Origin of the sequence: Streptococcus sp. 4094 (assembly GCF_013277125.1) — a bacterium.
Classification (GTDB): domain Bacteria; phylum Bacillota; class Bacilli; order Lactobacillales; family Streptococcaceae; genus Streptococcus.
The window spans coordinates 1-57,671 of the sequence record NZ_VMMI01000042.1; the positions used below are offsets into that span (position 1 = coordinate 1).

The window sequence follows — 57,671 nt, forward strand, 5'->3', positions numbered from 1 at the left end:
TTTATACTCTTCGAAAATCTCTTCAAACCACGTCAGCTTCCATCTGCAACCTCAAAACAGTGTTTTGAGCTGACTTCGTCAGTTCTATCTAAAACCTCAAGGCAGGGCTTTGAGCAACCTGCGGCTAGCTTCCTAGTTTGCTTTTTGATTTTTATTGAGTATAAAAAACTTTTTCGTCCAAAATTGCCTAAAATATACCTTATTAAAGTGAAAACTAAAAATTTTTCAATTGTATATAATCCAAAATTTATTTTTTAAAATAAAATATTTTTTAGGAAGTAACTAAGACAATTTACATAAAAAATAAAGTACATTGATTGTAAAATGTACTTTATGCTTCTAATTCAGTTTTATCAATGGTTTAAGTTTAGTTAATTCAATTGTACATAAACTTTTAGTTTTACGGATCTAAATCTTTGCAGTTTCTATTGTGAATCATTAGCTAGTGCTTTTTCTAGTTTCCAAATACTAAACCAGAATGAAATAGTCAACAGAATAAGGAAAATAATAAAAATCTCACCCACTAAACTTCTGTTCATACTACATAACTGAAGAGCTATATAAGGAGCTATGAGATACAAAATGCATTGTATAATTGCTATCGTTTTCTTTTTCATGATTTTAATCTTACTGTACAGATTTGATACAGTAAACTCCTTTCTAGCTTTATGCTTTATCATTTCTAACTTAATTATAGTCTTATTTTCAACAAAGTTCGATTACTTGATGTTAAACATCTTGTTAGTAAAGAATAACCGATCTCATTACTGAGAATCGGTTTTCTATTATATTAAATTAAGAAGTTTATTTTTTACATAACATAAATTATGTAAAAATCACTACAACAACAAATCTTTGACTTTTCCAATTTCACTTTTTGGAATAACCAGGTGAATCATATCTCCGAGAAACATTCTAGTTGAGCCGTTAACTGTTTGGCTCTTACCATTATGCACTTGGGTAGTGATGAGGACGTTGTGTGGTAAGTTGAGTTCATGAACTTGTTTCCCAGCAATTTTATCAGAAACTGGTATTTCGATAAGTGTAACTTCTCCTTCGCTGGATACTTCTTCTGGAAGCATTTTTTCCAGCATGGCTTCATAGACTGGTGCACCTTTGAGTAGGTCCATAATGATGTAGGAGACCAAGGTTACTAAACCAAGTGGCATGAGGTTGCGAATATCTCCTACCATCTCAGTTACCAGAATCATAGCAGTTAAGGGAGCTTTTGATATAGCTCCAAAATAGCCACTCATTCCTAGAATGATAAATATAGGGAATTGCTCTTGACTGACAAGTCCAAGATTGACACAGATAACACCAACTAAGGCACCAAGTAAGGAACCAAGCGCCAAAATTGGTAGGAAAATTCCTCCTGGAAGACCACTTCCATAACTAATCATGCTCCAGATAAAGCGAATTAAAAAGTAAGCTAATAGAACTTGAAAACTAAAATCTTGCTCAGTTAGGGAAAGTACCAGCTGATTTCCACCACCAAGGATGTGGGGTAAAAAAATTCCGACTGGTATGATGAGAATAAAAGCAAGAATTGGATAATAAGCTCTATCCAAATGGATTTTTTGACCAAGCCAGTCATAAACTCGACCGACATTTAATACAGCTTTCTCATAGAGAAAACCGGAAAGTCCTAGAAAAATCCCCATAACCAAGTAAATCCAATACTGATCTAAGGTCATGAGAGGGATATTATCTGGCATATCCAGTACGGGCGTTAGGCCAAATATGAGTAAAGAAACAAAGTTTGCTACAATGCTGGCTGCTAGAGTGGAAACCCAGAAAAAGCGTGAAAAGTGATGATAGACTTCTTCTACCACAAAGAGAAGTCCAGCAATCGGAGCATTAAAGGCAGCGGCTAAACCTGCTGCAGCTCCACTGGCAATCAAGGAACGTTCCTCTACTGGACTGGATTTGAGCCACTTGGCAATTCCTTTGCCACCAACTGCTCCCAGTTGGATACTTGGCCCTTCACGCCCCAGCATGAGTCCGCTGGCAATAGCTAGAATTCCTAGAATATATTTTTTCCAGAGAACACCCCACCAGTTGAGGGTCATGAGACCTTTCAGTTCGGCTTCGACTTGCGGAATTCCTGAGCCTTTGATATCTTTTTCTGACCGTGTCAGTTTGGCACTGAGCCAGCAAATGACTAGATAAAACAGGGCGATAATAAATAAATGAACAAATAAGTGCCCTTGATCTTGATAAAGTCCTTGTATCAGGTGGAAGCCCTTTTCAATTAAGAAACGAAAGGATCCGACGATAATTCCAACGACGAGGCCGACAATGATTCCTCGACCAACTTGGGATAGGATAGTGCTGGATGCAAAGGCGAATTCTTTCTTAGAACGGACTATTTCCGACTGTTCCTCCATGGTATCTCCTTTCAATTAACTTTCTTTTTTACCTAAAACCAGTGATTTAACGGGTTCAAAGCTGGTTCGGTGAATTGGGGTAACTCCTAGTTTTTCGAGTCCTTCTAGGTGTTTAGCAGTTCCATAACCTGCATTAGTAGCAAAATCATAGCCAGGAAACTGCTGATCATATTCCTTCATCAATTCATCACGTGTCACCTTGGCTACTATAGAAGCTGCTGCGATCGAGAGGGAATTGGCATCTCCTTTGATGATGGAGGTTTGTGAAATTGGTAAATCCAGTTTCATGGCATCTATCAAAAGGTGCTCAGGTTGAGGACTGAGCTGAGAGATTGCTTCCTGCATGGCCAGTTTGGTTGCTTCATAGATATTGACTTGGTCGATGACCTGATTATCCATGATACCAATGCCAATTGACAAGGCTTGGTCTTGAACTGCTTGGAAAATCTCCAGATGTTTCTTTTTAGGAATTTTCTTGCTGTCGTTGAGACCTCTAATCTTACAATTTTTAGGTAAAATAACGGCAGCAGCGACTACAGGACCAGCCAGAGGACCACGGCCGACCTCATCAACACCAGCAATTAAGGTCAGTCCTTTCTTGTAAAGTTCTTTTTCATAAGAAAGCATGGATTCCAAACGAAGATCCTCATCTAATTCAGCCTGAATGGCTTTTTTACGCTTGCTGATTTCCTTTTGAACTCCAGAACGATTATCATTTTCGAGTTCTAAAAAAATAGGGTTATCTAAGTCCTTGACCGTAGCAAGGAGTTCTTTGATTTCTTTAATCGTCGCCATCGAGGTCTTCCAATGTATCTAAGGTATAGTTACCGAGTTTGCCATCACGGACTTCCTTCACGAAGAGACTGTAAAAGCGGTCATAGTCATCACGGAAACCTAGGGCACGGGTCATGTCCATAATAATAACAGGCGCTTCTTCTTCAATTTTCATTTGCTTGAAGCGTTCGGCCAGCATTTCTGGATAATGTTCTTTGAAATAATTGAGGCCAAAAATAGTTACCTCATCCATAGGAAGCAACTGGTCTTTGATAGCTCCAGTCAAGGCCAACTTAAGAGCTACAGTTTCATCCTCAAACTTAGGCCAAAGAATCCCCGGTGTATCCAGGATTTCCAAGTCTTTATTGGTTTTGAGCCATTGTTGCCCCTTGGTCACACCTGGTTTGTTTCCGACAACAGCAATTTTCTTACCAGCCAAACGGTTCATAAGCGTTGATTTACCAGCATTTGGAATCCCAATAATCATGGTACGCAAGGTTTCAATTTTAATCCCACGTTCTCTCTGGCGAGCAATCTTATCAGCCATGAGTTTTTTAGCAGCATCAGTTACAACTTTTACGGTTACTTGCTCTTTAGAGTTGATAGCTAGCGTCTGGATTCCTTGTGATTCAAAATATTGACGCCATTCCTTGGTCATTGCTGGATCGGCCAAGTCGGCCTTGTTTAAAATCAAAAGTTTTGGTTTGTCACCAACAATCTTGGTCAACATAGGATTTTGACTAGATAGTGGTAAACGTGCATCCACCAAAATCGTCACAAAATCAACAAATTTTAAATTTTCCTGCACCTGTCGACGCGCCTTAGACATGTGACCAGGAAACCATTGAATAGTAGCCATTGAGTTTTTTTCCTTTCGTAGCAAGGGTTTAGAGACCCTATTTTATTTTACTATAGTTTGAACATAAAGAGTTCTCAAATGAATGATGTTCAAACAGTTTTTTATTTTATGACATAGAAATCTACCTTATATTATATCATGCCTTCTTTATTTTGTCCGATGATAGCCTTTCAAGTACCCTATATAGAAAAAAGCCATCAAATGATGACTTTTCAGAGGGAGCAAAAAACTGCCCTCTTTATATTTTAAACATTTAAATGTCTTCTTTAAACAGTTGGTTAAAGAAACCGTCTGTGTTTTTAAGAAGGGCTTTGAAGACCTTAGATTTAAGAGCAACAGTGTGAGAGAAGTCATCTGGTTTCTTCAAATCTTCTTCAACTGCTTTAACAAAGATATCCTTCAATTGTGTATAGTTGGTAATTTGTTTACCGTCAATTTCAATAGCAGTAAATCCTTGTTCTGCTTTAGCTTTAACATCGTGATACCAATGTCTCTTCCACTCTTCAAGTGTCTTGAACTTGTCTCCAGAAACTTTCTTAATAATGAAATCATCACCTAATCTACCCTGGTTTTGTTTATCAGCTTCACCTTGATATTTGCTAGATACATAACTAGTGAAACCTTTGTCATATCCATAATAACCCCACATACGGAAGGCATTATGTTTGAATGATAATGAACCTGGGGCACCTTTACTTGTATTACCACCATAAATACCAGCCATCATTTGAACATTAACATATGCTGAATTAGGCCTAAAGTCCTCTGGTCGGAATATACCATTACCTGGATTATTATGTTTGGTCATAAAGTTATTATCAACCAAATCATCGATACTTGCTAATGATTTAGCTTTCTCTCCATCATTTAGGTCACGAACTTTATCCCATTGGTGTGGAGCGGTTAATTTATTTAAACCATCAACATGTCTATCGACTCTGTCAATTTTCTTAAACCACTTGCTATTGTTACCATTTAATCGTGGAAGTACGGCGTCTGCTTCTACATGATCTAGCATCATCAGTGCTTCATTATAGTTTTTCATATATCGATCGATGTCTTCACGAGTTTGTAACTTGTCAGGATTATAATTGTACCATTGGTCACCATCATTTTCACGATGATAAGCCATGTTCAAACCTAAAGCACCATATTCACCATTAGTTGTTGATTTATCAGGTGTTTGCAACATACCTTGCGCATAGGCTTCGACGTCTGTACCTTGACGATGCTTATGACCACCGAAGTAAAGCATTCTATCGTTTACGTGTGTTGTTTCGTGAGTAAATGCTGAAATGCCAAACTGACTAATCATATCAGTTACCATGAAATAAACTTGGTCATTAGGGTTAGGATTAGGGAATATTGACGCCATAGCTCCCATATACCAGTTGGTATCATGGAATTTCCAAGTTGGTCCATATAATTCACGAATAGGTGCAATTGGTTTATTATTCTTATCATAACCCATACGATTTATGCCTTTTATACCGCTATAGTTTTGGTTATCCCATACAGGTGTTGGAACCATATTTTGACTCTTAAGTAATCTATCACGAACATTAGATAATGATAAACGTGACCAGAAGTCAAGGTAAGTTTGTTGTGCATGTGCAACCTTATCAATTTCTTTTTTGAATTCATTTCTAGTTTCTTCTGTATGTTTACCATATTTCTCAAATGAACTATAAGCCATCGTATTGTATGTTGAAATTAAGAACATATGAGCATTCTTAAGCGTTAATAAAGGCAAAATCATACGTCCATGAACACCGTTATCTAAACCATCGAACACACGATGACGTTTATCTTTCAACTCTGTATTTGTTGTCTTAGGTTCTGAAACATAAACATTTTTAGCAGAATGGATAAACCAATCGTTAATATCTTTATCCTCAGTGAACAAACGCATGTTGTATTCTAAGAAGTTACGCAAATTACCTTTACCAGTATTACCTGCGATGATTTCACGGTAAGCATCCTGAGTCCGATCCCCTTTCAAGTTCTTTTCACTTGAACCGATGTTGATGAGTCTGTCAATAACACTTGGTGTTTTACCATAAAAATCAGGTTTGAACATCAAGATGTTTTTTATACTCATGTCACCGTATTTGATATCATAGTAACGATTGAGATAAGTCAGAGCCATCATGATTTTAGCTTTATTGGTTTCCACTTTCTTGAGAAGTGATTTTATCGCAGCTTCATCACCATTTAATTGATGGTCTTCATTTTCGACCAAGGCTTTGACTAACTTATCTAGATTTTGCTTCACTTCGGAAAAGCTTTCTTCTAAGTATAGATCTTTAATATAACCATTCTTACGTTCATCCGTATTCTCTGCAGGTTTATCACGTCTACTCATTAAATCTCTTACTTCTTGTGAAATCAATTCCACACTTGATAATTGAGATTTAACATCAGCAATCAATTTATCACGATTTTTATCAACCATGTTTGGTGTATAAACAACATCTCCAAGACCAGATACGCTATATTCACGCACTTGTTGGACTTTAGAATCCTTGAGTGTGACCCCCATTTCTTCTTTTGTACCATCTGCATAGTGAACCATAATCTTATCAATATCTGATAAGTCAGTTACAAACTGTCCGTCTTTCATACCCGTAACAGAAAGGACTTCTTTCTTAGCTAAGTTTGAATCTTCTGCAAGTTTGTTACCTTGGTTGACAATCCATTCTTTGTTGTAGAACGGTTGAAGTTTTTCAATGTTACGATATGCTAAATCACGTTCGGCTTTGTAATCTTGAGTTGATTTGTATTCCTCTGATTTTGGTGTTGTAAGGTTAAGCGTATCTTCAGGAAGAGTACTAATTTCAAATCCACTAGCTGTTATATTGTACCCTTTAATTTTCTTATTAGCTTCTTCTAAACTAATTTCTTTAACACGTTTAGAACGTTGATATGAAGAGGCTCCTGTACTCATATCACGAACAACGAAATCATTTTCAAGTCTATTACCTGAGAAGTAACCACCTTCGTCATCTATATTTCTTGAACCATAGAAGATCTCACCTTTAGAAACTTTCACCATTGATACGTTATCTTCAATTTGCCCTAATACCCAGTTAGAACTGATAAACCCACCAACATCAACTGGATTATCAATGTCAATTGTACCTTTAGCAACTGAATGACGAACAGAGCCCTCTTTTCCTACAGTGAAATTATCCATACCATTATCAGATTTCGCAACAAGTCCAGCAGCTCTAGCTCGTTTACCTGTGATTGTTACATCAGCATATGCTCTATCTAAGTTACCTTTCCAAATTTCACCAGCAATACCAGCTAAATTCCAATCACGATCACCAACAGCCTGCAATTTACCGATAAATGCTACATTTCTTAACAGGCCACCACGATCAATCTTATTAACAATACCAGCAATACTATTGTTTCCAAGAATGCTACCAGTAACCTTGATATTCTCAACTGTCGCATTTTTAACAGTCTTAGCAAGTGCTGAAATATCATTAATCCAAGGCATATTGATATTAACGTTTGCTAAGTTAATATTTTTAACTGAACCACCTTCGATACCACCGAATAATTGACGTTTCATGTTATGAATTGAATACTGGTTACCTTCTACACTGGTCAATGTACCTCTAAATGTCCCAGGTACATATTCTTTATTAGGCGTTGGTACATTTTCTGCATTCAAATCTGCACCGATTTTAAATGTACCGTTTTTATCAGCATTCATAGCATCTACCAATTCTTTAAAGTTATAATAAACGTTATCAACTTTTGGAACTGGTTTTTCAATGTAATGAATGTATTCATTTCTAGTCTTAGATGGATCAACATGTTGAATTAAATCTTGAGCGGTTGCTGTAATTTTATAAAGTTCTTTTTCTTTTTCAGTTACTAACTCAATCTTATCAACTGCTAAACGTGTTACTTTATTATCACGACTAGTAATTTTTAAGTACATTTTCTTCACATCTTCATCTGAAGGTTTTTCAGTCATGAAATCACTAGGTGTTTCAGTACCATCGTCATTTACCTTCACTAAATTAGTAGATGCGATATTTTTAATTTCAACTTTTTTCAAATCCAAGCGAAGTGGTTTCTCTTCTAATGTTGCAGTTTCTTCTCCCTTGCCACGGTCATAGGTCATAGTGGTCTCTATCTTATAGTCCTTGTAGAATTTTAAATCTTCTACCTGCTTATTTAACTGCTCTGAAGTCAAATCTACTGTTTTGACAATTTCATTTCCATCTTTAATTGTCGCAGTAATTTTATTGATTGTGACTCCATCTGTATTAACTAAATGATAAGAAAGAGTTGCGGATCGGTTTAATACATTTGTATTTGTTCTATCTAAGGTCAAAACAGGAGCCGTTTTTTCTTTAGGTTTTTCTTTGGTACCTTTTACAAGAATTTTAGGCTTCATTTCTTTCAAAATAGTTACTGTTTCAACTGGGTCACTGATTTTTTTGCCATGTAACTCTTCATAGCTAGTAACAATTTGACGTTCGCCATCCTCACCAACTTGTCTAACAGAATCATCGCCTATAAATTTGCTAGGATCAGGTTCTTCTATAGTGGTTTTAGGAATAGTCTCTGTCCGAATATCGGTATGTAAAGAAGGCAACTCTTCTCTTTCTGATGCAACTTCTGAAACTGTAGATATTGGTTCAGTATACTCTGGAATGTCGTTAACAGGTGGTGCAATCAAGTTGCTGTTTTCGTCCACTCCTGTTGTACCTACTGGTTCAGTGTATGCTGGAATGTCGTTAACAGGTGGTGCAATCAAGTTGCCGTTTTCATCCACTCCTGTTGTACCTACTGGTTCAGTGTATGCTGGAATGTCGTTAACAGGTGGTGCAATCAAGTTGCCGTTTTCGTCTACTCCTGTTGTACCTACCGGATTGGTATACTCTGGTTTTTCGCTAACAGGTGGCTCAATCAAGTTGCCGTTTTCATCTACTCCTGTTGTACCTACAGGTTCAGTATATTCTGGTTTCTCAGTTTTAGGCGCTTTATCTGGAACTGTACCTACAGGTTCAGTGTATGCTGGTTTTTCATGAACTGCTGGTTCAACTAAATTACCGCCAATTGGAGCTGTATATTCTGGTTTCTCATGAACTTCAGATTCTACCAGATTACCACTAACTGGTGCTGTATGTTCTGGCTTCTCAGCTTTAGGCGCCTCGTCAGGGACTGTGCCTACCGGTGCAGTGTACTCTGGCTTCTCTGATTTAGTTGTCTCGTTTGGAACGGTGCTTACAGACTCTGGATTTTTAGGTTTTTCTGCTTTAGGCGCTTCATTAGGGATACTTTCCTGAGTTTCAGATACTGGAACATTTTTTGTCCCCTCAGCTTTATGTTGAATTTCTGAAATTGCATCATCATTAAGGGGTAAGTATCCAATATAACGATACCCAGCAATTTGAACTACTCCTTCATTACTTGGAGCTTTCAAAGGATTGCTTAGATCGAGAGCTTGCATACTAGAAAGACTAATCAGTCCAATCGTAGTAACTAAGAACAGACTAGCAACTTTTTTATTTTTATGAACCAAAAGGACTAAACTACCAACAGCTAATAGACCTAAAGCTGTAAGCACAGAAGTCGATGAACCTGTCGCAGGAAGAGTTTCCTGCTGATAAATAAGAGCATAAGTTACCTCATTATCAGTAGGAATTCCTGCTTGAATCTTGCTTTGTTCTTCCTTTGTAAGATCGCTTTTTTCAACATAATGATAGGTAGAAGCATGAATGATTGACGGCGCAACCAAGATACTTCCGAGTAATACCGAACCAACAATCCCACAGATTTTTCGGATCGAAAATCGTTCTTTTTTAAATAATGACAAGCGTAATCACCTTCTTTAATTTTATTTCCTAACAGTAAAAACTATTTTTTATTCTCAAAAATTGAACTTCTAAAATCATCGGTTTGGTCAAGATAAGCTTTAAAGATTGCTTTTTTCAACTTATGAACCGCACTATCTGTTTCTGGATTATAGTTATCCCAATGAGGTGTATCTAAATCTTCCAATACAGCTTTTCTCATTAAATTTTCTAACTCGTTTATCGATTTAATAGTCTTTATTTTTCGATTATACCAAGGGGTTGATGGATCTTTAAATGACACTGTATTTAATTGTCCAAACTTATCTTGGCGCTCTTTATACATGGCCTTTTTAAAATCACTCCAAGTGTGGTATTGACCATTAAATAATTTCTGAAGTACTAATGTATCTGTTACTAATCCTTTGGTCTTACCATATGAGGTAATCGTTTTATTATTTGCCCTAGCATCGGGTTCAAATTGATTTGAGATATATGGTACCATACCATCTTTAAATCCTTTTGCAGCTAATAGTTCATAGGCTATACGACGGCCCATCAGGTCACCTGGCGTTCCTTTATCATTACTTAATGCTGCATAAATCGGCGCAAATAGTTTGATCGTATAGTAACCATTTCTTTCGTATTTACCTGAAGCATATTCCCTAGACGAAATAATATTATTCTCAATCAAATCATTAAATGAATGTAATTTTTCAGCTTCTGCATATGCCAAATCTTTAACTACATTTGTTGCATAGACACTATTTCCATCTGGATCTGGATGATACTCATTTGTAACTTTTCTAAGAAGTTGTTGTTTTTGATTCGTATCCAATTTAAGAATTGAATTTCCTTCAAGATATTCCAACATATAAACAACATCAAACATGTTGTGTACATATTTTTGAAGATCTGTCGCGTCTTTAAATCTCGTAGTTGGATCGAGTATTTGTAATCGTTCTCCTTCTTTACTATCCGATTTTAAATGTTTCAAGATCGAATTAATGGTGATTGTCGCATCTTCTGGATGGTCTGGTGCTTGCAATAAGCCTTTAGCAAAAAACTCTGGTCCCAAGCCACTTCTTCGACCATAGCCACCAAGATAGATGTCCTGATCTGAATCATGCGTCATTTCATGTGTATAAGTGATAGCTCCATCCTTATCCAACATACGATAACCCATATAATAAACGGCATCCCCTGTAGCATAAGCACCGTGTCCATTATGTCCAACCTTATTTCCAACAGGTCCAAAGAAATGTTTCATTGCAGGATTTGGATTATCAAAATCTGCTACTTCTGTAGCCTTTCCTTCAGTATTATCAGTTCCAAATTTATAGGCATCATAAAGCAAGATATTTCGGTAAAGTTTCTCACGCCCTTCCTTATCTAGAATACGATACCAATAATCATAGTGATCTCGTTGACGCTCTGCTGTTTCGTGAGCACTCTTTTCAACAAAGTTATTTAGATCACCATTTGCTTGATGTTCTTTATTACGATAGCGATCATAAGAACCAAAACCTAGACTAGATATGGTTGAAATGACAAATACGGATCTTTCTGGCAAGGTAAGTAGAGGCAGTACCATGTTACGGTATTTCCAGCTGTCGCTAGTGATTCGATCATAGACACCGATAGAGTACTTGCTGCCAACTTTTTCCTGATTAGCCCTCACTTCTGGAATATTAGATTTTTCTTCAACGATTAAGGCTTTTGTCTGTGATTTAAACCATTCATTGTTAGTTTGATGTGGTGCAAATGCTTTACGGTAACCTTCTAAAGCACTAAACAAATCTTTTGTACTGTAGTTATTAGTCAACAAGGCATTGTAAGTAACCACATTATTTTTAGCCAAGAGATTGTTGTAGCCAGATTTGCCTAGTTCAATAATCGTATCAAGAGGAGAGGTATTTCCCTTACCAAAGAAATCCATATGGAACATAAGCAAATCTTTTGCGCTAGCCTTATCAAATTGGAAATCATACCAGCGTTCTAGATAGGTTAATCCTAGCATCAAGGCTTCTTTGTTGCGCTTGATTTTATCAACAATGTAATTGTCAATAGCACTATTATTTCCAGAAACAGCTGCATCAACTGAAAGTAATTTTTTAAGAGTTTCAGTTAAGTGATCTTTTGTCTTAGTGAATTGCTCATCTAGATAGAGTTCTGTTAATTTAACATTATCCGAAATTCCTAACAAATTCTTAAGAGTAGTTGGATCATACTGCACTGTATTTAAGTCATTTTTAACTCTGTTTATTATAGACGTATAATCTTTTAGGAAAGCATTTGGTGTGTATACTAGACCTGTAGTTCCAATAGTATACTCAGCCAGATTTGCAAAATCACTATGGTAGGTTAAGCTCACTTTCTCAGATGTTCCATCTTTGTAATGTAGTAATAAGTGATTGATAGAGTGCTTATCTGAAGTAATATCTGAAGCCACTTCCTCATTTTTCATAGCGACAACAGATAACAGTTCTTTCTTAAATAGATTATTATCAGCTGACAATTGATTTCCATACTTCACAATGGTGTCTCTATTATAGAAAGGCAATAATTTTTCTATATTTTTATATGCAACTTTTCTTGTCTCCTGATAATGAGCTGCCTTGGTATAATCTACATCCTGTTTAGCAGAATTTGTGAAATCTTCCACGGTTATAGTTTTCTTTGTAGTAATCTGGTCTTTCTTGGCTTGAACTGCTGTTTTTTCAATCTCAGTACCACGTTCTACAGTGGAATCAACTGACATTACCTCATCTCCAACTGCTTGAACATTAACTACCTTATTGTCTTTATTACTGTATACCTTTTTCTGCTTCATACCATTGAAGTGGTAACCAGAAATCGCATTCCCATTTGTAATATTCATATCGCTGAGAACGTTATTCAAGTGGCCGGTATTATCATCTGCTCCGCCTTCTTGCGTCCATAGGGAACCTGCAACTCCACCGACTCTAGCGAATGGTTTAGCATTATTTATTTCACCTTCAGCATAACTATTTGCTACAGTTGCATTATTTTCTACGATACCTGCAATTCCACCAATGGTTTGGTTAGAATATTCTGCATTGCTTGAAATAGTTACTGATGCTATAGAATGATCTACACTAGCATTCGTACCAGTTAATTGACCGACTAGACCACCAATTGCATACTGAGAGGTTGTAACAAAAGTATTTGTTATTCTTCCGGTGAAGCTACTATTACTTACGGTAGAATTTTCAACTTTTTGGACAAGTCCTCCGATACCTAGCTCACCAGCAATGATTCCATTTGCGTGAACGTTATCTAAAGTTGAAGAATTTGTGGCTTCCTTAGCAACTGATGCGACATGATTCTTACCAGAAATATTGACATCTTTTAAGGTGAGATCCTTAACAGTAGCGTGTTCTAATCTATTGAATAACGGCTTTTTCAAATTATAGATAGCATAATGTTTACCCTGATGACTACCAATCAATTTCCCTGTAAAGTTATTTGTAATATAACTTTCTTGATTTTCATTTAACTCAAACTCGCGAGCATTCATGGTCGCACCCAGTGTAAAAGTTCCATCTGGTCTACTATTCATATCAGTTACTAATTTTTTAAATGATGTGTAGATAGGGCTATCGTTTTGAACAACTTTTGGAAGATAATAAGTAAAATTATCTTGGTATTGATTGTCTACAGATTGCTTCAAGTGTTCCAATCTAGCTGTAATTTTATAGACTGCGTTACCGTCTTTTGTAGTGTCCTCAATATTTGAAACTGGGAGCAGTACATCTTTAAATTTAGTTGACTTCACCTTAATGAAATAAGCAGATTTATTATCTGGTACTTTATCCAATCTTGTATGCTGTCTTGACCGATCTCCTTCATAACTATAGAGCTCCACATCAGAAACACTTCTTAGTTCTATTGTTTTTTCTGGATCTGTTTCTTTCGGCTTCTCAACGGGAGTTTCAGGTTTTAGTTGCTCAATATTCCCCTTGTATTCAGGAAGTGGATCTACCTTTTCTGGTTCTACTAATGCACCAGCTTGTACGCCTGTATATTCTGGTAGGGGGGCTACCTGCTCCGGTTCAACAATAGCTCCAGCTTGTACACCTGTATATTCTTTCGGTGCTTCTACTTTCTCTGGCTCGACTATCGCTCCGGCTTGTACTCCTGTGTACTCTCTTGGTGCTTCGACTTTTTCTGGTTCTACTATTGCTCCAGCTTGTATACCCGTATATTCTCTCGGAGCTTCTACTTTCTCTGGCTCGACTATCGCTCCGGCTTGCACCCCTGTGTACTCTTTCGGTGCTTCGGCTTTTTCTGGTTCTACTATAGCTCCGGTCTGAACTCCTGTATATTCAGGTAGCGGTGCTATCTGCTCTGGCTCGACTATCGCTCCAGCCTGTGGACCTGTGTATTCTGGTAGTGGTGCCACTTGCTCAGGTGCGACTACAGCGCCAGCCTGTACCCCTGTGTATTCTGGTAGTGGTGCCACTTGCTCAGGTGCGACTACAGCGCCAGCCTGTACCCCTGTGTATTCTGGTAGGAGTGCAATCTGCTCAGGTTCACCTTTATCACTTACCACAGTATCTGGCGACTCTGGTTGAACCTCAGTCTCACCTTTGTCAGTCACAACTGCTTCCGGCAACGCTGGTTGAACTTCAGGTTCACCTTTATCACTTACTACTGCTTCCGGTAATTCAGGCTGGACTGCGGGTTCAACAATAGCTCCAGACTGTACGTCCTTATATTCTGTACCAGTCTCAGGTTGTTCCGTTATAACTTGAGTTTTTTTAGTACCTTTTTCGACTATTCTTGAAACAGGCGCAGTCGTTGAAGTTGAAACAATTTCTCGCGAAACTTCTTCCTTGTTTACAGAGAATATTCTGATGACTTCAACTTTTTTACCTAATGTACCTTCTTGTTTTACTCTTACAGTTCCTTCAGCTAAATCAGGATTCTCCTGAACTTCTTCTTGAAAATCTATTTTTGTCTCTATAGTTTCGTCACGATATAAGAGTTCAGGTTTATTCAACTGACCTGATAGAACTTCATCCTGTGGATTTAATGTATTTACCCCAGTCTTTTCTTTTGGAGAAATCTTTTCCTCTTTCTTCGTCTCTAGATTTTTGTGTTCGGCTAATTGTGCTTGAGAATTTGAAGATTGTTTCTCTTCTTTTGTTGGATCGGTTAATTCTGTAGAGAGAGGTTTTTCAACTACTTGAACTTCTGTCGGCTTAGTTGAAGAAACAGGTGTTTGTTCCTGAATAGCTTGTACTGTTGATGGATGGTCTACAAAATTCGGTGTAACACTATAATCTACCTTTTGTTGTTTTGTAGGAGTGGCTGCTGATTTTTCTTGATTATTTACTTTAGGCTCAGAAGTTATGTTTCCCTCTTTGATATATCCAACATATCTGTAACCTGAAATATCTTTAGGAAGAGGTAATTTTTCTCCAGAAGTCAATTCATAGTCCGTATTGTAATTCAGCAAAAGATGATTTTCTAAAGAATGGGCTGAAACTAAGACACCATTTCCTATTCCTGCAACCAATACTAAATGTAATACCGTTTTATTCTTAACTTTTTTCTTAGAAACAGCAAAAATTAAAATCCCCAGAGCCGCTAAGCTAGCACCAGCAACTAAGGCTTGCATCTCATTCTTGCTTCCAGTATTTGGCAATTCTCCCAATTGATTTTGGGAATTTAATTTATAAACAAGATAATAAGTCTCATCATCATTCTCCACGTATGTCGGAATATCATAGACAAGCTGCTTCTTTTCTTCTGATGATAGCTCTGACTCTGTCACATATTTATAGTGAACTCCTGAAGTTTCTTGAGCATCCACAGATGAACTAGCTAATACAGACATAAAAAATAAACTTGAAATCGTTGCAGATACAAGTCCTACTGATAATTTTCTAAATGAAAAACGCTCTTGTTTTTCACCAAAATATTTTTCCATGATTCCTCCTTGAAATACAATTTATAGATGTTACAAAGACTTTTATTATATTAGTGTATTATCTATAAAAAAGGCAGTATACCTTAATTATACTATTTATTTACCGAAAAGTCTTAAAATTGCGTAGCGTTTTCATACTTTGTTTTATATTATTTTGGGGATACAATAACACCTACCATGGAATTTACACGGTAGGTGTTACTCATATCACTAATCGTTCTAAAAATGGTTTGATGCAGTTGAGGAGAATTCCTTCTATCCAGCTTTCTTGTGCTGAGGATAGATGTTCTGTCTGAAGGCTTTCTTTTAGAAAATCGCGGACTTGTTCTGGTGAGATTTCAAACTCAAAGGCTTTCATTTTATAGAAAAAGTCGAGCAGATGGTCTGATAAGTATTCAGTTGAAAAAGGCACTTCTCCACTTTTTCGATATTCTAATAAGAGCCGAGCAAATCGGGCTTTTTCTTCAGGAAGCTCACGAAAATAGGAATTGAGGAGCCAGGTCTGCTTCTGCTTTCTTTCAATTGGATCCTGACTGGCAATTCGTTGGTCTTTTTCCAGCTCTTTTTGGTATTGTTTGGCCTTGATAGCCCGTTCTGTCCGATTTTTACCAAAAAGAATTTTCTCCCACTTGCGTTCTTCTTGAGTCAAGGTTTCTGTAAATCCAAAGTAATCCTGATAAGCACGCTCTGCGGGTCCCATGGCTAGGACCAGATTGTCTGCATATTGCTTGGCGATTTTATCTCTCTTTTTGCGCTCTTTCTCTGCCTGGATACGGAGTTCTTGTTCGTAGTCAATTTTCTCCTTACCTAGTTTGACAAGGTAGAGTTGGTCATCTGGTTTTCCAAGTAAAAAGGGTTTGATACACTTTTCAAGGACTTCTTCCATCCGAGCCTTTTTCTTTGGCTCCGCCTTGGTCCAACTTCCTCCTTGAAAGACTTCTAGGAAGAGCTGGTAGTCTCTCTCAGGTGTAAATTGATTGCCGCGATTAGGCTTGAAAACACCTTTTTCCCAGAGCCATTTTAGAAGTCGCTCGTCAAAGTCACTTTTATTGACCTTGATTTTTTCCTTTTTCTGAACTTTTCTGGTTAGATTTTCAACCTTTCTGAGCAGTTTTTCTTCTTCTTCCAATTGCTGGTCAAGGGACAATCGATGAAAATGACGAACACAGTCGCTACCAATTGGAAAGAGACGTTGGCCTGTGACACCATTAAAGAGTTCGTAGGCGTACTTGATGGCATTCCCACAGATACAATTGCTACGGCCGATACCGTTAAAAATCAAGGAAACTTCATTCCATTCCTTGGTAGCTTGTTCCCAAGTATCAGCTTTTGAAGCCTGTAAAACCGCATCGTGTAGGGATTTTCTAACTGGAAGTGTCATGAGGTCTCCTTTCTAGATTATACTTTTACAACTTGAACCTCGTCTTTACCGAGTAAAATCAAGTATTTTTCAATATTTTCAATCGAATAGGCTCGAGATAAAGCCTCTCCGTATAGGGCTAACTGACCACGATAGCGGTCTACGAGTTGACTTGGTTCATCATAGCGGTCTGTCTTATAGTCGAACAGAACAATTTTGTCTTCGTAAAGTAGATAGCCATCAAGGATACCACGGACAACAAAGTCTTCCTGACTCTTTTGGTCACGTTTGAGCATGGAGAAAGGTTGCTCGCGATAGAGATGGTTGGTATTGGCGAGAATTTCCTGACCGAGTGCTGTGTCAAAGAATGCAAGAATTTTAGCAAGATTGATCTTGTCCCTAACAGCTGGGCTGGTTTGAACTTGTTTGAGAGTTTCTGTCAGGCTAGCAAGTGTTGGTCGCTGACTGAGGTCAATTCTCTGCATGAGTTCGTGGGTAGCACTACCAATCTCAGCTCCTGTTACCTTTTCTTTGGTTGAAAAATCTGGTAAATCAAAACTAATTTTCTTGTCTACTAACTGGCCTTGACTAGCAATCTCGACACCTTCCATATCTATAACAGGTTCGTAGAATTTCTTGATTTGACTTGGTGTTTGAACACTAGGCAGTTCAATGGCTGCCCGATGAAGAGTATTATAAACTTCCACCTCTTTCAGCATTTCAAGGGCTTCTTTGATGGTTTCTGACTGACGATTGTCTGCTTGAGAGCTAGCTTGGAGAGGACTTTTGTTTTCCAACTGACCTATAGCTTCTCTAGTCAGCTGATCTTCACCAACAAAACGATAGCTAAAGTTGAGATGATCCTTGGCAAACACTTTGCTGATAGCCCAAAGCCAATCTTGGAAATTCTTGGCTTGGAGTCTAGTGTTGCTATTTAGTTTTCCATTTTTAGCTGCTGGGTATTCCTTGGCTTCCAGCTTTTCACGAGAACCCTTGCCGACAAGATAGAGCTTTTTCTCAGCCCGCGTCATGGCAACATACAGCAGACGCATTTGCTCAGAATAGCTTGCCAGCTGTAATTCCTCTTCATTCTGCCTATAGGTCAGGCTAGGAATAGAGAGCTTGATGGTTTTAGGATAGTGATCTTCCACTGCTCCTGTCTCCATTTTAGCAATATATTTGACACCAAGCCCATTTTTACGGCTGAGAATGACCTCTGACATAGAGTCTTGCTTGTTGAAATCTTGATCCATATTGAGAATAAAGACGTAAGGAAACTCCAGCCCTTTACTCTTGTGGATGGTCATGAGCTCTACTGCATCTTTTGGCGGTGCGACAGCCACGCTTGCCAAATCGTGCTGGGCTTCTAAAACCTGATCAATCATACGAATAAAACGAGACAAGCCTTTGAAATTGCTCTTTTCAAATTGATCAGCACGCAGTGCTAGGGCATAGAGATTGGCCTGTCTAGCAGGACCATTTGGCAAGGCTCCAACATAGTCATAATAAAAACGGTCGTTATAAATCTTCCAAATCAAGTCATAGAGGGAGTGGGTCTTGGCATACAAGCGCCAAGAAGCCAAGATATCCAGGAATTGCTTTAGTTTCTCAGCTAGAGCCGTGTGAATCAAGTTTTTCTGGATTGTTAGCATTTTTTGTGCATTGATCAGTTTCTCATAGAGATTTTCTTGGACTTTATCCTCTGCTTTCTGAAGGGACAAACGTGCTAACTCGTCTTCATCAAAGCCAAACATTGGAGACTTCATAAGGGCAACCAAGGCATAGTCTTGCAGGGGATTGTGAATGACACGAAGAGTATCTAACATGACTTGCACTTCTAGGGATTGGAGATAATTGTTTTGCTCTCCGTCAGTTTTGACAGGAATCCCGTACTCAGACAGGGCGAGAAGAATCTGGTCATTACGACTGCGGCTGGAGGTCAAAAGGGCAATTTCTTTAAAGGCAACACCTTTCTCCTGATGAAGTTTCAGAATCTCCTTGATGACTAAGCGCATCTCACCTGTTAAGTTAATGTCTGCTCGGCTCTCTTCTTCCTCACCTGTGTCGTCCTTGTCATAGAGGAGAAATTCTGCCTTGTTATCAGGATTAGAAGTCAGTTTGGTATTGGCAAAAACAAGCTGGTGCATGTTATCATAGTTGATTTCGCCGACCTCTTGGTCCATGAGACGTTCAAAAACATCATTGGTTGCTGATAGCACTTCTGAACTACTACGGAAATTTTCCTTTAGGAGAATCAGCTTGCCTTCTTGGGGATTTTGCGCATAGCGTTGGAATTTTTCATTGAAAATCTGCGGGTCTGCCTGACGGAAACGGTAGATAGATTGCTTGATATCCCCCACCATAAAGCGATTATGGCCATTAGACAGCAATTCCAGCATCCGTTCTTGAATGTGATTGGTATCCTGATACTCATCGACCATGACTTCGTGGAAACGCTCCTGATAAGCCTCACAGACTTGCGGGAAATTCTCTAAAATCTCGATAGTGTAATGGCTTATATCAGCGAATTCAAAGGCATTTTCCTGTCGTTTTCTCTGACGATAAGCCTCCACAAAATCACTCATGAAGGTTTGGAAGGTTTTAGCTAGTTTCCAAGTGTCTCCATGATAACGTTCTTGATAGTCGAGAATGGTTATCTGGTCTGACAGTTGTCCTAGTTTAGCAAACTGGGTCTTTCTTTCTTCGTTGTAGGCATCGGCCAGTGGCTTCAAATCAGCCTTACGACTGGCATTAGTCAGAGCTCGACCGTTTTTCTCTTTCGAAATTGCGACAACACGCACAAGCACTACTTGATAAGCCTGACTATCGGACTCCTGATTTAAGGAGCTAATTTCATCCAGAATCAACTGAACATTTTCTAAATAAGCAGCCTTTGCAAACTCCTTGGCATCATTGTCCAGATGATAACGGAAAAAGCTTTCCAAATCCCAAAGGGCTTGTTTGATTTGCTCAGTTAGTTTTTCTTTTTCACTGGTAAAATCAGCTTTTTCAAAGCCTTTTAAGAAAGATTCACTCAGCCATTTCTGAGGATTACTGGTGGATTGGAGGAAGTCATAGATTTTATAGACTTGCTGGCGCAACCCCCGTTCATCTTTTCCACGTCCAGCAAAATTTTTTAGTAAATGGCTAAAGGTCTCTTTCTGTTTACCTTGGTAATGGGCTTCAAAGACCTCATGAAAGACTTCATTTTTTAGAAGGAGTTGCTCGCTCTGGTTTTGTAAAATACGGAAATTAGGCGCAATATCAAGCAGATAGCCATGTTTACCAAGGAATTTTTGTGTAAAAGAGTCCATGGTACCGATGGCAGCATTGGGTAGGTCTGCCAACTGACGACCCAAGTGTTGTTTGAGATCAATGTCATCGCTTTCTTGGATTTGTTGGCTGATTTTTTTCTCCAAACGTTCTTTAAGTTCAGTCGCAGCCTTAACGGTAAAGGTTGAGATAAAGAGTTGAGAAATTTCGACACCACGCGCTAATTGGTCCAGAATACGCTCGGCCATGACAAATGTTTTCCCAGAACCAGCCGATGCTGAAACGAGGATATTTTGACCAGAAGTGTAGATGGCTTCGATTTGCTCAGCAGTTTTCTTTTGTTCCTTGCTCGACTGCGCTTCTGCATCTTGCAGTTTTTGAATCTCCTCTTCACTTAAAAAGGGAATGGGCTTCATCGATTCAACTCCTCTCTTATTTTTTCAAACCAAGCTTGCTTGAGTTTTTCTCCGACCAGACGCTTGCCATCAGCCAGGTCCAACTTTTCTAGGAAACGGGCTTGACCCAAGTGGTAATTGGCTTCAAATCCTGTGATGGCTTGGTGTTGCTGAACATACGGTGCAATACTTCTGCCATTTTCAGTATAAGGGTTAATGGCGAACTGGCCTGCTAAAATCTTCTCAGCAGCTTTCTTGTAAAGACAGGCATTGTAGTCCAGTAGGAGCTGAAATTCCTCATCTGTCAGCTGATTAGCCTTGTTTTTGTTGTAAAAATCGCCCAAATGACTGCTTTCTTTTTCTAAAAAGAGTCCTTGGTATTTCATAGATTTGCTGGCTTCTACGACTGCACCTGCCAAATTCTTAACGGCCATCAAAGATTGGACAGGTTCAGCCATTTCCAAGTACATAGCACCAAAAAAGTTCTGCTCCCCTTCTCTTTTTAGAGCAGCAAGATAGGTTGGTAACTGGGAATTGAGCCCATTAAAGAAATGAGGAAACTGGAACTGAGTCAGACTGGATTTGTAGTCTACCACTCCTATCGCCCCATCAGCTTTCAAACGGTCAATCCGGTCAACCTTACCTCGTACATGGACACTGCGTCCATTGTCCAATTGAATAAAGGCTTGCTCTTTCCCACCGAAATTCGCTTCCTCTTTGATGGTTTCGATGGCTAGATTGTGTCGGAGAATATGGCCAGTCGTCCGTGCCACATCAAGCAGAATTTCCTTGGTAAACTGGGCTTCCAAACTTTCTTGATAAATAGCTTCAAATTCGCGTTCTTGACTGGTTTCTTGAATAGCTTGTTCTAAACGTTGGTCAAAAGAATCTTCGTCAGGCAACTGCAAGGCTCGTTCAAAAATACGGTGCAAGAAATTTCCGTGACTACGGGCATCAGGACGCAAACGTAATTCCTCCTGCAAGCCTAAAACATAACGTAGGAAATAACTGTATTGGTTCCGGTAAAACTCCGTCAAACCTGATGTAGAAAGGTAAAACTTCTGTTCAGCAGGATAGAGAGCTTGTAAGGTATCCTTGGTCAACTGCTTACTGCTTGGACTGATTGGGAGGGCTGGATTTTCCAGACCTTGCAGTTCTAGTTTTTTACCCATGACACGCGCAAGAACCTTGACAAAGGTCAAATCTTGCTCCGTCTCACTCATCTCGCCCTGCTGGTGATAGGCAACCAGACTGGACAAAAGACTGTGATAGGAACCCATATCCTCCTTAGATAGCCCTTTGTGATTCATCCTCCTCTCTCTCCGACTAAATCCAAAATGGACCAGTTCTTGAAGATAGGCTGACTCCTTACTTTCACTTTCGTTAAAAAGGCTTGGAGCTGACAAGATTAACTCTTTACGAGCAGAATTGACCAAAGAAAGCATAGTATAGCGATTTTTCTTGAGGTTTTCACTGCTGGCAATCAGCAATTGACTCCCCTCTTCTGTCGCTTGGTTTAGGTTTTGCCTTTCTTCATCTGTCAAAAGACTAGTGTTTTGCGCAATTTTTGGTAAATTGTCCTGAGTCAGCCCAATGGCATAGACAAAGTCAGCAGTCAGTGGTGCAATCAAATCGTAACTCTGCACCAGAACGGTGTCCACTGTCGCTGGAATAGTACGGTATTGGGACAAACTCATTCCAGAATGGAGCAAGGCAAGGAAGTCCTCCAGACTAACTTGTGAACCAGCAAAAACGGTCGCAAATTGTTCTAAAACATGACAGAATGTCTTCCAGACCTCGGCTTGTCTTTCCTGTTCTACAGTTTCCATAGTGGCTGTCAAATCTTGTAACTGCTTGGTCACTGAACTTTCTTTTAGAAAGCTATTCCACTTTTGCAAGAGATTTTCAGCCTTCTGCTTTCGGCTGGCAAAGAGAGTTTCAAGAGGTTCTAAAATTCTCAGGCGAAGGGCATTCAAACGCTCAAGATTAAATTTTCCATGGTGGGATTTGGTGAAGGTTTGCTGAAAGGCTGGCAAGCCATTGATACCAAGATAGCGGATATATTGCTCAAAAGCGTCAATATCAGCCTGACTGAGGTCGGTATACAAACCTGTTCTGAGAAGGTTTATCAAATCCTCCTGACGGAAACGATAGCGTTTCAAAGCCAAAATAGACTCGACAAACTGTGTCAAGGGATGATGAGCCATGGATTCGCTTCTACCAAGATAGAAAGGAATCTGGTACTGGTCAAAAATAGTTTTGAGAGATAACTGGTAAGAAGCCACATCACCCAAGAGAATACGAAAATGCTTGTAACTCAGGTCTGAGTTCTCATGCAATTTCTGACGAATGCTACGGGCTAGCAACTCCAACTCTTCTTTTTGCGTCAAGCAAGACCAGATTTGTAAGTTTTCACGGTCCTTCTCATCGACATCCAATGTGAGTTCTGAAAAATCATAAGAAGACTCTAGCAAACGAGAGGCCTTGTCAAAGCTATCCATCTTCTCATGAGTTTGAGAATAGTCTTGAGCAGGCGTTTGGTATTTAGAGGCTAGATGATGGAGAAACTCCACACTGGCTTGGTAAAGATTGCCCTCACTAAAAGGACTAGTATAAGCTTTCTTACTCGCATAAGCCCCAATAACAATCTCAACACCCTTCCCATGAAGTAAGTCCACAATTCGCTCTTCTTCGGCAGAAAAACGGGTAAATCCATCAATAACCAAGGCAATTTGAGTAAAATCACTACTAACTTTGTCATTCTCAATAGCTTCAATCAAATGGGACAACTGACTTCCCTGAGCTAACTGCTCTTGATTGAGGTAGGCCGTTACTTTCTCAAAAATCAAGAGTAAGTCTGCTCGCTTGTCCTCATCCGTCAAACTCTCCAAGTCCAAAAAACTCATCTGAGCTTTGGTCATCTCGTGGTAAAGCTCAATCAACTGCTGGATAAACTGAGGATCCTGCTTGATGGCGCCGTATACTCGTAAATCCTTGGGGTCAAGTTCTGCAAGGCATCTGTAAAATACCATCCCAAGACCGATATCATCAAGAGTAGTTTTAGCTGGTAAATCATTCAAGACCAGATAACGAGCCATTTGAGCAAAGCGCGTGACGGTAATCGCAAAAGAAGCCTGCTGGGGCAAGCATTCCAGCACGGCACGTTCCTTTTCAAAAGAAAGAGAGTTAGGAGCGATATAGAAGACTCGCTTGCCAGCAGCAACTAACTCCTCCGCCTCTCTGGTTAGAATTTCTGTCAAAGAAGTCCGAATATCAGTATAAAGTAATTTCATCTCAGCCTCGTTGGAATTTTTCATTACCTTTTATTATACCATTATTAGCCTCGTAAATCTGTTAAAATATTTAGACCATCCTTTCTTTTCTTCATCATCTACTAAATCTTAAATACTTAGCTTTACTTGTATTAGATAGAATAAATCTGGCTACTGAAAATCACATAATAAAAAAGCCTCGGTAACAAGGCTTTGAGTTTTATGATTGTTCCCTAGGTCCAGAGTAGACTTCAATGTGTTGTCCTAGTACCTTGATATCGACTGGTAGATTATCTGATTTATCGCCATCAACATCGGACTCTAATTCGATATCAGAAGAAATTTTAATAGTACGTGCCTTTATATATTCAATATTTTCATTCTCTACAAGATCTCCTTTTAACAAATCCGGAATCAAAGATAATTTAGAGAATATAGAAGCATCTTTCAAAATTAGAATATTTGCATATCCATCCTTGTTTTCTTCAAAGATTTTTTTATCGGCAAAATAATTTGTTAGAAGTACTAAAACATGACTTGCTTCCCCAAGGTAATTTCCATTTTCGGTTTCGACTTTAATGTTAAAGACTTGATCTGTCATGACTGACTTCATGGTATTAACTGCATAGGCCAAGATACCAAATTTCGTTTTATCTTCAATTTCAACATTATGAATGGCTTCAGGGAGAGACCCGATACTAAAGATATATCCAAAATAGTGACCATTTGCTTTTCCAATATCAATCTTATCAGTTAAATTGAAATCCAGTTCTTCAATAGCTCCGTCAATATCTTGATTGATTTCTAAAAGTTTTGTAATCAGGTTACCAGTACCACCTGGTATAATTCCCAGTTTAGGAATATAGTCCCTTTCAGCAATCCCTGAAATAACTTCATTGACTGTACCATCTCCACCAAAAACTAGAATTGATTCATATCTTTCTCTAGCAGCTTCTTCTGCGAAATTTGTAGCATCTTTGGCTTTTTGAGTAATTTTAGTTTCCACATCATCAAAATACTCTCTTGCTTTATTCTCCAGCTTCTCTTTGTAATCTAAAGCTTTTTCTCCTCCAGAAGTTGGATTGATAATTAGCATTATTTTTTTCACTCTGTATTTTCTCCTTAAAATTGAAATAGAAAGGTTATTCTCGATGAAAATCAAAGCGTAAACTAGGAAACTAGACGCAGGCTACTCACGACATTGTTTTGAGTCTGTATATTAGCCTGACGTGGTTTAAAAAGATTTTCTAAGAGTATTAACCTGATGACACATGATATTTGCGTATATTGCTATTATACAATGAAATGTTAAAAAATAGAAATAAATTGCTTTTAATATCGGTTTTTATCTCATATTAAAAAATGATCTATTTTTTACTAGTAGGTTGTTCTTAATCATCCAAACTAGTCTCTCTCCTCCCCACGATGGAATATAGTTTGTAGATATTATTGCTATTTTCTAGTTCCGGATAAAGATAAAGCTCACTTGAAAGAAGATTTTCCCCATACATAAGTCAGTCTTTCTCTGACTAGCTACTAGCAGATAGACGAGTTAATGTTCATTGTCTACTAATCTGAAAATGAAAATACTTCAGAGGCAGGCACAGCTAAGGATGAAAAAACTCAATTTTTAAGAGAATATGAAATGATACTCAATCAAAATCAAATAGCAAACTAAAAATCTAGCCACAGCTTACTTAAAGCAGAACTTTGAGGTTACAGATCAAACTAACGCGGTCAGCTCAAGACACTGTTTTGAATTTGTAGATTAGACTGACATGGTTTGAAGAAATTTTTAAGAGAATATAAATTATCTAGTATTACAATAAAAGGCATCTTATCAAGTGTTTTTGACACCTGATAAGATGCGCTTTCCTGTTTGTAAATATTTTTCTCCAACTTTATTATCATTTAAGATAAGACGCTTCCATCATGTTTTGCATCATCATCAACAAACTGTTCTTTCACCAAATCCTTGATATCACTTTTGATACTTTTAGTATCTATAATAGAATCTTCACCAAGTTGGTGAAATGTCGCCTTATCTCTAATAGTATATTCTTGTTCATCGTCATATTTTTTGGTTATCAATCGAATCATCTTTCGTCTTAAAGATTTTTCCCCTTTGATGTTTCCTCTTTCTTTTATCCATGCCACTGCTAAAATGACCAGCATTAGACAACCGACATAACCTAAAAGAGGATACATAATGGAGACTAATTCTTTAAATCCCATAAAAGATAAACCATATCCTATAGCGACCGTAGCAATTAGAATAGGGTAAAAGCGCTTCGGTTTGTTTGAAGAGAAACGTTTTGCCAAGGCATAAAATAAACTGAAAGCTGTATTAAAAATAAGTCCAAAAATAATTAGAGCATACAGCAAAGAAAATAGAGGATGAATTTGCTCCGCAATTGTTAACATAGGAATATCAACAGTTGAAACAAGTTTTATATTGGCGTATAAAATACCAGTTGCTACGGTAATAATCAAACTAACTACAAGTCCACCTAAGAGACCACTTTTTTCCGCAACACCAATTCTCATGACAGAACCTCCTAAGACAAATGCCATGGATACACCAGTCATAACAGTTAGTGCGAAATAATTTAGTAAAGAAACCCATACATTGGGCATCGGAGAAGAAAGTGTAGCTGTGATTGCTTCTAACTCTTCAAAATCAAAACTTTTCCCTACGAACGTATGGACTGCCATAATGATAATCATGACAAAGACCAAAGGAGTAAATATCCCAAGAACGCTGGTAATCTTTTCAAAATTAAGAAAACTGACAATAATGACCAAGATAGCACAAATCAATCCTCCCAACCAAAATGGCAAACCAAATTGTTGGTTAAGGTTTGAACCAGCCCCAGCAATCATAACAAAACCAATTACAAAGCAGGAAACAATTAAAGCAAAATCAAGAATCTTATTAGTAATAGGCCCGGCAATTTGGGAAAGAACTTCAAAATGATCATTTGAACGGAAATAGCTTCCTAAGGTAATGATAATTTTACCAAAAATAATACTTATGATTCCAAGAACAATCGTTCCAATGATACCCCATTTACCAAAACTAACAAAGTATTGCATTAAATCTTGGCCTGAAGATAGTCCAGCACCAATAACAACACCGACATAAGCTAATGCTATATTTAAAATACGTTTTAACACTATTTTCTCCTAACCGTTATCACTACAATAAATGACTGTCTATTTAGTATACTATTTTCTTATATTATTGTCAAAAATATAGGTATTAGAACCTTGTACATAGAAATATTTCTGCACGATATAGCAAGATAACACAAGGACTAGTCAGTTACTAATCAAACTTTTATAGTTCTCAATTGTTTGGAGATATTGGCTAGTCTTATGTTAGATAAATATCACAAAGATAGCAATACATTAGACATCCATACAACATTCAACCGATACATTCCAGATGATGACGGTACTAAGACTTTTGCAAGCTTTCGAACTACCCACTTAACTAAAAGAGAAATTGAGATACTAGACAAAATGATTGAACTGAACCAGCTCAGTGAAAATACTGACCCAAATTGGTACAAAAGCACTCGTATATTCGTCACAAACACTGGTAAGCCAATCCATAGTTCAATTCTAAGCAAGTCTCTCCAGCGAGCAAACGAACGCCTTAAAAAACCAATTCCTAAACATCTGTCCCCTCACATCTTCAGACATACAACTATTAGCATTTTAGCTGAAAATAAAATTCCGCTAAAAACAATCATGGATAGGGTTGGACATTCTGATTCTGATGTTACTAATTCCATCTATACCCACGTCACAAAGAACATGAAAGATGAAGCAATCAATGTACTGGATAAAGTTATGAAAAAGATTTTTTAAAAAGTTTTGCCCCTTTTTTGCCCCCTAAATACAAAAATAGCCCTTCGGATAAAATCCGAGGGGCTAGAAACGTTGTTAAATCAACGATTATTTCTTAAGGTTGTAGAATGATTTCAATCCACGGTATTCAGCTACTTCACCAAGTTGGTCTTCGATGCGAAGCAATTGGTTGTATTTAGCGATACGGTCTGTACGTGAAAGTGAACCAGTCTTGATTTGTCCTGCGTTAGTTGCAACTGCGATGTCAGCGATTGTTGAATCTTCAGTTTCACCTGAACGGTGTGATACAACGGCAGTGTAACCAGCTTCTTTCGCCATTTCGATAGCGTCGAATGTTTCAGTAAGAGTACCGATTTGGTTAACTTTGATAAGGATTGAGTTAGCAGCACCTTCTGCAATACCTTTTTCAAGGTAAGAAGTGTTTGTTACGAAGAAGTCGTCACCAACCAATTGAACTTTACCACCAAGACGTTCAGTAAGAGCTTTCCAACCGTCCCAGTCATTTTCATCCATACCATCTTCGATAGTGATGATTGGGTATTTGTTTACCAATTCTTCAAGGTAATCGATTTGTTCTGCAGCAGTACGTACAGCTGCTCCTTCACCTTCGAATTTAGTGTAGTCGTAAACTTTACGTTCTTTATCGTAGAATTCTGATGAAGCACAGTCAAATCCGATAAATACGTCTTTACCAGGAACATATCCAGCAGCTTCGATAGCAGCAAGGATAGTTTCAACTCCGTCTTCAGTTCCTTCAAAACGAGGAGCAAATCCACCTTCGTCACCTACGGCTGTTTCCAAACCACGAGATTTAAGGATTTTCTTAAGAGCATGGAAGATTTCAGCACCCCAACGAAGAGCTTCTTTGAATGATGGCGCACCAGCAGGTACGATCATGAATTCTTGGAAAGCGATTGGAGCGTCAGAGTGAGAACCACCGTTGATGATGTTCATCATTGGAGTTGGAAGAACTTTAGTATTGAATCCACCAAGGTAGCTGTAAAGTGGGATTTCAAGGTAGTCAGCGGCAGCACGAGCTACAGCGATAGACACACCAAGGATTGCATTTGCACCCAATTTACCTTTGTTAGGAGTACCGTCAAGAGCGATCATAGCACGGTCGATAGCTTGTTGATCACGTACATCGTAGCCAATGATAGCTTCAGCAATGATGTTGTTTACGTTGTCAACAGCTTTTTGTGTACCAAGACCACCGTAACGAGATTTGTCACCGTCGCGAAGTTCAACTGCTTCGTGTTCACCAGTAGAAGCTCCTGATGGAACCATACCACGTCCGAAAGCACCTGATTCAGTGTAAACTTCTACTTCAAGTGTTGGGTTACCGCGTGAGTCTAGGACTTCGCGAGCGTAAACATCAGTAATAATTGACATTTTTTACTCTCCTTATGAGTTAAATTTTTTACACCTCTATAATACCTTAAAACCCCTCCTTTTTCAAGAAAAAACGTTATCTTTGTGCAAATTTTCCTTAACTTTATAAAGTAATCGCTTTCTTTTGTCTGTTTTATTCTAACTTTTATGATATACTATTTTCATGACAGATTTATCAAAACAATTACTTGAAAAAGCTCATGGTGGGCCAAAACTAAATCCGGATGAGCAAAGACGCTATCTTGGTACTTTTGAGGAAAGAGTTCTTGGCTATGCAGATATTGACACGGCAAATAGCCTTCAGCTAGAAAAAGGCTTTTTATCTATTTTAGAGAACCTTCAGGAAAAGGCTGAGCCACTATTTGTGAAAATCTCACCAACTATCGAATTTGACAAGCAAGTTTTCTACTTAAAAGAAGCTAAAGAAGCTGATAGTCAAGCTACCATTGTGTCTGAAGAGCATACTTCTTCTCCCTTCGGTCTTGTTATCCATAGCAATGCACCCGTTCAAGTAGAAGAAAAGGATCTTCGACTTGCTTTTGCAAAACTTTGGGAAGGTAAAAAGGAAGAACCAGTCAAAACATCTTTATGGAAGAAATGGTTTGGCTAAATCTTGCGCATATTTAATAAATGCCCGATATTGGCAGCCTTGCGCTCCAGATAGAGACTGGCATTTTTCAAACTATCTTCTAAAGGTTCGCTTTTCTCTAAAATAGAAAAGGCAGCTTGGATATTTTCAAATGGTAGGGATGGTAAATCTTCAGCAAGACTACCACAAATAGCAATAACAGGAACTCCGACAGGGGTTCTTTTTGCTACGCCTATCGGCGCTTTCCCAGCAAAGCTTTGACTGTCCAGTCTACCTTCGCCAACGATAACTAAATCAGCATCTGCAACTTTCTTATCAAAATCAATCAAATCTAAACATGTATCAATTCCAGACACGATATTTGCCTGAGCAAAGGCACACAAACCACCAGCAAGGCCTCCACCAGCTCCTGCTCCTTTAATTTCCAATGTTGCAGGGGAGACTTTTTCATAAAAATCTTGGATCGCTTGATCTACGACCTCAAACATAGTAGGATCTAGGCCTTTTTGTTTGCCAAAAGTATAGGTCGCACCTTGATGACCACATAAGGGACTCACGACATCTGCTAAAATACGAATTTGAACATCTTCAGGAATTTCATAGCGATTTTCTGTTGAAACAGAAGCTAAGTTTAATAAGGACTGACCGCAAGCGGGCAAGACATCTCCATCCCTATCATAAAATTGATAGCCTAAACCAGCAGCGATCCCAATTCCTCCGTCATTACTGGCCGTACCACCAACGCCAATATAGATATCTTTAATCCCTTGAGCAATGAGATGGCGAATCAACTCTCCAATACCACAAGTTTGGATTTGAAGTGGATTTCGTTTCTCTAGCGGAATTTTTCCAAGGCCAACCAAATCAGCTACTTCAAATAGTGCCAGTTCCCCTTTTTGAAAATAGCGCATGGCTTCTTTTTGTCCAAAAGGGCCTGTCACTTGGATCCATTTTTCTTCAAGGTCAAGAGATTGTCGGATAGCATCTACAGTACCTTCCCCACCATCACCAACAGGACAGAGGAGACAGTCTACATCTGCTATCGATTGTTGGAAGCCTCTTTTAATAGATTCAGCTACCTCTTCAGCAGTCAAGCTTTCCTTAAACGAATCTGGTGCAATAACAATCTTCATATTTTCCCTCATTCTAAACAGTCAATCAAAGGAAGTACTTCTAAAAAATCCCTCTTGTCAACATGATGTTGTATTTCTTTTTTGAGCACTTCTTTGGCACAAAAGGCGATTCCAAGTCCCGCCGACTTCAACATTAATAGGTCATTGGCCCCATCACCGATTGCAACTGTTCTTTCTCTAGGAAGTTTGAGTTCCTCTCTCCATTTTTCCAGAATCTCTTTTTTGACCTGGGGACTGATAAGTTGTCCAATCAATTTTCCAGTTAAAAGACCATCTTTGACTTCAAGTTGATTGGCAGAGAAATAGGCAATCCCTAGAGATTTTGCTAATCTTTCAACTATTGGTGTAAATCCACCAGACACCAGACCAACTAGAATGCCATTCTGTTGGAGAATGGAAATGAATTCTTGGGCATTTGGCGTTAGATGAATAGAGTTGAAGATTTTATCAAATACCGAAATAGGAAGACCTTCCAAGAAGAACACTCTGTCTCGTAAACTGCTTTCAAAGTCCAACTCTCCTCGCATTGCCCGACTTGTAATCTGCGAAATTTCTTCCTCACGACCTATATCTCTTCCCAACAAATCAATCACTTCTTCTAGGATTAAGGTTCCATCCACATCCATAACACACAAACCTTTTACTTGAGACATCAGTTCTCCTCTCTAAACAGCCTAAAAATCGTATGAAGTCATCATACGATTTTATCTATTAATTAACTAAACTATGGTACAAGTCAAGATATGACCTGCAGGCTGTATCCCATGAGAAGTCACACTCCATAGCTTGTTTTTGTATGTTTTTCCAAATATCAGGATGATTTCTATACAAGTCCAATGCTGTTTGGAAAGTCCAATTTAACCAGTAAGGAGATAGATTGTCAAAGCTAAAGCCAGTACCGCTCCCTTCGATTGGATTGAAAGCGCGAACGGTATCTCGCAAGCCTCCAACTTCATGGACCAACGGCAAGGTTCCGTAACGCATCGCCATCATTTGAGACAAGCCACACGGTTCAAAACGACTTGGCATGAGGAAGAGGTCACAAGCAGCGTAGATTTCTTGAGCAAGTTTGACATCAAAAGTGATATTTGCTGATAGCTTGTCTGGGTAAATCTGAGCAAACCATGAGAAAGCTCCTTCAAAGGCTGGATCTCCAGTTCCCAAAAGAACAATCTGAACATCTTCTTGCAAGATATGGTGCAGACTTTCTACCACCACATCAAAACCTTTTTGACGTGTCAAACGAGAAACAATTCCCACCAGTGGAACGTCAGCTCTAACTGGCAAGCCAACTCTTTCTTGTAATTTTGCCTTGTTTTGGGCTTTCCCAGACAAATCTTCCTGATTAAAATGATAGTCTAAAAGAGCATCCGTCTGAGGATTATAAAGGTCAGCATCAATCCCATTCACGATACCAGAAACTTTACCAGACTCCATTCGAAGAATCTGATCCAAGTTACATCCGAACTGACTGGTCATAATTTCATGAGCATAACTAGGTGAAACTGTTGAAACACGGTCAGCATAAAGAATACCAGCCTTCATCCAGTTCAGACAGTTGTTCCAGCGAAGGGTACCATCAGCATAACGCTCAAAGCCAACTCCAAACAAATCCCATAACATTCCTTCTGAAAATTGTCCTTGAAATTCCAAATTATGAATGGTTAAAACAGTTTTAATACCTTGATAGGCTTGAATCCAACGGTATTTTTCCTTTAACAAGAACGGTATCATGGCTGTATGGTAGTCATGAACATGGAGAAGGTCAGGAATGAAGTCAATCCTTTCCATAGCCTCAATGGCGGCAAGTTGGAAGAAAGCGAAACGTTCCCCATCATCAAAATCACCGTAAACATGGCCACGGAAGAAATAATATTGGCTGTCAATAAAGTAGAAGGTTACACCGTTTAAGACGGTTTTCTTAATCCCACAGTACTGTCTGCGCCAACCAACACTCACCTCGAAATGAAGAACATCTTCAATCTGATTTCCAAATTTAGCCTCTACCATGTCATAGTAGGGTAAAATTACTGCAACTTCATGTCCCGCTTTTACTAGTGATTTAGGAAGAGCGCCAATGACGTCTCCCAGACCACCTGTTTTTGAAAAGGGTGCACCCTCTGCTGCTACAAATAAAATTTTCATGAATGAATATCCTCTGTTACTTTGCTACCTTTCTTAACGACAACTGGATGTTCTGCAGTTCCTCGAATCACAATACCAGGCTCAACTTCAACACCCTTGTCCAAGATAGCATATTCGACCTGAGCACCTTCTCCAATCACAACACGAGGGAAGAGCAGGCTATCTTTAACCAGGCTATCCTTATGGACATGAATATTACGTGATAGAACAGAATGAGCCACTTGACCTTCAATGATACTACCAGACGCAAACTGAGAAGTACTTACCTTAGATGTATTAGCATAGTAAGTTGGCTCTTCATTTTTGACCTTTGTATAAATCTTTTGGTTTGGTGAGAAGAGAGAGTAGAATTTTTGTGATTCAAGCATATCTTTATTAGCTTTGTAATAAGACTCTACAGAGTGAATATTTGCAAGGTAGCCTGTATACTCGTAGGCGAAAGCTCCCTCTTTTGCAGCCAAATCCCGTAAAACATAACGCAACTTCTCTGGATGTTCTTTTTTAGCTTCTTCTTCCAAGCGTTCAATCAACCACGGTGTATCAACGACAAAGATATCTGTAGACATATTGAACGTTTCAGCTGTTGACTTACTATCAAAGAGTTTATGAGAAAGAACATGGTCTGTTTCATCCACTTCTAAGATTGCATTTACTTCTGAAATATCTTTCTTAGCTAGTTTTTTATAAACTACAGTGACAGGCCCTTTTGTTGTACTATGTAGGTGGAAAACTTGGTTCAAATCAATGTTAATCAAGACATCGCAGTTGAGGGCAACCGTTTGGTTTGAGCCAGAACGTTTCAAATAAGTAAGAAGCTGTTGGTAGTATTCTTTTCCAACTGTGCTACTTTCTACACGGGTATTGTAAATTCCTAGATAATAGTGACTAAGAAGAGTTGACAAGCCCCACTCACGTCCTGAGCGGATATGGTCAAAGACTGAGCTGATATTATCCTGCTGGAAAATACCAAAGACACTACGAACACCTGCATTAGCAAGACTAGAAAGCGGGAAGTCAATCAAACGATATTTCCCACCAAATGGCAAACTTGCTACTGGACGGTGGTCCGTCAATGTCGACATATCATGAAAACCAACTGTATTTCCTAAAATGGCAGAATATTTATCAATCTTCATCTGTTGCTACCCCCACTACTTCATCATATCCTACAACTTGTACTTCATCTGTTCCATCAATTTCGACACCGTCAGAAATAATCGCACCTTCACCAATAATGGCACGTTTAATCTTAGCTCCTTGACCAATGATAGCTCCACTCATGATAACTGAATCAACAACTTCCGCTCCTTCGCGAACTTGCGCGCCTGTTGAAAGGATAGAATGTTTAACAGTTCCATCAACGAAACATCCGTCTACAACTAATGAGTCTTCCACATCAGCATTTGCCCCGAGGAAGTTTGGTGGTGAAATCAAGTTTCTTGAGTAAATCTTCCATTGACGGTTACGACTATCCAAGGCATTTTCTGGAGAAATGTACTCCATGTTCGCTTCCCAAAGTGACTCAATCGTACCAACATCTTTCCAGTAACCGCTAAATTCGTAAGCATAAACACTTTCACCTGACTCAAGGTAATTTGGAATGACATTTTTACCAAAGTCTGACATGTCAACCTTACTCTTTTCAGCAGCGACTAACATATTACGAAGGCGTTGCCAATCAAAAATGTAGATTCCCATAGAAGCTTTTGTAGATTTAGGTTGAGCTGGTTTTTCTTCAAATTCAACAATACGATTGTTAGCATCTGTGTTCATGATACCAAAACGGCTCGCTTCTTTAAGAGGGACGTCTAAAACTGCTACTGTCAAGCTGGCATTATTATCCTTGTGAGATTGGAGCATATCATCATAGTCCATTTTGTAGATATGGTCCCCAGACAAAATCAAGACATACTCAGGATTGACACTGTCGATATAGTCGATATTTTGGTAAATAGCGTGACTAGTCCCTTCAAACCAACGATTTCCTTCACTTGCAGAATAAGGTTGAAGAATAGAGACACCTGAATTAATACCGTCTAAGCCCCAACTTGAACCATTCCCAATATGGTTGTTGAGAGCAAGTGGTTGATACTGTGTAATGACCCCAACATTATGAATCCCTGAGTTGGCACAGTTTGATAGGGCAAAGTCAATGATGCGGTAGCGCCCACCAAATTGCACAGCTGGTTTTGCAATACTTTGAGTGAGTTTACCGAGACGAGTTCCTTGCCCACCAGCAAGAATCAAAGCTAACATTTCATTCTTCATTTTCTACTCCTTTTTGGTTTTTACTTGTGACGGTTTTAGTAGGTTTCAAGCGGCGTTTGATTTTCCAGACACTAGCTCCCATAGCTGGTAGGGTAAAGGTTAAGGTCTGCTCATAATCTTTCCATAGTCCTTCTTGCGTTTGAACAGTTTGATTATGTTCTTTCCAAACGCCTCCCCACTCTTCTAACTCAGTATTCCAGACTTCTTCGTAAATTCCTGCAACGGGTAATCCGATTGTAAAATCTTTCCGTTCAACAGGTGCCATGTTAAAGATACAGACTAACATTTCTCCCTTTTTACCCTTACGAATAAAGGAAAGAACACTCTGGTCTCGATTATCCGCATCAATGATTTCAATACCATCATAGCTGGTATCAATTTCCCACAGACAGCGGTTGTCTTTGTAAAACTGGTTTAGCTGAGAAGTGAAATACTTCATCTTAGCATTCATTGGGTCTTCTAGGTTAGACCACTCCAACTGTTCTTCAGATTTCCATTCTAGGAATTGACCGTATTCGCTACCCATGAAGAGCAATTTCTTACCAGGGTGACAAATTTGGTAAGTGTAGAGATTGCGCAAGCCTGCGAATTGATTGTAACGATCTCCCCACATCTTATGCATCATACTCTTCTTGCCATGAACCACTTCATCGTGCGAGAATGGCAAGAGATAGTTTTCATTGAAAACATACATAAAGCTGAAAGTCACTAGGTTAAAGTCATATTTACGATAAATCGGATCTTCTTCGTAGAAACGGAGGATATCATTCATCCAGCCCATGTTCCATTTGTAGTCAAATCCTAGACCACCAAGCTCTTTCATTCCCGTAATCTTGGTTGCAGACGAACTTTCTTCTGCAATCATCATCACATCTGGATATTCTAACTTAATAATGTCATTCAAGCGTTGAAGGAAATAATAACCTTCATAGTTGAGATTTCCCCCATCTTTATTAGGTGTCCATGGAGCATCATCATAGTCCAAATAGAGCATGTTGCTAACAGCATCCACACGAATACCATCCAAATGATAGACATCGATCCAATGCTTAATACAAGAAATCAAGAAGGACTGGACTTCATTTTTTCCAAGGTCAAAATTGAGAGCGCCCCAACCATAGTTATGAGCCTTATTATGGTCTTGGTATTCAAAAGTCGGTGTCCCATCATAATAGGCTAAGGCATCATCGTTGATGGTAAAGTGACCGGGTACCCAGTCTACGATAACCCCAATATTATGGATATGACACTCCTCGACAAAATCTTGAAACTCCTCTGGTCGGCCATAGGCATGCTCTAAAGCGAAGTAACCCATAAGCTGATACCCCCAACTCAAGCCCAAAGGATGGGACATCAAGGGCATAAACTCAATATGAGTATAGTTCATTTCAACGAGATAAGGAATGAGTTCATCCTTGAGCTGGGCAAAACTATAAGGACTACCATCAGGATTTCTTTTCCATGAGCCAGCGTGAACTTCATAGATATTGACAGGACGTTCAGCAAAGCCCCAACGTTTTCTTCGTGCCAGCCAAAGTCCATCCCTCCATTTCTTCTCAGGAAGCTCTGTTACGATTGCCCCTGTTCCTGGACGAGCCTCATATCTGACAGCAAAAGGGTCAATCTTCATCAGTTGATGACCATTTTGACGTGTGACATGATATTTGTAAATATGCCCTTCTTGAGCCATATTGGTAAAGACTTCCCAGACCCCAAAGTCATTTCTTACCATTGGAATCTGACCCTCAATCCAGTTGGTAAAATCACCAACCAAGTGAACAGCCTGAGCATTAGGTGCCCAAACACGGAAAGTATAGCCACACTCTCCATTCACTTGCTCTTTATGTGCTCCTAGATAATGCTGAAGGTGAAAATTTTCTCCTGTCATAAAGGTGCGCAAAGCTTCTCTTTTATCCATAATACCCCCTCTTTTATGTAAGCGTTTTCTATGTTTTTATTATACTACCTTTTTAGAGAAGATTCAAGTAAATTACTATACTTCTTTAAAATTATTTTGAAAATCTTCAACAAATTCACTGATGTGTCCACTTGTAAATCAATGTTTTTTCAAAAAAATGTGAAAACGCCTTTCTTTTCTCTACTATAATACCAAAAAGTTCGTATTTTTGCCACCAATATTATTTTTTTATAGCAAAAAATAAAACCAGGAAAATAATTTCCTGATTTTACACGTTTGATGAAAATATTTATCAAATTTTCTATACAAGTGAGTTGTTAGCTAAGCTCTTTCTATTCGTTCACTTCCAATGATGTGTTAGAATAGCGAGATAGATGGTCTTTATAAAACACTCAAGACGGCTAGACTAATATCATCTAAAACATTATCTTCTTTTGAGCGACTGTTGGTTACCAACATAGCTAAATTTCCTGCATTTTCAAATTGATAGGGTTCTGATTTAGCATTCACAACCACCAAGAGGTGTTCTTTGCCGTGAACTTCATAGATAAGGCAGCCGCTATGTTCAATCGCAGAATGCACAAAGACATGATGGTAAATTTCATCATAGCTAGAGTAAGAAAAGGCACCAGTTTTTGTCTTCAATCGGATGACTTGACGGATAAACTCAATACTGTCTTGACGCTCATTGATCAAATCCCAGTTCACTTGGTTCACACTGTCTGGAGCATTATAGCTATTCATCGCACGCTCTCTATCATCATGTGTCAACTCACCATTCTCACCAGTCGCAACCAGTTTGGTACGACCAAATTCTTGACCGATTTCCATAAAGGCCATCCCCTGCATGAGCAGATTCATGGCTGTGGCTGTCTCGACCTTGCGCATGATTTGTTCTGAACTTTGGTCTGGATGTAGGGTTGCCAATAAATCGTGAAGATTGTAATTGTCATGGGCTTCCACATAGTTAAGCACTTGATTTGGATGTGTATAGGTTCCTAATTCACGACTTCCTAGGATTGCTTTGGCTAGAATTGGCTCTGTCGCAGCACCGCTGACAAAACCTGATTTAATTGCACCGTAAACTTCTCCACCTTTGACAGCATCACGCTGATTGTCATTAAAGAAACCAATATTTGGCATTTCGTAGGCGTTGTCTTTCTTAGCCTTATCATAAGGGGCAAGGCCTGTTCCCATATCCCATCCTTCTCCATAGAGGATAATGTTAGGGTCGATTTCATCCAAGCTCTGACGAATCATCTGCATGGTCTTGACATCATGAATCCCCATCAAGTCAAAGCGGAAGCCGTCAATATTGTATTCTTGCACCCAGTATAGAAGAGAATCAATCATGTACTTACGGAACATTTCGTGTTCACTGGCTGTTTCATTTCCAACACCCGTTCCATTCTGGAAGGTACCGTCTGGATTCATACGATAATAGTAATCAGGGACTGTTGTTTGGAAAGGTGCATCAACTACTGAGAAGGTATGATTATAGACCACATCCATAATGACACCAATGCCCGCATCGTGATAAGCTTGAACCATGGTCTTCAAGTCGCGAATGACCTGAGCTGGATCCTCTGGATTAGTTGAAAAACTAGTTTCTGGTGCGTTATAGTTTTGTGGATCATAACCCCAGTTGTAGGTTACATTCCCGTCCTCATCGTATTCTTTGTGACGGTCTGCAATTGGTTGCAACTGAACATAATTGTAGCCCAACTTCTTGATGTGATCAAAAGCAGTTGACTGGCCATACTGATTAACCGTTCCAGTTTGAGCAGCACCTAAGAAAGTTCCTCGAAGATGTTCATCCACACCTGAGGTCGGTGATTGGGTCAAATCACGAATATGCATTTCACAAATAACTGCCTTACATGGATTTGTCAAACGCCAAGTAGCCTCCAAACCGTGCTTAACCTCAAAGTTTTCAACTTGCTTTTCTGCATGACTCAAAATAGCTGAACGTTTGCCATCAGGGCTGGTCGCGATTGTATAAGGATCACGTGTCAGTGTTTCGTGATGAGGGAATTGGACTTGATACTGATAAGCCTTACCAGTCAAATCTTCCTCAACATCCAAACTCCAGACACCAATAGTATTGTCCTTATGGTTATAAGAGTAGCGATTGCCTCTTTCCATATCAAAAGTTTTCCAAACAGGTGTATCATTAGCAGCTGATTCATAAACCACAACCTGCACTGCTGTCGCTGTTGGTGACCAAAGGGAAAAATGAGCCTGATTGTCCTCTACACGGCAACCCAGTTCCCCTTGGTAACCCCAATGATGGTCAAAACTAGCACTGTTAATGGCCTTATCAAAGGCAAAAGGATTTTGATTTTTATAGAAAGGACTGGCAATAGCAGGATTTTCAGAGTAATAAATCCTATCATCGCCTTCCAAAATCCAGACCTCTGTTAATAGGGGATAGTGATTAAAACGGATAGCATATTCTTTACTAGTTTGACCTGTATGAACCACAAAATTCAAGCTTTCTAAGGGATGAACGCTTGGGTGTTCAAAGCTAAATAAAGCACCAAAATAATCTTCTTGGTAAGTTAGTAAATCAATTCGTTGATCCTTACTCTTTACAAAAGAGCAAGTGTCATATTCGCCATTCTTGCGATGGTAATGAATGCGCATAGGGTAGGTATACATTTTTATTTTTCCTTTTTATTTTAATTTATTTCTGTTTCACTAATAAATTCTTGACCAATCTCGTCTCGATTAACAGACATAGTCAAATTATCTAAACTCTGGTTTTAAACGAACATTACAAACTTTCTAGCCATGCTTCATCTCGAACCTCAATACCAAGTTCTTGTGCTTTTTGCAGTTTACTTCCAGCGTCTGCACCTGCCACGACGAGGTCGGTCTTTTTAGAAACGCTGCCTGTTACCTTGGCACCTAGACTTTCGAGTTTATTTTTAGCTTCTGAGCGCTTGAGTCGTTCTAATTTTCCAGTCAATACAACGGTCAAACCTGACAAGGCTGCATCCGCTACAACACTCTGTCCTTTATAGTCCAGATTGACCCCAGCTTCTTTCAATTCTCTGAGGAGAATTTCAGAGCCTTCTGTCGCAAAATAAGTCTGAAGACTCTTGGCAATCACACCACCCAGACTTTCAATACTAGCCACTTCCTCTGGATCTGCCTGAGCCAGATTTTCAATCGAGTGAAAATGTTGAAGTAAGAGCTGACTGGCCTTACTGCCGACATGGCGAATTCCCAAACCAAACAAGAGCTTCTCGGCAGAATTTTCCTTAGATGCTTGGATAGCCTGATACAGTTTAGCAGCGGATTTTTCCTTAACCCCCTCTAAAAGGAGGAAATCCTCTTCTTGCAAACGATAAATATCCGCCACATCCTTGACTAAATTGGCAGCGAAAAGTTTCTCAACAATAGATGGACCAAGGCCTGTAATATTCATAGCATCACGAGAAGCAAAGTGAATCAAGCCTTCCATGATTTGAGCAGGGCAACGCGGATTAATACAACGGAGAGCCACTTCATCTTCAAAGTGCAACAAGTCAGAGTCACAACTTGGGCAGTTTGTAGGGATATCTAGTTTTTCTTCAGAAACCCGCTTGGACTCTACCACACGTAAAACGGCAGGGATGATGTCCCCGGCCTTATAGACGATAACCGTGTCGTCTTTGCGGATATCTTTTTCAGCAATATAATCCACATTGTGCAGAGTTGCACGGCTAACAGTTGTACCAGCTAGCTGAACAGGAGTCAGATTAGCAGTTGGAGTCACAACACCGGTACGACCAACTGTCCAGTCAACTGATAAGAGTTGAGCTTCTTTTTCTTCAGCTGGGAACTTGTAGGCTACTGCCCACTTTGGAGCCTTAACGGTAAAACCAAGTTCTTCTTGGCCTGCTAGGTCATTGACCTTGATTACCACTCCATCGATATCATAAGGCAGATTTTCCCGTTCCTCTCCTACTTCTTGGATAAAATTCCAGATTTCATCTATATTTTCAGCCAAGATTCGCTTAGGATTGACCACAAAACCAAGCTGTTCTAGGTGCTTCAAAACCTTTTCTTGACTATCACGAGTTGAAGGGCTGGCTTCTTGATAGAGGAAAGTCGCAAGATTACGCTTGGCAACTACTGCTGTATCCAGCTGACGCAAGGTTCCTGCCGCCGCATTACGAGGATTGGCAAATTCAGGCTCTCCATTTTCTTGGCGACCTTGGTTAACCTGGTCAAAAGAAGCGCGTGGCATGTAACATTCCCCACGAACTGTAATATCAAGTTCTTCTGGCAAGGTCAAAGGAATGTCCTTGACACGCTTGAGGTTTTCTGTAATATTTTCACCAACAGAACCATCTCCACGTGTTACACCAGCAACCAAAATCCCCTTTTCATACGTCAGCGAGATAGATAAGCCATCGATTTTCAGCTCACAAATATAGGTCGGATGAGCCACTTCCTTACGAACACGCGTATCAAATGCTTCAAGCTCCTCACGTGAAAAAGCATCCTGCAAACTATAAAGAGGATACTGATGACTGTATTTTTCAAAACCATCTAAGACTTTGCCACCAACACGATGGGTCGGACTGTCTGCTAATACTTGATCTGGATAGGCAGCCTCCAACTCAACCAACTCACGGTAAAGGCGGTCATACTCACTATCTGAAACCGACGGATTGTCGCTGGTATAGTACTCAGTCGCATAGCGATTGAGCAAGGCGACTAACTCATTCATTCTTTTATTCATAAGACCATTTTACCATAAAACAAGCCCTCCTCACAAACGAGAAGGGCGGAAAAAATACTTAGATTGGAATTATTTTTAAAACTCAAACAGACTTATGTCTCTTTTTCAAAATGAGTCCGAACATATCCGAGAGCTAAGAAAGATAAGGCTACAACTCCAAGTCTAATAATCAAGAAAGAAGAGAGATGTACACTTGGCAAGACTGTCATAAATCCTTTTGCAATAGGCATAAATAGAATAGCTAAGGTAAAAATTGTACTCAGTACTCTCCCAAGAAATTCGCTCTCAACCTTGGTTTGTACTTGAGTAAAAAAGTGAATATTGAAAATCGTCATAAACAATTCACAAACGAAATTACCTGAAAAAGTAAGATAGGATGGGAGGGAAAATCCCATTATCATCATCCCAAGTCCAGTCAGAGCCAATAAAAATAAAAGCATTTCCATACTGGCTTTAATCTTACTAGCTAGCAGAGCCCCAATGATGGAACCGATAGCACCCATAGTTAAAATAGTGGCATAGGCACCTTGAACTCCATAGAGCTGATTTGAAAAGGGAAGGAGGTAATTAAAAGCTGCAAAAAAGAAATTAACGCTAGAAGCTACCAGCAAAAGGAAGAAAATTTCTTGCTGATGCCAGATATAGTGTAACCCATCCTTGATATCTATAAAAATATCTCTCCCAGTAAAAGCCTTTTTCTCTTGAACTCCTGCTTCCTCTTTTGGAAGGAAAGCCACTAGAACAAAAGCAATGAAAAAAGTCAGCGAGTCTAGTAGTAGCGTCATATGGAGACTTGCAAACTGTAAAACAAGGAAGGAAAGAACAGGAGAGCTAACACCTACAACCTGCAAAACCAGCTCTAAGCGAGAATTATAGATCACAATCTCATCTTTCTCCACCACTTCAGTTATAATAGCTTTATTGGCTGTACGAGAAAAGGCAAAAGCAATCGCCTGCACAGTATTGGCAAAAATCAAAGCTCCAATCATCCAGCTGTCATTCCTTATGAAAGAAATGGCCAGACAAAGAATCCCACAAACAAGGTCTGTCACCATTAAAATCCTACGACGAGAAAAACGGTCTGAAATGACTCCGCCAAAAGGATTTACGAGAATAGATGTGACGAGTTCAGAAATCTGATACATTCCTAAAACAGTCTGCCCGATAGTCCCCATGGAAGCCAACCAGACACTATTTCCATAATCATAGAGCATATTCCCTATCTTGTTAACAGCTCCACGACTAATCAACTGTACTGCATAGCGATTCATATAAAAACTCCTCTCAAATTTTGAAACTATTGTATCAAAACTGAAAGGAGCATTTTATTTTTTCCCTTATTTGGGAAAATTAATCTTTGACAAATTTTTCATAGTGTTCCTGATAGTAGGCGACTTGCTCTGGAAGACCTAGTACGTCAAAAATATGCATGGCTTCTTGCATTTGGCTACAACCTTCTTTACACTTTCCTTTTTGATATAAGGCAAAACCTTTTAAATAATGGAAAACATTACGCTCATAAAGCTTAATACCTTTACCAATAATCTTCTCTGTATAAGTCTCAAAATAGCTTGCATTGTCAAAAGAAGAATGCTCTAAACAATGCTGGTAACAATTGAGGGCCAAAATCAACACTAATCTCTTATGGCGACCAATCTCTTGGTAAAATTCCTCCCTCTCCATAACTTCTCTACCAATCCGAGTGACATAGTCCACATCGTAGAAACTATAGAGATTCCCGAAAAGAATCAACTCATACATGGTCCATTCTTCTGTTTTGAAGAGATAATCTGCTACCTTATCCAAATCATCCTGCTTCATCTCATAAGTCGCATCTCTTTGACAAATCAGACCTTGCAACAAAATCCAGTTCAGCTCAAAATAAAGGGGATTCGTCGAACTCTTAGCCTTTTCAAGTTGTTCCCTTTGAAGCTTTTGAAAACCTGCAATATCATTTGAGTAGTAAAGAGGTATAATTTGTGCCATCATAGAAACATGTTCATGATTATGAAAATCCCTTGCCTTATCCATGAAATTTTCGATTGTGACATGAATGTTATCCAAAATCTCAAAGAAACGTGAAACTGCTAGGTCAGACTCCCCAAGCTCAAAGCGAGATAACTGAGAGGTAGAGCAAGACTCCCCTGCCGCCTCCTTTAAAGAATAATTTCCACTTGTCCGAAATTCACGAAATACTTTTCCAAGATGTTCCATCTTTACACCTGCTCTGATAATTCTTCCCACTCAAGCATAGCTTCTTCCTGACGATGGCTGATTTTGTCCAGCTCAGCCTGTAATTCCATCAGTTCGACGGCATCGTTTGTTTCCAACATTTTTTCAGAAATGTCTTGGCTTTGACTTTCTAACTCTTCGATTTCAGCCTCTAGACTTTCAATTTGTCTCATGAGTTTGCGAACTTCTTTTTGACTTTCTTTCTGAGCTTGATAGTCATTGACTGGACTTGAGTCTTTTACTTGATTGTTAGTTGAAGCTTCCTCAGCCTGAGTCATTTCTACTTCTGCTTTCTTCTCAACATAGTAGTCGTAATCTCCCAAGTAAAGAGTCGAGCCATTCTCTGACAATTCCAGTACATGAGTGGCCACACGATTGATAAAGTAACGGTCATGGCTGACGAATAGAAGAGTTCCATCAAAGTCAATCAAAGCATTTTCCAACACTTCCTTGCTATCAATATCCAAGTGGTTGGTCGGCTCATCCAGAATCAGGAAGTTGTTGTTTTCCATAGACAATTTAGCCAAAAGCAAACGAGCTTTCTCGCCACCTGACAGCATGCCGACGGATTTTTTGACATCATCTCCTGAGAAAAGGAAGGCACCTAGGCGGTTACGGATTTCAACTTCTGGTGTCAGTTTAAAATCATTCCAGAGTTCATCCAGCACCGTATTACTTGGTGTCAGCTTGCTTTGGGTCTGGTCATAGTAACCAACCTCAACATTAGCGCCAAAGCGCTTTTCACCCTTGATAAAAGGAATCTGGTCTACTATAGACTTGATAAAGGTTGATTTCCCAATACCATTTGGACCAACGATGGCAACAGCATTCATCTTACGAAGGTCTAGGTTGATAGGCTCTGACAGTACTTCCTCATCATAGCCAATGGCCGCATTTTCAACAGTCAATACAACATTACCAGAGTTTTTTTCCGACTGGAAGGTCATATTGGCTGCTTTCTTGCCAGATTCAGGTTTATCCAAACGTTCCATTTTTTCCAGTTGTTTTCGGCGAGACTGGGCACGTTTGGTCGTTGAAGCTCGGACTAGATTGCGATTGACAAAGTCTTCCAGAGCTGCAATTTCCTTCTGTTGCTTTTCATAGTTTTTTGCCTCAGTAGCTAGTTTTTGCTCCTTCAACTCGACAAAGCGAGAATAATTGCCCACATAGCGGTCCAAAGAATGCTTGGTCAAATCCAGCGTAATCGTTGCAACCTTGTCCAAGAAATAACGGTCATGGCTAACAATAATGAGGGCACCGCTATAGTTTACCAAGTAATTCTCTAGCCAGGCAATGGTTTCAATATCCAAGTGGTTGGTTGGCTCGTCCAAGACCAAGAGATTGGGCTTTTCAAGGAGCATTTTGGCTAGAGCCAAGCGAGTATTTTGACCACCTGAAAGTTCAGATATTTTCATCTGCCACATAGACTCGTCAAACTTGAATCCATTTAAAATCGCTCGAATATCAGCTTCATAAGTGAAACCACCTGCTTGGCGAAAATTCTCAGATAAGCGGTCGTAATCTGACATCAGCTTATTCAAGTCCTCACCAGACTTTTCACCCATCTCCAGCTCCATCTGACGAAGTTGTTTTTCCGTCCGACGCAAGTCATCAAAGACATGAAGCATTTCATCGTAGATGGTATTTTCAGACTCAAAACGGCTATCTTGGGCTAGGTAAGACAGAGAAATATCTTTTTTCTTATTGATTTCTCCACTAGTTGGCTCCTCTTCTCCAACCAAAATCTTCAAAAGAGTAGACTTTCCTGCACCATTTTTCCCAACAAGGGCAATCCGGTCTCGTTCATCAACCTGCAGGTTAATATTATCGAAAAGAACCTCTCCTGCAAAAGAACGTTCAATTTTATTAGCTTGTAAAATAATCATACAAGTAGTATAGCATGTTTCCCTAAGGCATTCAAGATAATGGTAAGTATTTTAGCGAAGGATTTGTAACATAAAATAAATTATGTATATTTTATATTACAAATCCTTCGCTATCTTGTTGGATTTTCTAATAAGCTAATCTTGCTTCAAATAGTTATCGCACAATTCTATTATTTAATTCTTTTCATTATATACGTACGTATAGCGGATTGAAATAAGATGAGAACAAATCGATTGAGGAAGTAAAATTAATTTCTATAAATGTTTTAGAAATTGTTTCGTACTATTTTAGATTCAACTACTATATATACAATATTTTCGGAGCATTCAACTTTTTAACTCTATTTATTACTAGATTATTCCCCCCTTCGCTCCACTTCCATTACAGAAGTTTCCTCACTACTATGGGCTCGGCTGACTTCTCATGATTCGTTGTTACTACGCTTTCAGCGCTCATGATACCTCGCGGATAAGTCGTACATCTTTCCTAGTTTATACAAGATATGAGGACGTTAGAAGGTTACAGTGAAAATAGGAAATCTGACGCAGAGTCTTTAGGCACTAGGAAGATTTATCTTTTTCACACAAACCTTAGTCCGAATTCAATTACTCTCGTGATTTACGCATATAGGTTACGACTACCTTTTTGGACTTTAGAGTTTTGAGCCCCCTTATCCGCTATATACGCCTTACTATCACGTTCCTGTTCGTAGAGCCACGATTTCGCCATCCCTTCCTCTGACGATTCTTATTTCCAACGTCAGACTTAAAACGGTCTATCCCCAGACCATTTTAATCCGCTACCTCACGATAGTCAGGCTTGGGAATCGCTATTGGGTTCACCGGTAGCAGGTGCCCACCGAGGACTTACACCTCAGATATACGACATGCCTATCGTACGTAAAAAGCCTACTGCCCAAGCTAGAAAGCTTGATACAATAGGCTTTTCAAAGGCTGATTATTTAACAGCGTCTTTAAGAGCTTTACCAGCTTTGAATGCTGGAACTTTAGAAGCTGCAATTGTCATTTCTTTACCAGTTTGTGGGTTGCGACCTTTACGTTCTGCACGCTCACGAACTTCAAAGTTACCAAAACCGATCAATTGAACTTTTTCACCAGCTGCAAGATAGTCAGCTACTGCTGCAAATACAGCTTCAACTGCTGCTGCTGAGTCTTTCTTAGTCAATTCTGTAGCTTCTGCTACTTTAGCGATCAAATCTTGTTTGTTTGCCATGTTAACGATTCCTCCAAATAATTTCTAATTAACAAATATAATCATATCCTAAAATCCCTTTTAGGTCAAGTTAAAAACGCTATTTCTTCCCATTTTATTTATTTTTTTAGGAGTGATAACGTACCAAAATAGCCCAAGCATTCTCACCTGTGTGCGTTTGAATAATGGAACCCGTTTCCAAAACAGAAATTGGCTGTTCAACATAAGCTTGTAAGCTTTCTTTCATCTCTTTTGCCCAATCAGCACTACCAGAATATGAAATTCCAATCTCTGCTACAGAACGTTCAGAGAGAGATGTTGTCAACTCATCTAACCATTTTTTAAAGGTTTTAGCTCCACGACCTTTAACCATTGGCTGCAATTCATGGTCTTTCATTTGCATGACAACACGGATATTAAGAAGAGAACTCAACAATCCAGTTACACGGCCAATTCGTCCACCTTTAACAAGATTTTCCAAAGTCGAAACACCAATATAGAGTTCTGTGTGGTTTTTAACCTCTTCTATGCGAGTTAAAATTTCCTCCAACTCTTTGCCTTCTTGCGCTAATTTTGCAGCCTCAACAACTTGGAATTTCAAGGCTTGGTCAGTGAAGGAACTGTCAATAACTGTCACGTCGGCAGTAGATAGGCTGGCACCTTGGCGTGCTGCTTCTACAGTACCAGAAAGGGCATGGGACATATGAATAGCAAGAATCTGACTACCATCCTTGCATAGGTCTTCAAAAACTTCAGCGAAGACACCTACAGGTGGTTGACTTGTCTTAGGAAGATTCTTACTTTCTTGCATCAAGTGAAGAAATTTACCTTCTTCTTTCAAATCAGCATCAGAATAAACAACATTATCAATCATTACAGATAATGGAACAATTGTAATATCTAATTGCTTTACTAGTTCTGGTTCAATAGTAACAGATGAATCGGTTACAATCTTAATTTTTGTCATAGTATCAATCTTTCTATTTTAGGATTCAGATTGGTTTTCTTACTTCTAATTATATCAAAAAAAGATTAAAAATCCTAATGGAGTCACTCAAATTTTCCTTAAAAATTTGATATAATCTACTTATAAGAAAAGAGGTGTCCTATGATTAAAAAAATTTACCCCATTTTAACCATTTTATTAGGAGCTGCTATTTATGCTTTTGGGCTGACTTATTTTGTAGTTCCTCATCATCTCTTTGAAGGAGGGGCGACAGGTATTACCCTCATCACCTTTTATCTTTTTAAAATCCCTGTTTCGCTCATGAACTTGCTGATTAACATTCCCCTTTTCATCCTAGCTTGGAAAATATTTGGAGCCAAATCCCTCTATTCTAGTTTGCTAGGAACCTTATCTTTGTCTGCCTGGTTGGCTTTTTTTGAGCGTATTCCTCTTCATATTGACCTTCAAGGTGATTTACTGATCACAGCCCTTATAGCAGGAATCCTATTGGGAATTGGCCTTGGAATTATTTTTAATGCTGGAGGTACAACTGGCGGAACTGATATTCTAGCTCGTATTCTCAACAAATACACTCATATATCAATGGGGAAACTACTTTTTATCTTAGATTTTTGTATTCTCATGCTCATTCTCCTAATCTTCAAGGACTTGAGATTGGTTTCCTACACGCTCTTATTTGATTTTATCGTTTCGCGTGTCATTGATTTGATTGGAGAAGGTGGCTATGCTGGTAAAGGTTTTATGATTATCACAAAACGTCCTGACCAACTTGCTAAGGCGATTAATGATGACCTAGGAAGAGGCGTTACTTTTATTTCTGGTCAAGGCTACTATAGTCAAAAAGATTTGAAAATTATCTACTGTATTGTCGGTAGAAATGAGATTGTGAAAATGAAGGAAATGATTCATCGAATCGATCCTCAAGCCTTTATAACTATTACAGAAGCCCACGAAATCCTTGGAGAAGGATTTACCTTTGAAAAAGAATAAAAAGAGGTAATGTCGTGACCTCAAAAGTTAGACTACATCATCTATCTTTTGGGTTACAGACAACCTCTTTTTTGTTTTCTAAAACGCTCAAGACCAATTTCGAGCTACTTCTTCATCAGCCTTTAACCGATCCACTAATTGGTCAACAGAATCAAATTTTGTCATATCTCGAATGCGATCAAGCCAATAAACCATGACGGTTTCCCCATAAATATCTTGATTAAAATCAAAAATATTGACTTCAAAACGTGCTTCTTCTCCATCAAAGGTCACGTTTTTCCCGACACTAGCCATAGCACGATACTTCTGTCTTTGAATCTCAACATCAACGACATAAACGCCATCTGCTGGCATATAAGTACGGTCTAAAAGCACTAAATTAGCTGTTGGATAACCAATCGTACGACCACGAGCATTACCATGAACCACCATACCTCTTGATGGAAGCGGTGCCCCCAAAAGTTCTCCTGCTTCTTTCACATTTCCATCTAAAATAGCTTGACGGATACGAGTTGAACTAATCTTTCCTTTCTCATCTTCTACAGGTGGAACGATAATGACTTCTCCATCAAAGTAATCCTTTAAGTCTTCTGCCGTTTTTTGGTCAGCACCAAATGTATAATCAAAACCTGCAACAATAATTTTGGCATTCATAGCCTTGATATAAGTTGCAAAAAATTCTTCTGCCGTGAGACTAGCGAATTGACTACTAAAATCAAGGAGATATAATTCTTCTACGCCTTCACGCTTTAGTTTCCTCTCACGTTCAGCAGGGTTCAAAATATGCAAAAACAGATCAGGATGATAAGGCTCTAAAGCAATCTTTGGTGATTCATTAAAGGTCATAACCACGATAGGCAATAAATCCTTTCTCGCAGCCTTATTGGCAACACGAAATAATTCTTGATGCCCCTTGTGTATACCATCAAAATAGCCGAGAACAACGACTGAATCAGATGGTGTGCCAATATCTTTTTGGTTTTTTATAGGAATAGTAATAATCATAAAATAATTATATCATAGCGATAGCTATTTCTGGAACAGAAAATCTGAAATGTCGTTTTTTTCACCTGAAGTGTAGCTGTTTTCAAAAAGCACTTCACTCGATTGTTGCTTAACTATGAACTTTGCAATATTCTTCTCAAAAACTTGTAGAACATCTTCAAAATTTTGAAAGGAGTGATTAGACTTGTTCAGTAACCATAAAGTGTCATACTATGCTTATGTATGAAAAAGCAATGCAACTAACTCCTGAGAACTTTAAATTACTAATTGGTGTCGAAAAGGTAGAATTTAGAATCGAGGTACACCTATGGCTGTAAAATTTACAAAATGAGACAACTTGGGCAAGATATTTGAAGAGTTTCCTAAACTCCCTGATTTGAAGCAAGTCACTTTCCCTGATGACAAAGAAAAAAGCCAAAGCAGAAAAGAAAAACTAGATGACTGCTTTTCAACAACTCCCATCCAGTGTGCTTCAGATTGGAGCTATTTTTCTCTCCGTCTGTTAGCTTGGATTCTCAGACAGTTTCAGTTAAAGAATATCATTTTCCCTTATCAGAAGGAACGAATCAAGCTATTCAGACAAGTGAAGGGACGACAAGCCAATATTTGAAACCAAATACCAGTTCTTATAGTCAATTGAAATAAAATCTGAAGAAATAGAGTAGGAAACTCAAATCAATTTTTAACAGTGTTCTATTCCAGATTCAATCCACTATACATATTAAAAAGTATGGATACCAAAACAAAAAACAGGCTCTCCGAAAACTCGGAAAGCCTTATTTAATGCTACTTCTAGCTTCCTCGCCTTTACATTTCAAGGCTCGGGATAAAAAGGTTCACTGGACCTTTTTATTTAGCGATTGGGTAAACAGAAACTTGTTTTTTATCGCGTCCTTTACGTTCAAAGCGTACTACGCCTTCAACTTTAGCGAACAAAGTATCGTCTCCACCACGTCCAACGTTTACACCTGGGTAGATGTGTGTACCACGTTGACGGTAAAGGATTGATCCACCTGTTACAGTTTGTCCGTCAGCTGCTTTAGCTCCAAGACGTTTCGCTTGTGAATCACGTCCGTTTGATGTAGAACCTCCACCTTTTTTGTGGGCGAAAAGTTGCAAGTTGTTAAGAGTCATTTTTAACATAATGTTTTCCTCCGTGTTAGTTTTCTGTGATAACTCTGGTTTGGACGAACTCAGAAGAGTTCTCCGATAAGTTTGCCATACCTAAGAAAAATGATTCAAAGAATAACTGGGTCATTTCTCTCTGGTGTGAAGGAAGATCTTTTGGTATTTCAACCATCAGATAACCACCTTCATCTTCGTTTAATTCTAGGATTGGTTCATAGCCTGCAAATTTCTCAATAGAATTGATAAAGTTAATGGCAAGCGTAGAAACCGATGCACACACGACATCTAAGCCGTATTCGCCACTCTCGGCGTGTCCAGTAATTTCCGCACTCCTCAGCTCGCCATCTTCGGCTCTCTCAAAGACTGCCTGTATCATGTGTTCTCCTTAAAATTAAGCGTTAATTGCGTTGATGACAACTTTAGTATATGGTTGACGGTGACCTTGTTTACGGTGGCTACCTTTTTTAGGTTTGTACTTGTAAGTAACAACTTTCTTTTGTTTTCCTTGTTTTTCAACAGTTCCAACTACAGTAGCTCCAGCAACAAGTGGAGTTCCGACAACAGTGTTTTCACCACCAACAAGAACAACTTCGTTAAAAGTAACTTCTTGACCAGCTTCAACGTTCAATTTTTCAACGTAAACTGCTTGACCAACTTCAACTTTAACTTGTTTTCCGCCAGTTTTGATAATTGCGTATGTGCTCATTATGCACCTCCTATGATTTTTATGGGTTTCCCCGATTTTTTTGTGAAGACTCGCCTAGCATCGTGGGACGAACCACTTAAACTTGAATAATCAAGCAACGATGTTCGTGCGGTTGCACAGGATCGTGCATAGTCAACTCTTCAAGTATAGCATATCTCCTATTTTCTTACAAGTAATAACACCTAAAATCAAGCTTTTTCTTTTACTTTTTTCTGCCAAGAGGCAAAAAGCATGCTAAGGTAAAAAATACTCATCATAATAGGAACACCAAGAATAGTCTTTTCATGATAGAAAATCGTCAAATAGGCTGAAAAGACAACACCAAGGACAAAACTACTAAGCAGGCTAACAAATATGAACCCTTCACGCAAAAAAGGAGTGTGCTTGGTTCGGAAATAATCCCCAAAAGCCAGCATTGTTCGTTTGATATTCCCTGTCATAAAGGCATTATTGTAAGCAATACCCGAAACCTCACCAAAGGCAGTTGTCACCAAGCCCATACAAAAGGCTAAGGGCGGTACTAGATAGATATTATCTACAGTTTGCGGCACAAAACCAATAATGATTGATAGTATTGCCAAAGGAATCAGTGACAGAATCGGTTTTTTTACAATTCTCAATTTTTCCTTATAAATGGTTAGTAAAAAAACTCCCAGCATAAATGCTATTAAAGTTAAAAGCTTATCCCTAACATCCGAAACATTATTCTGTATTAGCTCTACCGAAAGAAAGACAACATTTCCTGTTTGTCCAGCTACAAGGGTATTCCCGCGAACAATAAAAGTGTAAGCATCTACATATCCAGCACAAAACGTCAAAAAAAGTGCTAACCTTTTAGACTGACGTGATATTTTTCTTATAGGTAATAACCTCATTTTCCCTCCCATTGTATTTTCTCTTAGAATATTGTACCATTTTCTTTCTAAAAAATCGTAGGCTACCATTTAGATTTTACTATTAGCATAAAAATAATAATAGACAACTATTTATCCAAAAATAGATAGAGGTAACATGTTTGTAAACAAAGCATACGAACCTTTAGTAAAATCATTTCCATGAAACTAGAATAGAGCCCCTCTTAGCAAAAATCATTATTTTAATTTATTTCTAATCACTCCTTGATATAAATAACTCTCACCAATAAAAGACTATGTCTTAAAAAAATGGTATAATAAAATCAGTACTTGGGCTTGATGGCTATGCTACTAATAACAATTAGGAGAGAAAATCAGGCACTTGTTAACAACAAGGATTATCCCCTTGAAACGAAAGGAATCTTAAAAATCTTATGATGAACATGCAAAACATGATGCGTCAAGCACAAAAACTTCAAAAACAAATGGAACAAAGCCAGGCCGAACTTGCTGCCATGCAATTTGTTGGCAAATCTGCTCAAGATCTTGTCCAAGCGACCTTAACTGGAGATAAGAAAGTTGTCAGCATTGATTTCAATCCAGCTGTCGTTGATCCAGAGGACCTTGAAACTCTTTCTGATATGACCGTTCAAGCCATCAACTCTGCTCTTGAACAAATCGATGAAACTACCAAGAAAAAACTGGGTGCTTTCGCTGGGAAATTGCCATTCTAAAAACAAGGAGCTAGAACAATACTTGTCGATAACAAAGGCTAAGAAAGGTGCAAAAATTATAAAAAACGCATAATAGCAGGTGTACAAAAAACACTCAATATTATGCGTTTTCTCATGAAAAAATTCTCTTTTCATACTCATTTAATACTCTTCAAAAATCAAATTCAAACTATATCAGCGTCGGCTTGTCGTACTCAAGTACTTCCTGCGCCTAGCTTTCTAGTTTGCTCTTTGATTTTTATTGAGTATAAAATCCAAAAGGGAATTTATCGTTTTACGGACATGTATATTACAGATTTCTATAGGTCGTATATAGACAGGATATCATCGCTTGGAAGTTGTCCTTTTTGACACCAATCAGTAATTTAGTTCTCAGGAGTTAATGGCAGTGCTTTTCGTACATAGTTTCATAACTACAGTATAGCATAGTATATCGCTTTATAGTTTTCACTATTGATGAACTGCTTGAGCTGCTGTGATAAGGGTTAAATTGTAAACATCTTCTGCACTACATCCACGTGAAAGGTCATTAACCGGCTTATTCAAACCTTGTAAAACAGGTCCCACAGCTGAGAAACCACCGAGACGTTCTGCAATCTTGTAACCGATATTTCCAGCTTCGATACTTGGGAAAATAAATACAGTTGCTTGTCCAGCCACTTTACTTCCTGGAGCTTTTAAAGCTGCCGTTTCAGGGTGGAAGGCAGCGTCAAATTGCAATTCCCCATCTATTTCAAGATCTGGGCGTAGTTCATGCGCACGTTGTGTAGCTGCTACTACCTTATCAACGTTCTCACCAAAACCAGAACCTTTACTTGAGTAACTTAACATAGCAATTTTTGGTTCTATACCAAACATTTTCGCAGTGATTGCTGAATTAATTGCAATTTCAGCCAAGGCATCTGCATCAGGATTGATATTGATAGCACAGTCACCAAATAGGTAACGTTCTGAACCACGAGTCATTAGGAAGGCACCTGAAGTACGAGTAACATTAGGACGAGTTTTTATGATTTGAAGGGCTGGACGAACTGTTGCAGCAGTTGAGTGAAGTGCACCTGAAACCATACCGTCAACCAAGCCCATATATACTAACATTACACCAAAGTAGTTAACGTCTTCACGTAAGAGTCTAGCAGCTTCTTCTTCTGTTATCTTACCATTTCGACGTTCAACGAGCGCAGCAACCATTTCTTCAAACTTAGCGTAGTGGTCAGGATCGATGACTTCATAACCCTCGTGAATCCCTTCAATTTCAAGGTAAATTTTAATTTTTTCTGGTTTACCAAGCAAGACTGGAATAACATCTGTTTCTTTTACCAAGCGTTTCGTAGCTTGAAGAATACGAGGTTCTTTTCCTTCAGGTAGAACGATGCGGACATTTTTACCAACTAGGTTGGCTCTTAGACTTTCAAAAACTTCCATGAGTTTTCTCCTTTAAAATAATAAATTATACTCTAATATTTTTTATTGAGTATTAGTTGATAACTGTTTAATAAGGTTACTGAAATCATCCGGCAAGGGACTTTCTAACTGCAAATCTTGCTCTAAAAATGGATGATAAAAGGATAGGTAATGGCAATGCAGAGCCTGACGTTGGATGCCGTCGTCCAGACTACCACCATACAAGTCATCTCCCAACAAAGGAAAACCAATATGAGAAAAATGGACTCGGATTTGGTGGGTTCGACCAGTATGCAAGCGAATATCGACCAAGTGAATATTTCCATAGGAAGCGACAATCTTATATGATGTATGGGCATACTTTCCACCTTTAGCTACTCTTCTAGTGATAATAGAGTCTTCATCACGCGCAATCGGAGCAATAATTTCCCCCTCTGACTCCAAATATCCATCTCCTTTAACGAGGGCAAAGTAGCGTTTTTCAATGGACTTCTTCTGCAACTGCTTGTCTAATCGTGCGTGGGCATAGCCGTGCTTGGCGAAGAGCATCAAGCCAGAAGTGTCCCTATCAAGTCTGGTCACAATGTGAACCTGCTGATTTTCATAATTTTGCTTGACATAGTAACCCTTAATAAAATTGGCAATGGTATTAGAGTGATTGACACTAGGAATAGAAGCCACTCCATAGGGTTTATTTAAGACTAGAAAATGGTCATCCTCATAGAGAATATCCAGTGGGCGCTCGATTGCTTCTAGAGTTTCAAAGCCTTCCTCAGCGGGAATGTCAATGGTAACGCGGTCTCCAAGATCCAATAGATAGGTTGCATTTTGTGGTTGGTCATTGACCAGAATAGCTCCACCACGAAATTTAATCTTGGCCAGCAATCCCTTAGAAACCTCGTGCTTTTTTAAGAAGGTCTTAACCTTGACATGTTCATCTGCGATAAATTCAAACCTCATTCGTCCACCTCGCCGATAAAGGCATCCTTAACGCGGTTCCAGAAACTGGTATGGCTAGGAGTCGCGACAAAGTGAATCTTATGATGATCAATTTGATACTCGATTCGCTCGATACTACGAAAAGAATAGACACTATTGTCAACCGAAATGGTGTGGTAATCATTTCTTGTTGGAATGAGTTCAATCTTATCCTTCTTAGGAACAATAATGGAAGAGCCCAGCGTTCGATAGACACGATTATTAAGGCTGGCAATTTCCGTTAATTGCAAAGCTTCAATGGTAGGATGTAAAACAGCACCACCAAGAGACTTGTTATAGGCAGTACTACCAGTCGGTGTCGAAACTGTTAGCCCGTCTCCACGAAAACGTTCAAAGGGAACACCATTGATGACAATATCTGCCACCATGGTTCGATCAGACCTGCGAATGCTGGCTTCGTTGAGGGCACGAAAAATCTTGACCTCTCCATTTCCAAGAAAAACCTTCACATTTAGAACAGGGTAAGAAACCCTTGCTCCGGTATCTAGCTGCAAATTGGTCATTAACTTATCCAACTCAAAATCACGATAATCGGTATAAAAGCCCAGATGTCCTGTATGAAGACCGATAAAGCGTACCTTATCAAGTTGGTCTTCGTACTTATGAAAGGCCGACAAGAGCATGCCATCTCCACCAATGGAAATGACAATGTCCGGACTGCTATCATTGAGTATAAACTGATTTCTCTTCAAACGATCTCGCAATTCATACAAAACCCTTTGACTCTGCGGTTTTCTATTGGCTATCAGATCAATTCGCTTACCTGTATTCTTCATCTGTATCGTCACTATTTCCTACACCGTCATTTAATTTTCTACTCAAAGGATCAAAAAGAGCCTGAGCTTCTTGGATATCATCTCGAATTTTACCCATTTCTTCATCCAACTGATGGGCGATTCTAGCTGTAATTTCCAGTCGCTTCTTAATCTCCTCTGGGAAATCCCCTTGGTACTTGTAGTTGAGAGAATGTTCTATCGTTGCCCAGAAATTCATGGCCAAGGTACGTATTTGAATTTCTGCCAAAATAGTTTTGGCTCCATTGATGGTGTCAACCATATATTCTACTACCACATGATAGGAACGGTAGCCTGATGCTTTTCTATGAGTAATGTAATCTCGCTCCTGTATGATTCGCATATCCTGACGCTTACGCAAAATCTCCACCACTTCTCGGACGTCATCTACAAACTGAACCATCACACGTAAGCCAGCAATATCCTGCAAATCGTGTTCCAAGGTCGCATAAGTAATGCCACGACGAGCCATTTTTTCCTTGATACTTTCAATTGGCTTGACTCGACCGGTCACAAACTCAATCGGAGAATGCTTATTTTGCTTACGATATTGCTTACGAATACCACGTAGTTTAATCTTTAACTCACCAACAGCTTGA

Annotated in this window: 38 protein-coding genes, 1 pseudogene and 1 other annotated feature (1 of these 40 running past the window's edge); of the genes and pseudogenes, 6 read left to right on the forward strand and 33 right to left on the reverse strand. The window is 39.0% G+C overall.

Annotation, left to right across the window (positions count from 1 at the left end):
• On the forward strand, positions 1-258 hold a 258-nt coding region (locus HT721_RS11010; protein ID WP_205380588.1), incomplete at its 5' end, for a hypothetical protein.
• Positions 259-839: 581 nt separating this feature from the next.
• Here HT721_RS11010 and HT721_RS08970 read toward each other — a convergent pair.
• The 10 genes from HT721_RS08970 to HT721_RS09015 all read right to left on the reverse strand — a co-directional run bounded on the left by HT721_RS08970 (position 840) and on the right by HT721_RS09015 (position 27,281).
• A complete protein-coding gene (locus HT721_RS08970; RefSeq protein ID WP_173212618.1) occupies positions 840-2,390 on the reverse strand; it encodes a ClC family H(+)/Cl(-) exchange transporter in 1,551 nt (516 codons plus the stop codon).
• 15 nt (positions 2,391-2,405) lie between these two features.
• Entirely contained in the window at positions 2,406-3,185 is a 780-nt protein-coding gene (locus HT721_RS08975; RefSeq protein WP_173212620.1) for a ribonuclease HII, read from the reverse strand.
• Entirely contained in the window at positions 3,172-4,023 is an 852-nt protein-coding gene (gene ylqF, locus HT721_RS08980; protein WP_173229637.1) for a ribosome biogenesis GTPase YlqF, read from the reverse strand. The genes HT721_RS08975 and ylqF overlap by 14 nt, the downstream gene beginning before the upstream one ends.
• Before the next feature lie 253 nt (positions 4,024-4,276).
• Positions 4,277-9,868: an SIALI-17 repeat-containing surface protein gene (locus HT721_RS08985; protein ID WP_173229639.1), complete on the reverse strand. Its 5,592-nt coding sequence runs from the start codon at positions 9,866-9,868 to the stop codon at positions 4,277-4,279.
• A 41-nt stretch (positions 9,869-9,909) separates the two neighbouring features.
• Positions 9,910-15,804: a ZmpA/ZmpB/ZmpC family metallo-endopeptidase gene (locus HT721_RS08990; RefSeq protein ID WP_173229641.1), complete on the reverse strand. Its 5,895-nt coding sequence runs from the start codon at positions 15,802-15,804 to the stop codon at positions 9,910-9,912.
• A 202-nt stretch (positions 15,805-16,006) separates the two neighbouring features.
• Positions 16,007-17,185 (reverse strand): hypothetical protein, encoded by a 1,179-nt coding sequence (locus HT721_RS08995; protein ID WP_173212629.1) that lies wholly within the window; start codon positions 17,183-17,185, stop codon positions 16,007-16,009.
• Between the two features lie 17 nt (positions 17,186-17,202).
• Complete coding sequence (gene addA, locus HT721_RS09000; RefSeq protein WP_173212631.1) at positions 17,203-20,853, reverse strand: helicase-exonuclease AddAB subunit AddA; 3,651 nt, start codon at positions 20,851-20,853, stop codon at positions 17,203-17,205.
• Complete coding sequence (gene rexB, locus HT721_RS09005) at positions 20,850-24,125, reverse strand: ATP-dependent nuclease subunit B (RefSeq protein WP_173212634.1); 3,276 nt, start codon at positions 24,123-24,125, stop codon at positions 20,850-20,852. Before rexB ends, addA begins: the two co-directional genes overlap by 4 nt.
• 199 nt (positions 24,126-24,324) lie before the next feature.
• Entirely contained in the window at positions 24,325-25,212 is an 888-nt protein-coding gene (locus HT721_RS09010; RefSeq protein ID WP_173212636.1) for a YegS/Rv2252/BmrU family lipid kinase, read from the reverse strand.
• An 803-nt stretch (positions 25,213-26,015) separates the two neighbouring features.
• Positions 26,016-27,281 carry a hypothetical protein gene (locus HT721_RS09015; RefSeq protein ID WP_050242696.1) on the reverse strand — a complete coding sequence of 422 codons (1,266 nt, stop codon included), beginning with the start codon at positions 27,279-27,281 and terminating at the stop codon, positions 26,016-26,018.
• Positions 27,282-27,482: 201 nt separating this feature from the next.
• Between HT721_RS09015 and HT721_RS09020 the strand changes: the two genes are divergently transcribed.
• Positions 27,483-27,980, forward strand: coding sequence for a tyrosine-type recombinase/integrase (locus HT721_RS09020; protein ID WP_240149567.1), 498 nt, complete (start codon positions 27,483-27,485; stop codon positions 27,978-27,980).
• Between the two features lie 87 nt (positions 27,981-28,067).
• Here HT721_RS09020 and eno read toward each other — a convergent pair whose 3' ends face one another.
• Entirely contained in the window at positions 28,068-29,372 is a 1,305-nt protein-coding gene (eno, locus tag HT721_RS09025) for a surface-displayed alpha-enolase (RefSeq protein ID WP_000022821.1), read from the reverse strand.
• Positions 29,373-29,535: 163 nt separating this feature from the next.
• Here eno and HT721_RS09030 point away from each other — a divergent pair, with 163 nt between their 5' ends.
• A complete protein-coding gene (locus HT721_RS09030) occupies positions 29,536-29,982 on the forward strand; it encodes a DUF1694 domain-containing protein (RefSeq protein WP_173212638.1) in 447 nt (148 codons plus the stop codon).
• Here the strand turns inward: HT721_RS09030 and HT721_RS09035 are convergent.
• The 13 genes from HT721_RS09035 to HT721_RS09095 all read right to left on the reverse strand — a co-directional run bounded on the left by HT721_RS09035 (position 29,979) and on the right by HT721_RS09095 (position 48,458).
• Positions 29,979-31,094 carry a glycerate kinase gene (locus tag HT721_RS09035; protein WP_173212640.1) on the reverse strand — a complete coding sequence of 372 codons (1,116 nt, stop codon included), beginning with the start codon at positions 31,092-31,094 and terminating at the stop codon, positions 29,979-29,981. The two genes, HT721_RS09030 and HT721_RS09035, sit on opposite strands and share 4 nt — an antisense overlap.
• Positions 31,095-31,102: 8 nt before the next feature.
• Positions 31,103-31,747, reverse strand: a complete 645-nt coding sequence (serB, locus tag HT721_RS09040) for a phosphoserine phosphatase SerB (protein WP_173212642.1) — start codon at positions 31,745-31,747, stop codon at positions 31,103-31,105.
• Positions 31,748-31,805: 58 nt separating this feature from the next.
• Positions 31,806-33,239, reverse strand: a complete 1,434-nt coding sequence (gene glgA / locus HT721_RS09045; protein WP_173212644.1) for a glycogen synthase GlgA — start codon at positions 33,237-33,239, stop codon at positions 31,806-31,808.
• The gene (gene glgD, locus HT721_RS09050; RefSeq protein WP_173212646.1) at positions 33,236-34,375 is read right to left on the reverse strand and encodes a glucose-1-phosphate adenylyltransferase subunit GlgD; all 1,140 of its coding nucleotides are present in this window, start codon (positions 34,373-34,375) and stop codon (positions 33,236-33,238) included. Before glgD ends, glgA begins: the two co-directional genes overlap by 4 nt.
• A complete protein-coding gene (locus HT721_RS09055) occupies positions 34,365-35,507 on the reverse strand; it encodes a glucose-1-phosphate adenylyltransferase (protein WP_049512069.1) in 1,143 nt (380 codons plus the stop codon). Before HT721_RS09055 ends, glgD begins: the two co-directional genes overlap by 11 nt.
• Positions 35,497-37,425: a 1,4-alpha-glucan branching protein GlgB gene (glgB, locus tag HT721_RS09060; RefSeq protein WP_173212648.1), complete on the reverse strand. Its 1,929-nt coding sequence runs from the start codon at positions 37,423-37,425 to the stop codon at positions 35,497-35,499. The genes HT721_RS09055 and glgB overlap by 11 nt, the downstream gene beginning before the upstream one ends.
• Positions 37,426-37,806: 381 nt before the next feature.
• Positions 37,807-40,086, reverse strand: coding sequence for a type I pullulanase (gene pulA / locus HT721_RS09065; protein WP_173212650.1), 2,280 nt, complete (start codon positions 40,084-40,086; stop codon positions 37,807-37,809).
• 115 nt (positions 40,087-40,201) lie between these two features.
• Positions 40,202-42,160 carry an NAD-dependent DNA ligase LigA gene (ligA, locus tag HT721_RS09070; protein WP_173212652.1) on the reverse strand — a complete coding sequence of 653 codons (1,959 nt, stop codon included), beginning with the start codon at positions 42,158-42,160 and terminating at the stop codon, positions 40,202-40,204.
• Positions 42,161-42,252: 92 nt separating this feature from the next.
• On the reverse strand, positions 42,253-43,431 hold the full coding sequence (locus tag HT721_RS09075) for an MFS transporter (RefSeq protein ID WP_173212654.1): 1,179 nt from the start codon (positions 43,429-43,431) through the stop codon (positions 42,253-42,255).
• A gap of 79 nt (positions 43,432-43,510) precedes the next feature.
• Positions 43,511-44,374: a MutR family transcriptional regulator gene (locus HT721_RS09080; RefSeq protein WP_173212656.1), complete on the reverse strand. Its 864-nt coding sequence runs from the start codon at positions 44,372-44,374 to the stop codon at positions 43,511-43,513.
• Positions 44,375-44,376: 2 nt separating this feature from the next.
• Entirely contained in the window at positions 44,377-46,278 is a 1,902-nt protein-coding gene (locus tag HT721_RS09085; protein WP_173212658.1) for an ABC-F family ATP-binding cassette domain-containing protein, read from the reverse strand.
• 958 nt (positions 46,279-47,236) lie between these two features.
• Complete coding sequence (locus HT721_RS09090; protein WP_001284639.1) at positions 47,237-47,512, reverse strand: HU family DNA-binding protein; 276 nt, start codon at positions 47,510-47,512, stop codon at positions 47,237-47,239.
• Positions 47,513-47,618: 106 nt separating this feature from the next.
• A complete protein-coding gene (locus tag HT721_RS09095) occupies positions 47,619-48,458 on the reverse strand; it encodes a DegV family protein (RefSeq protein ID WP_173212661.1) in 840 nt (279 codons plus the stop codon).
• A 141-nt stretch (positions 48,459-48,599) separates the two neighbouring features.
• On the opposite strand from HT721_RS09095, the gene HT721_RS09100 reads away from it, so the two are divergent.
• A complete protein-coding gene (locus tag HT721_RS09100; protein WP_000592068.1) occupies positions 48,600-49,448 on the forward strand; it encodes a YitT family protein in 849 nt (282 codons plus the stop codon).
• An 87-nt stretch (positions 49,449-49,535) separates the two neighbouring features.
• Here the strand turns inward: HT721_RS09100 and HT721_RS09105 are convergent, their stop codons facing one another.
• Entirely contained in the window at positions 49,536-50,453 is a 918-nt protein-coding gene (locus HT721_RS09105; protein ID WP_173212663.1) for a bifunctional riboflavin kinase/FAD synthetase, read from the reverse strand.
• A gap of 492 nt (positions 50,454-50,945) precedes the next feature.
• Between HT721_RS09105 and HT721_RS09110 the strand changes: the two are divergent.
• A pseudogene (locus HT721_RS09110) lies at positions 50,946-51,083 on the forward strand (TIGR03943 family protein); the annotation flags it as partial.
• Positions 51,084-51,302: 219 nt separating this feature from the next.
• Here HT721_RS09110 and rpmA read toward each other — a convergent pair.
• The 4 genes from rpmA to HT721_RS09130 form a co-directional block, all read right to left on the reverse strand.
• Positions 51,303-51,596 carry a 50S ribosomal protein L27 gene (rpmA, locus tag HT721_RS09115; RefSeq protein ID WP_000916509.1) on the reverse strand — a complete coding sequence of 98 codons (294 nt, stop codon included), beginning with the start codon at positions 51,594-51,596 and terminating at the stop codon, positions 51,303-51,305.
• Between the two features lie 16 nt (positions 51,597-51,612).
• On the reverse strand, positions 51,613-51,957 hold the full coding sequence (locus HT721_RS09120; RefSeq protein WP_000613699.1) for a ribosomal-processing cysteine protease Prp: 345 nt from the start codon (positions 51,955-51,957) through the stop codon (positions 51,613-51,615).
• Between the two features lie 15 nt (positions 51,958-51,972).
• Positions 51,973-52,287, reverse strand: coding sequence for a 50S ribosomal protein L21 (gene rplU, locus HT721_RS09125; protein WP_000109141.1), 315 nt, complete (start codon positions 52,285-52,287; stop codon positions 51,973-51,975).
• A 36-nt stretch (positions 52,288-52,323) separates the two neighbouring features.
• Positions 52,324-52,411: a sequence feature (ribosomal protein L21 leader region), on the reverse strand.
• 64 nt (positions 52,412-52,475) lie between these two features.
• Positions 52,476-53,162, reverse strand: coding sequence for a YoaK family protein (locus tag HT721_RS09130; RefSeq protein WP_175880196.1), 687 nt, complete (start codon positions 53,160-53,162; stop codon positions 52,476-52,478).
• Between the two features lie 413 nt (positions 53,163-53,575).
• Between HT721_RS09130 and HT721_RS09135 the strand changes: the two genes are divergently transcribed.
• Positions 53,576-53,875 carry a YbaB/EbfC family nucleoid-associated protein gene (locus HT721_RS09135; RefSeq protein ID WP_000981526.1) on the forward strand — a complete coding sequence of 100 codons (300 nt, stop codon included), beginning with the start codon at positions 53,576-53,578 and terminating at the stop codon, positions 53,873-53,875.
• A 450-nt stretch (positions 53,876-54,325) separates the two neighbouring features.
• Here the strand turns inward: HT721_RS09135 and pta are convergent, their stop codons facing one another.
• The 4 genes in view from pta to HT721_RS09155 are tightly spaced (at most 42 nt apart) and all read right to left on the reverse strand, a layout consistent with a single transcriptional unit that may run on beyond the window.
• A complete protein-coding gene (gene pta, locus HT721_RS09140) occupies positions 54,326-55,300 on the reverse strand; it encodes a phosphate acetyltransferase (protein ID WP_173212665.1) in 975 nt (324 codons plus the stop codon).
• Positions 55,301-55,342: 42 nt separating this feature from the next.
• Positions 55,343-56,239 carry an RluA family pseudouridine synthase gene (locus HT721_RS09145; RefSeq protein WP_173212666.1) on the reverse strand — a complete coding sequence of 299 codons (897 nt, stop codon included), beginning with the start codon at positions 56,237-56,239 and terminating at the stop codon, positions 55,343-55,345.
• Positions 56,236-57,054, reverse strand: coding sequence for an NAD kinase (locus HT721_RS09150; RefSeq protein ID WP_000799049.1), 819 nt, complete (start codon positions 57,052-57,054; stop codon positions 56,236-56,238). The genes HT721_RS09145 and HT721_RS09150 overlap by 4 nt, the downstream gene beginning before the upstream one ends.
• Positions 57,038-57,671 carry the 3' portion of a GTP pyrophosphokinase family protein gene (locus HT721_RS09155; protein WP_173212668.1) on the reverse strand. It continues 38 nt past the right edge of the window, so the window shows 634 of its 672 coding nt (coding positions 39-672); its start codon lies off the right edge, out of view; its stop codon occupies positions 57,038-57,040. Before HT721_RS09155 ends, HT721_RS09150 begins: the two co-directional genes overlap by 17 nt.

Excerpts from the sequence above, each read along its gene's own strand:
- HT721_RS08970 (WP_173212618.1), bottom strand. The coding sequence starts at position 2,390 with ATGGAGGAACAGTCGGAAATAGTCCGTTCTAAGAAAGAATTCGCCTTT.
- HT721_RS08975 (WP_173212620.1), bottom strand. The coding sequence starts at position 3,185 with ATGGCGACGATTAAAGAAATCAAAGAACTCCTTGCTACGGTCAAGGAC.
- ylqF (WP_173229637.1), bottom strand. The coding sequence starts at position 4,023 with ATGGCTACTATTCAATGGTTTCCTGGTCACATGTCTAAGGCGCGTCGA.
- HT721_RS08990 (WP_173229641.1), bottom strand. The coding sequence starts at position 15,804 with ATGGAAAAATATTTTGGTGAAAAACAAGAGCGTTTTTCATTTAGAAAA.
- HT721_RS08995 (WP_173212629.1), bottom strand. The coding sequence starts at position 17,185 with ATGACACTTCCAGTTAGAAAATCCCTACACGATGCGGTTTTACAGGCT.
- addA (WP_173212631.1), bottom strand. The coding sequence starts at position 20,853 with ATGAAGCCCATTCCCTTTTTAAGTGAAGAGGAGATTCAAAAACTGCAA.
- rexB (WP_173212634.1), bottom strand. The coding sequence starts at position 24,125 with ATGAAATTACTTTATACTGATATTCGGACTTCTTTGACAGAAATTCTA.
- HT721_RS09020 (WP_240149567.1), top strand. The coding sequence starts at position 27,483 with ATGTTAGATAAATATCACAAAGATAGCAATACATTAGACATCCATACA.
- eno (WP_000022821.1), bottom strand. The coding sequence starts at position 29,372 with ATGTCAATTATTACTGATGTTTACGCTCGCGAAGTCCTAGACTCACGC.
- HT721_RS09030 (WP_173212638.1), top strand. The coding sequence starts at position 29,536 with ATGACAGATTTATCAAAACAATTACTTGAAAAAGCTCATGGTGGGCCA.
- HT721_RS09035 (WP_173212640.1), bottom strand. The coding sequence starts at position 31,094 with ATGAAGATTGTTATTGCACCAGATTCGTTTAAGGAAAGCTTGACTGCT.
- serB (WP_173212642.1), bottom strand. The coding sequence starts at position 31,747 with ATGTCTCAAGTAAAAGGTTTGTGTGTTATGGATGTGGATGGAACCTTA.
- glgA (WP_173212644.1), bottom strand. The coding sequence starts at position 33,239 with ATGAAAATTTTATTTGTAGCAGCAGAGGGTGCACCCTTTTCAAAAACA.
- glgD (WP_173212646.1), bottom strand. The coding sequence starts at position 34,375 with ATGAAGATTGATAAATATTCTGCCATTTTAGGAAATACAGTTGGTTTT.
- HT721_RS09055 (WP_049512069.1), bottom strand. The coding sequence starts at position 35,507 with ATGAAGAATGAAATGTTAGCTTTGATTCTTGCTGGTGGGCAAGGAACT.
- glgB (WP_173212648.1), bottom strand. The coding sequence starts at position 37,425 with ATGGATAAAAGAGAAGCTTTGCGCACCTTTATGACAGGAGAAAATTTT.
- pulA (WP_173212650.1), bottom strand. The coding sequence starts at position 40,086 with ATGTATACCTACCCTATGCGCATTCATTACCATCGCAAGAATGGCGAA.
- ligA (WP_173212652.1), bottom strand. The coding sequence starts at position 42,160 with ATGAATAAAAGAATGAATGAGTTAGTCGCCTTGCTCAATCGCTATGCG.
- HT721_RS09075 (WP_173212654.1), bottom strand. The coding sequence starts at position 43,431 with ATGAATCGCTATGCAGTACAGTTGATTAGTCGTGGAGCTGTTAACAAG.
- HT721_RS09080 (WP_173212656.1), bottom strand. The coding sequence starts at position 44,374 with ATGGAACATCTTGGAAAAGTATTTCGTGAATTTCGGACAAGTGGAAAT.
- HT721_RS09085 (WP_173212658.1), bottom strand. The coding sequence starts at position 46,278 with ATGATTATTTTACAAGCTAATAAAATTGAACGTTCTTTTGCAGGAGAG.
- HT721_RS09090 (WP_001284639.1), bottom strand. The coding sequence starts at position 47,512 with ATGGCAAACAAACAAGATTTGATCGCTAAAGTAGCAGAAGCTACAGAA.
- HT721_RS09095 (WP_173212661.1), bottom strand. The coding sequence starts at position 48,458 with ATGACAAAAATTAAGATTGTAACCGATTCATCTGTTACTATTGAACCA.
- HT721_RS09100 (WP_000592068.1), top strand. The coding sequence starts at position 48,600 with ATGATTAAAAAAATTTACCCCATTTTAACCATTTTATTAGGAGCTGCT.
- HT721_RS09105 (WP_173212663.1), bottom strand. The coding sequence starts at position 50,453 with ATGATTATTACTATTCCTATAAAAAACCAAAAAGATATTGGCACACCA.
- rpmA (WP_000916509.1), bottom strand. The coding sequence starts at position 51,596 with ATGTTAAAAATGACTCTTAACAACTTGCAACTTTTCGCCCACAAAAAA.
- HT721_RS09120 (WP_000613699.1), bottom strand. The coding sequence starts at position 51,957 with ATGATACAGGCAGTCTTTGAGAGAGCCGAAGATGGCGAGCTGAGGAGT.
- rplU (WP_000109141.1), bottom strand. The coding sequence starts at position 52,287 with ATGAGCACATACGCAATTATCAAAACTGGCGGAAAACAAGTTAAAGTT.
- HT721_RS09130 (WP_175880196.1), bottom strand. The coding sequence starts at position 53,162 with ATGAGGTTATTACCTATAAGAAAAATATCACGTCAGTCTAAAAGGTTA.
- HT721_RS09135 (WP_000981526.1), top strand. The coding sequence starts at position 53,576 with ATGATGAACATGCAAAACATGATGCGTCAAGCACAAAAACTTCAAAAA.
- pta (WP_173212665.1), bottom strand. The coding sequence starts at position 55,300 with ATGGAAGTTTTTGAAAGTCTAAGAGCCAACCTAGTTGGTAAAAATGTC.
- HT721_RS09145 (WP_173212666.1), bottom strand. The coding sequence starts at position 56,239 with ATGAGGTTTGAATTTATCGCAGATGAACATGTCAAGGTTAAGACCTTC.
- HT721_RS09150 (WP_000799049.1), bottom strand. The coding sequence starts at position 57,054 with ATGAAGAATACAGGTAAGCGAATTGATCTGATAGCCAATAGAAAACCG.